General features: G+C 41.2%; 50 protein-coding genes and 1 riboswitch (1 of these 51 only partly in view). Of the genes, 9 read left to right on the plus strand and 41 right to left on the minus strand.

Annotated features, from left to right (window positions below; all coding sequences use genetic code 11):
• From buk (Q7O90_RS01910) to Q7O90_RS01920, 3 genes are all read right to left on the minus strand, one after another.
• On the minus strand, positions 1 to 137 hold the start of the coding sequence (gene buk, locus Q7O90_RS01910; RefSeq protein WP_106056574.1) for a butyrate kinase. The gene continues 922 nt to the left of window position 1, outside the view; 137 of the gene's 1059 nt are visible here — the first part of the coding sequence; the start codon lies at positions 135 to 137; the stop codon falls past the left edge of the window.
• A gap of 78 nt (positions 138 to 215) precedes the next feature.
• On the minus strand, positions 216 to 2099 hold the full coding sequence (gene typA, locus Q7O90_RS01915) for a translational GTPase TypA (RefSeq protein ID WP_304126776.1): 1884 nt from the start codon (positions 2097 to 2099) through the stop codon (positions 216 to 218).
• A gap of 36 nt (positions 2100 to 2135) precedes the next feature.
• Positions 2136 to 3998 (minus strand): DUF2207 domain-containing protein, encoded by a 1863-nt coding sequence (locus Q7O90_RS01920; RefSeq protein WP_304126777.1) that lies wholly within the window; start codon positions 3996 to 3998, stop codon positions 2136 to 2138.
• 147 nt (positions 3999 to 4145) lie between these two features.
• On the opposite strand from Q7O90_RS01920, the gene Q7O90_RS01925 reads away from it, so the two are divergent.
• Together Q7O90_RS01925 and dapB are read left to right on the plus strand one after the other, a co-directional pair.
• Entirely contained in the window at positions 4146 to 4637 is a 492-nt protein-coding gene (locus tag Q7O90_RS01925; RefSeq protein ID WP_304126780.1) for a deoxycytidylate deaminase, read from the plus strand.
• Between the two features lie 58 nt (positions 4638 to 4695).
• The gene (gene dapB / locus Q7O90_RS01930; RefSeq protein WP_304126782.1) at positions 4696 to 5490 is read left to right on the plus strand and encodes a 4-hydroxy-tetrahydrodipicolinate reductase; all 795 of its coding nucleotides are present in this window, start codon (positions 4696 to 4698) and stop codon (positions 5488 to 5490) included.
• Positions 5491 to 5585: 95 nt separating this feature from the next.
• On the opposite strand, the gene Q7O90_RS01935 is transcribed toward dapB, so the two are convergent.
• The 3 genes from Q7O90_RS01935 to metK all read right to left on the minus strand — a co-directional run bounded on the left by Q7O90_RS01935 (position 5586) and on the right by metK (position 10141).
• Positions 5586 to 7463, minus strand: a complete 1878-nt coding sequence (locus Q7O90_RS01935) for an NAD(P)/FAD-dependent oxidoreductase (RefSeq protein ID WP_304126784.1) — start codon at positions 7461 to 7463, stop codon at positions 5586 to 5588.
• A 44-nt stretch (positions 7464 to 7507) separates the two neighbouring features.
• The gene (locus Q7O90_RS01940; RefSeq protein WP_304126787.1) at positions 7508 to 8827 is read right to left on the minus strand and encodes an aminoacetone oxidase family FAD-binding enzyme; all 1320 of its coding nucleotides are present in this window, start codon (positions 8825 to 8827) and stop codon (positions 7508 to 7510) included.
• Between the two features lie 123 nt (positions 8828 to 8950).
• Positions 8951 to 10141, minus strand: coding sequence for a methionine adenosyltransferase (metK, locus tag Q7O90_RS01945; protein ID WP_304126789.1), 1191 nt, complete (start codon positions 10139 to 10141; stop codon positions 8951 to 8953).
• A 98-nt stretch (positions 10142 to 10239) separates the two neighbouring features.
• Positions 10240 to 10341, minus strand: a riboswitch (SAM riboswitch).
• Positions 10342 to 10488: 147 nt separating this feature from the next.
• Between metK and Q7O90_RS01950 the strand changes: the two genes are divergently transcribed.
• The 3 genes from Q7O90_RS01950 to Q7O90_RS01960 all read left to right on the plus strand — a co-directional run bounded on the left by Q7O90_RS01950 (position 10489) and on the right by Q7O90_RS01960 (position 13977).
• The gene (locus Q7O90_RS01950; protein WP_304126792.1) at positions 10489 to 11766 is read left to right on the plus strand and encodes a hypothetical protein; all 1278 of its coding nucleotides are present in this window, start codon (positions 10489 to 10491) and stop codon (positions 11764 to 11766) included.
• 290 nt (positions 11767 to 12056) lie between these two features.
• Complete coding sequence (locus Q7O90_RS01955) at positions 12057 to 13292, plus strand: alanyl-tRNA editing protein (RefSeq protein WP_304126795.1); 1236 nt, start codon at positions 12057 to 12059, stop codon at positions 13290 to 13292.
• Positions 13293 to 13344: 52 nt separating this feature from the next.
• A complete protein-coding gene (locus tag Q7O90_RS01960) occupies positions 13345 to 13977 on the plus strand; it encodes a cytidylate kinase-like family protein (protein WP_106056554.1) in 633 nt (210 codons plus the stop codon).
• 135 nt (positions 13978 to 14112) lie between these two features.
• On the opposite strand, the gene Q7O90_RS01965 is transcribed toward Q7O90_RS01960, so the two are convergent.
• The 23 genes from Q7O90_RS01965 to Q7O90_RS02075 form a co-directional block, all read right to left on the minus strand.
• Positions 14113 to 14817 (minus strand): pseudouridine synthase, encoded by a 705-nt coding sequence (locus Q7O90_RS01965; RefSeq protein WP_106056552.1) that lies wholly within the window; start codon positions 14815 to 14817, stop codon positions 14113 to 14115.
• Positions 14804 to 15403, minus strand: a complete 600-nt coding sequence (gene scpB / locus Q7O90_RS01970) for an SMC-Scp complex subunit ScpB (RefSeq protein ID WP_304126799.1) — start codon at positions 15401 to 15403, stop codon at positions 14804 to 14806. Before scpB ends, Q7O90_RS01965 begins: the two co-directional genes overlap by 14 nt.
• Entirely contained in the window at positions 15393 to 16148 is a 756-nt protein-coding gene (locus Q7O90_RS01975) for a segregation and condensation protein A (protein ID WP_304126801.1), read from the minus strand. Before Q7O90_RS01975 ends, scpB begins: the two co-directional genes overlap by 11 nt.
• Entirely contained in the window at positions 16136 to 16948 is an 813-nt protein-coding gene (truA, locus tag Q7O90_RS01980; RefSeq protein WP_304126804.1) for a tRNA pseudouridine(38-40) synthase TruA, read from the minus strand. The genes Q7O90_RS01975 and truA overlap by 13 nt, the downstream gene beginning before the upstream one ends.
• Positions 16949 to 17030: 82 nt before the next feature.
• Complete coding sequence (locus Q7O90_RS01985) at positions 17031 to 17732, minus strand: prepilin peptidase (RefSeq protein ID WP_304126807.1); 702 nt, start codon at positions 17730 to 17732, stop codon at positions 17031 to 17033.
• A gap of 107 nt (positions 17733 to 17839) precedes the next feature.
• A complete protein-coding gene (locus Q7O90_RS01990; RefSeq protein WP_304126809.1) occupies positions 17840 to 19177 on the minus strand; it encodes an acetyl-CoA hydrolase/transferase family protein in 1338 nt (445 codons plus the stop codon).
• Positions 19167 to 20129, minus strand: coding sequence for an alpha/beta hydrolase (locus Q7O90_RS01995; RefSeq protein ID WP_304126812.1), 963 nt, complete (start codon positions 20127 to 20129; stop codon positions 19167 to 19169). Before Q7O90_RS01995 ends, Q7O90_RS01990 begins: the two co-directional genes overlap by 11 nt.
• A 52-nt stretch (positions 20130 to 20181) precedes the next feature.
• A complete protein-coding gene (locus tag Q7O90_RS02000; RefSeq protein ID WP_304126815.1) occupies positions 20182 to 21351 on the minus strand; it encodes a THUMP domain-containing class I SAM-dependent RNA methyltransferase in 1170 nt (389 codons plus the stop codon).
• The gene (locus Q7O90_RS02005; protein ID WP_304126818.1) at positions 21348 to 23093 is read right to left on the minus strand and encodes a Na/Pi cotransporter family protein; all 1746 of its coding nucleotides are present in this window, start codon (positions 23091 to 23093) and stop codon (positions 21348 to 21350) included. Before Q7O90_RS02005 ends, Q7O90_RS02000 begins: the two co-directional genes overlap by 4 nt.
• Before the next feature lie 236 nt (positions 23094 to 23329).
• A complete protein-coding gene (gene buk, locus Q7O90_RS02010) occupies positions 23330 to 24460 on the minus strand; it encodes a butyrate kinase (protein WP_304126821.1) in 1131 nt (376 codons plus the stop codon).
• Between the two features lie 73 nt (positions 24461 to 24533).
• On the minus strand, positions 24534 to 25649 hold the full coding sequence (acrA, locus tag Q7O90_RS02015; protein WP_304126824.1) for an acryloyl-CoA reductase electron transfer subunit beta: 1116 nt from the start codon (positions 25647 to 25649) through the stop codon (positions 24534 to 24536).
• Positions 25650 to 25664: 15 nt separating this feature from the next.
• Positions 25665 to 26465, minus strand: coding sequence for an acryloyl-CoA reductase electron transfer subunit gamma (gene acrB, locus Q7O90_RS02020; protein WP_304126826.1), 801 nt, complete (start codon positions 26463 to 26465; stop codon positions 25665 to 25667).
• A gap of 15 nt (positions 26466 to 26480) precedes the next feature.
• Positions 26481 to 27623, minus strand: coding sequence for an acyl-CoA dehydrogenase family protein (locus Q7O90_RS02025; RefSeq protein ID WP_106056529.1), 1143 nt, complete (start codon positions 27621 to 27623; stop codon positions 26481 to 26483).
• Between the two features lie 12 nt (positions 27624 to 27635).
• Positions 27636 to 28637, minus strand: a complete 1002-nt coding sequence (locus Q7O90_RS02030) for an NAD(P)-dependent oxidoreductase (RefSeq protein ID WP_106056527.1) — start codon at positions 28635 to 28637, stop codon at positions 27636 to 27638.
• A gap of 66 nt (positions 28638 to 28703) precedes the next feature.
• The gene (locus Q7O90_RS02035; protein ID WP_304126830.1) at positions 28704 to 29942 is read right to left on the minus strand and encodes a CaiB/BaiF CoA transferase family protein; all 1239 of its coding nucleotides are present in this window, start codon (positions 29940 to 29942) and stop codon (positions 28704 to 28706) included.
• Between the two features lie 38 nt (positions 29943 to 29980).
• Complete coding sequence (locus Q7O90_RS02040; protein WP_304126833.1) at positions 29981 to 31099, minus strand: 2-hydroxyacyl-CoA dehydratase subunit D; 1119 nt, start codon at positions 31097 to 31099, stop codon at positions 29981 to 29983.
• 2 nt (positions 31100 to 31101) lie between these two features.
• The gene (locus Q7O90_RS02045) at positions 31102 to 32346 is read right to left on the minus strand and encodes a 2-hydroxyacyl-CoA dehydratase subunit D (protein WP_304126836.1); all 1245 of its coding nucleotides are present in this window, start codon (positions 32344 to 32346) and stop codon (positions 31102 to 31104) included.
• Between the two features lie 140 nt (positions 32347 to 32486).
• A complete protein-coding gene (locus Q7O90_RS02050) occupies positions 32487 to 33263 on the minus strand; it encodes an acyl-CoA dehydratase activase (protein WP_304126839.1) in 777 nt (258 codons plus the stop codon).
• Positions 33264 to 33560: 297 nt separating this feature from the next.
• The gene (locus tag Q7O90_RS02055; protein WP_304126842.1) at positions 33561 to 33971 is read right to left on the minus strand and encodes a hypothetical protein; all 411 of its coding nucleotides are present in this window, start codon (positions 33969 to 33971) and stop codon (positions 33561 to 33563) included.
• Positions 33972 to 34018: 47 nt separating this feature from the next.
• Positions 34019 to 35293, minus strand: a complete 1275-nt coding sequence (locus tag Q7O90_RS02060; protein WP_304126845.1) for a DUF2130 domain-containing protein — start codon at positions 35291 to 35293, stop codon at positions 34019 to 34021.
• Positions 35294 to 35482: 189 nt separating this feature from the next.
• Positions 35483 to 35785 (minus strand): hypothetical protein, encoded by a 303-nt coding sequence (locus Q7O90_RS02065; RefSeq protein ID WP_304126848.1) that lies wholly within the window; start codon positions 35783 to 35785, stop codon positions 35483 to 35485.
• Positions 35786 to 35984: 199 nt separating this feature from the next.
• Positions 35985 to 36527: an NADH peroxidase gene (locus Q7O90_RS02070; RefSeq protein ID WP_106057977.1), complete on the minus strand. Its 543-nt coding sequence runs from the start codon at positions 36525 to 36527 to the stop codon at positions 35985 to 35987.
• A 61-nt stretch (positions 36528 to 36588) separates the two neighbouring features.
• Complete coding sequence (locus Q7O90_RS02075; RefSeq protein WP_304126851.1) at positions 36589 to 36972, minus strand: Fur family transcriptional regulator; 384 nt, start codon at positions 36970 to 36972, stop codon at positions 36589 to 36591.
• A gap of 171 nt (positions 36973 to 37143) precedes the next feature.
• Here Q7O90_RS02075 and Q7O90_RS02080 point away from each other — a divergent pair, with 171 nt between their 5' ends.
• The 3 genes from Q7O90_RS02080 (at position 37144) to Q7O90_RS02090 (ending at position 41162) form a co-directional block, all read left to right on the plus strand.
• Complete coding sequence (locus tag Q7O90_RS02080; protein WP_304126852.1) at positions 37144 to 37554, plus strand: metal-dependent transcriptional regulator; 411 nt, start codon at positions 37144 to 37146, stop codon at positions 37552 to 37554.
• Positions 37555 to 37835: 281 nt separating this feature from the next.
• Entirely contained in the window at positions 37836 to 39203 is a 1368-nt protein-coding gene (locus Q7O90_RS02085) for a peptide MFS transporter (protein ID WP_304126855.1), read from the plus strand.
• Positions 39204 to 39605: 402 nt separating this feature from the next.
• On the plus strand, positions 39606 to 41162 hold the full coding sequence (locus Q7O90_RS02090) for a hypothetical protein (protein ID WP_304126858.1): 1557 nt from the start codon (positions 39606 to 39608) through the stop codon (positions 41160 to 41162).
• A gap of 223 nt (positions 41163 to 41385) precedes the next feature.
• On the opposite strand, the gene Q7O90_RS02095 is transcribed toward Q7O90_RS02090, so the two are convergent.
• From Q7O90_RS02095 to Q7O90_RS02130, 8 genes are all read right to left on the minus strand, one after another.
• Positions 41386 to 42099, minus strand: a complete 714-nt coding sequence (locus Q7O90_RS02095; RefSeq protein WP_304126861.1) for an ABC transporter — start codon at positions 42097 to 42099, stop codon at positions 41386 to 41388.
• Between the two features lie 4 nt (positions 42100 to 42103).
• The gene (locus tag Q7O90_RS02100; protein ID WP_304126863.1) at positions 42104 to 42775 is read right to left on the minus strand and encodes an ATP-binding cassette domain-containing protein; all 672 of its coding nucleotides are present in this window, start codon (positions 42773 to 42775) and stop codon (positions 42104 to 42106) included.
• Positions 42776 to 42991: 216 nt separating this feature from the next.
• The gene (locus tag Q7O90_RS02105; RefSeq protein WP_304126866.1) at positions 42992 to 44293 is read right to left on the minus strand and encodes a sensor histidine kinase; all 1302 of its coding nucleotides are present in this window, start codon (positions 44291 to 44293) and stop codon (positions 42992 to 42994) included.
• Between the two features lie 22 nt (positions 44294 to 44315).
• Positions 44316 to 45050 (minus strand): response regulator transcription factor, encoded by a 735-nt coding sequence (locus tag Q7O90_RS02110; protein ID WP_304126868.1) that lies wholly within the window; start codon positions 45048 to 45050, stop codon positions 44316 to 44318.
• Positions 45051 to 45205: 155 nt separating this feature from the next.
• Complete coding sequence (locus Q7O90_RS02115) at positions 45206 to 46996, minus strand: aminopeptidase P family N-terminal domain-containing protein (RefSeq protein WP_304126870.1); 1791 nt, start codon at positions 46994 to 46996, stop codon at positions 45206 to 45208.
• A gap of 128 nt (positions 46997 to 47124) precedes the next feature.
• Entirely contained in the window at positions 47125 to 48795 is a 1671-nt protein-coding gene (locus Q7O90_RS02120; protein WP_304126872.1) for a formate--tetrahydrofolate ligase, read from the minus strand.
• Between the two features lie 303 nt (positions 48796 to 49098).
• The gene (locus Q7O90_RS02125; RefSeq protein WP_106056493.1) at positions 49099 to 49782 is read right to left on the minus strand and encodes a helix-turn-helix transcriptional regulator; all 684 of its coding nucleotides are present in this window, start codon (positions 49780 to 49782) and stop codon (positions 49099 to 49101) included.
• Between the two features lie 8 nt (positions 49783 to 49790).
• On the minus strand, positions 49791 to 50708 hold the full coding sequence (locus tag Q7O90_RS02130) for a YitT family protein (protein WP_304126875.1): 918 nt from the start codon (positions 50706 to 50708) through the stop codon (positions 49791 to 49793).
• A gap of 320 nt (positions 50709 to 51028) precedes the next feature.
• Here Q7O90_RS02130 and pepT point away from each other — a divergent pair, with 320 nt between their 5' ends.
• A complete protein-coding gene (gene pepT, locus Q7O90_RS02135; protein ID WP_304126877.1) occupies positions 51029 to 52246 on the plus strand; it encodes a peptidase T in 1218 nt (405 codons plus the stop codon).
• Between the two features lie 116 nt (positions 52247 to 52362).
• Here the strand turns inward: pepT and cls are convergent, their stop codons facing one another.
• The 4 genes from cls to nrdD form a co-directional block, all read right to left on the minus strand.
• Positions 52363 to 53934 carry a cardiolipin synthase gene (cls, locus tag Q7O90_RS02140; RefSeq protein ID WP_304126878.1) on the minus strand — a complete coding sequence of 524 codons (1572 nt, stop codon included), beginning with the start codon at positions 53932 to 53934 and terminating at the stop codon, positions 52363 to 52365.
• Between the two features lie 19 nt (positions 53935 to 53953).
• The gene (gene nrdG / locus Q7O90_RS02145) at positions 53954 to 54475 is read right to left on the minus strand and encodes an anaerobic ribonucleoside-triphosphate reductase activating protein (protein ID WP_304126879.1); all 522 of its coding nucleotides are present in this window, start codon (positions 54473 to 54475) and stop codon (positions 53954 to 53956) included.
• 89 nt (positions 54476 to 54564) lie between these two features.
• On the minus strand, positions 54565 to 55296 hold the full coding sequence (locus tag Q7O90_RS02150; RefSeq protein ID WP_304126881.1) for a M48 family metallopeptidase: 732 nt from the start codon (positions 55294 to 55296) through the stop codon (positions 54565 to 54567).
• A 27-nt stretch (positions 55297 to 55323) separates the two neighbouring features.
• Entirely contained in the window at positions 55324 to 57495 is a 2172-nt protein-coding gene (gene nrdD, locus Q7O90_RS02155) for an anaerobic ribonucleoside-triphosphate reductase (protein ID WP_304126883.1), read from the minus strand.
• Positions 57496 to 57671 lie beyond the last annotated feature (176 nt).

Consider the following 57671-nt stretch of genomic DNA (forward strand, 5'->3'; position numbering starts at 1 on the left):
ATCTGATCTACGATGTTTGCATACTTGTCCATCTCAGCTGCATCGTGGTCAATACCTACGCGCATAAGCTCCTGATCATTCTCGTATACAGCAATCTTTGTGGATGTTGCTCCAGGGTTGATTACAAGAATCTTCATGTTACCAATTTCTCCTTTCGTTACCTCAATATTTTAATCATGTCCTTAGTATAAATACATTCGAACGTGATAACATGACTATTTATTTCTATTACCAGCTTTGCGCCTCTCAATCTCTTTGAGAAGCTTCTTGCGAAGTCTGATATCCTCTGGTGTTACCTCTACGAGTTCATCTCCATTGATGAATTCGAGTGCCTCCTCCAGGGTAAATGTTCGCGGTGGTGTTAGCTTAATCGTGTCATCGCTGCCCGCCGCACGCATATTAGATACTCTCTTTGCCTTGCATGGATTTACTACCATATCATCGCCTCTAGAGTTCATACCGACTATCATACCTTCATAAACGTGAGTTCCAGGTTCAACGAACATCTGCACACGCTCCTGAATATTAAATATTGCATATGGCGTACAGTTGCCTTCTTCCTGTGCTACAGCAACACCGTTAGTACGCTCTGGTATTTCACCCTTCCAAGTTTCAAATCCCTCAAAGCGTCTAACCATGGTACCTTCACCATGAGTATCATTTATAAACTCACTTCTATATCCCATGAGTCCACGAGTTGGAACTGAGTACTCAATCTTCGAATATCCGTTGCCTTCGCTCATCATCTGCTTCATCATACCCTTACGCATATTGAGCTTAGAGATAACCGATCCAGAATATTCATCTGGAACACTCACAACAACCTCTTCAACAGGTTCAAGCAGCTCCCCATTGTCACCGCGCTTCGTTACAACCTCAGGCTTAGATACAGCGAGTTCATATCCTTCACGGCGCATATTCTCTATAAGAATAGATAGATGTAATTCTCCTCTACCCGAAACCTTAAATGAATCAGTAGAGTCTGTAGGCTCTACTACCAGTCCAACGTTAACTTCGAGCTCTTTCTCCAGGCGCTCTTTGATGTGTCTACTTGTCACGTATTTACCGACTTTACCAGCGAATGGCGAAGAGTTAACCATGAAGTTCATCGACAAGGTCGGCTCTTCGATACTGATATTACCGAGAGATTCAGGATGTGCTGGATCACAGATTGTCTCACCTATCGAGATTTCTGAAATACCCGATATAACGACGATATCTCCGCACTCAGCCTCGTCAACTGACATTCTCTGAAGACCTCTATATACAAATACCTGATTTATCTTGGCATTGTACGACTCTTCTTCATCTTTCATGACCACTACCTGCTGCGCCGCCTTGAGTGTGCCTCTTGTAATTCTACCTATTCCAAGTCTTCCGATATAGTCATCATATGCAAGTGAAGAAATCTGTAGCTGAAGTGGCTCATCCCTTAGATCAGGATATGGGTCACAGTGTTCAACAATCTTATCAAGCAGCGGTTCTATATTGAAATCCCCAAAGCCCTTTGGACTTTTCTTAATCTTAGTTGTACCATTATCCACCATGATATCAGCAACTTCACTAGGGTCATTAACTGCTATTCCCTGTCTTGCAATTCCATACATGATTGGGAAATCTAGCTGTTCATCGTTAGCCTCAAGATCCATAAACAGTTCATAAACTTCATCTACAACCTCATCTATTCTAGCATCTTTCTTATCTATCTTGTTGATAAATAATATCGGATTTAGGCCCTGCTCAAGCGATTTATTGAGCACGAATCTGGTCTGAGGCATAGGCCCTTCACTAGAGTCTACTAGTAGAATTACTGTATCAACAGTCTTCATGATTCGCTCAACCTCGGAGCTAAAATCGGCGTGTCCTGGTGTATCGACAATATTAATCTTGTAATCCTTGTACATGATAGAGCAGTTTTTGGAATATATAGTAATTCCACGCTCCCTCTCGATTGCATCACTATCCATTACACACTCTACAACATCTTCATTGTCTCTAAATACATGAGATTGAGCAAGAAGCGCATCAACAAGTGTTGATTTACCTGCATCAACGTGTGCAATTACCGCGATATTAATTATCTTATTTTTTTCTCCCATCGTTATCCCTTCTAACTGGCTATATCTATAAAATACTTATCTTCCCGAACTGAGGAAAAATCTCCTTCTACGGTTAATTACGTTGTAAACGCTTTCTATCGTTCTTTCAAATTGATAAAGCTCCCTTGTCAAAGTCTCGACATCACCATTTGAAACGCTAGCCATAGATGTGCGTCCTTCGGCGATAATTTCAAACCAATTTGGCGCTGTAACTTTGAACCCTCTGAACTTCTGTGCCCATATCTCATACTGCGAGAACTGCATAGCATAAGGTAACATCTCGTAGAAATATTCAGGGTTTGACTGCTGCATTATTGCAATATCCCTAGGCTGTGCCTCTTCGATGAAGTTGCGCATCCCCATCATCCTGTTTGAAAGACGAGCATTTTCTCTAGCCCTCGCTGCCATTAGGCACGTCATCATCGCTCCAAATGCACCAGCAACTACTATCAGAAGAGGAATCATTAGCGATTTATTGCACTTGTACACGAGATATCCTACGTACACGAGCTCAGCTACGTAAAGCGCAGAATACATGGAAATTGAAACCTTGAAGTGATTCCAATCCATATCGTACCTGAGATCAAATCTTCTCGTGATAATATTCAAAATCAATACTGAAAGCACGAACAATCCAGCTGGAAGTCCATATTTAATCTCTTCTTCATACATATACATCGACACAAGAACAGGAATAGTAGCAATTGCAAGAGATATAGCTACAATACTTACATACCTAAACAGCTTTGATATTGTAGTGCTCGCCCTCATCTCGCGAGAGCTATAACCACTAGCAACACTGCTTTCAACATCGATAAGTATCCTCTTGAGCTTAACTCCTATGTCCTCCATCTCGACAGCTCTTCCTTCATAAACATCTTCAAAAAGTTCTCCATAAATTGCACGAATATATCTATCTTCGTCAATAGATGGTGTACTAAGCTTCACTAGCTTATACTTCTTTGGAGCATACTCAACTATCTTGAGGCACCCTGATATTCCCAGTCTGACTATAAGCGGAACGATATCTCGTATTGATAACTTACCGTTAAACACATATGCTACGTCAGCGGTTGATATACCATCGATTGGATTAGAAATAACCTTTTTCTTAAACTTCGGATCTCTTCCACCTGCTAACCACAAGATTAGCGACAGTGTTGCTGCAGCGATAAATAGTACCCCTCCTAGTCCAACAGTCCATTCATTGTTTAGAGGATCTTTCCAATATCCATCTGGAAGTTCGGCCTTAAAAGTGATGCCAAAATCAGACGGAATAAGCGAACCACTCATGGTAATGGTATTTCCATCTATGGAGTACGACATCTTGTTTGATACATCCTGAGAACCAAACTGGCCAGCATAATACTGAAGGTCATCCCAAGGGAAGTCCTTGGGCAGCACTAACGTGAACTTGTAGTTCTGGATGGGTACCTCCCAATCAGGCGATAGCGCAGTCAAATAAAACAAATCATAGTTCTTATTCTTTTCAGCAAACTCCTTCACAATATAGGTAATCTTAAAGGTATGACTTCCCTTCCGCAGCTGTTTCTTGTCTTTAATTACAATGTTATACTTCGAGCCATTTTTCGCCAAAGAAAAATCAGTACCCTTAACATCTACATCGTTAATGATGTAGTTACCTGCGGGTACGTCGAAAGATATTTCCGAAAGATTATTCGGAAGATTAACGGTTATCTGCTTAGTAACTTCATAGGTGTGATTCTTTTTTACAACTGCCTTAAAATCATAGTTGTTAATCTCGTAGCTATTATCCTTAGTTGCACCGAAAGAGTCAGTCAAAACTAGACCATGACTCACACTCATGATTACAATAGTTAGCAATATTTTAATTAAGTATTTATATGTATTTGACAACACTTTGCCGTTGCTCGTCATTATACGTCTCCTTCTAGGCAATACTTCTTGATATTATACCGCATAAAATGGTTAAGCACAATGATTCAAAGGGGTGATAGAATAGTTGATACGCTTTGAACCTTAGTATAAAATACAGGATAGATACTATATTAACGAGGGTGTAATATGAAGAGACAAGATTATATATCATGGGATGAATATTTTATGGGAGTTTCCCTTCTTGCAGCTAAGCGAAGCAAGGATCCAAACACGCAGGTTGGAGCTTGCATTGTCGACAGCAACAATGTGATTCTATCCACTGGTTACAACGGATTCCCTGTCGGTTGCTCGGATGATGATCTACCGTGGGACAGAACTGGCGAGGATACCAAGTACCCTTACGTTGTTCATGCTGAATTAAACGCAATTCTTAATTCAGGAGGCAAGTCGCTTAGAGGTGCAACGATCTACGTTGGACTTTTCCCATGTAACGAATGCGCTAAGGCAATTATTCAGTCCGGCATCAAAGAGGTCGTATATCTAAACGACAAGTATGCTAACGAGAAATCCACCTTAGCATCTAAGCGAATCCTAGGCATGGCTGGGGTTAAGCTTCGCAGGCTCACTCCTAGGGAAAAGAATCTCGTACTAAGCTTCGAAAATGAGCTTGATAGATAGCACTTGGCTTTATTTCGATTATTATTAAGTAATTATTTTGTTAATTGGAGGTAGTTTTATGAAACTTCTAGTTGTTGGTCCTCGCGGCAAAATGGGCCGCCTGATTACAGCGATTGCTGCAGACCGCAAAGAAATCACTATCGTCGGTGGTGTCGCTCCTGCTGACAGAAATTACATCGGCAAGGATATTGGAGAGGTCGCTATGATCGGCAGAGCGCTAGGTGCCCCTGTTGTTTCGGATATCGAAGAGCTAATAGATGACTGTGATGTAATCATAGATTTTGCCACTGTTGATCAGGCAATGATTACACTGGAAGCTGCGAAAAAGCACAAGAAAGCACTAATCTGTGGAACCACTGGATTCAGCCTAGAACAGAGGGAGGCATTTGAAGAAGCTGGTAAAACAATCCCTGTAATGCTTGCGGCTAATACATCTAGACTTGTAAATGTTATGTATAAACTAATTGAAGATGCCACTAAATTGGCTGGTGATGTGGACGTTGAGATACTCGACATGCACGACAGCACTAAACTTGACTCTCCTAGTGGTACTGCTAAGGAAATCGGTGAGCTCGTAGCTAAAACTAGAGGCGAATCACTCCATGATGTGGATAGATATGGCAGACAAGGAAGGTGCCCTCGCGAGCATGGCGAGATTGCTTTTCACTCCATCAGAGGCGGAGATATCTCAAGCAGCCATACGACATATTTTGTTGGTCTCGGTGAGAGACTTGAGATTACTCATCACTCTCAGAGCTTTAAGTGCTTTGCTGCCGGTGCAGTTGACTGTGCAGTTTACCTCAGCAAGCAGCCTGTTGGGTCATATACGGTTCAGGATTGCTTTGGGTTGTAAAAACGCTTATATATTAAATAACCATACAGAAAGCCAAGGGCACAACCGCCCTATTTCTGTATGGCTATTATTATTTTCAATCATTTGTCTCGACATTATTTTCCCCTATTCCCCCAAATGTATTTTTCCGGAGCACACCATCCACATATATAATCTAACATATCTGCAATCCACTGTTTATTTAGACTGTCCGCTAAATTGTTGTGATACCTAAAAAGTATGTTATATGCTTGTTCTTGTGCAACTCTTAATTCTTTTATTTTAATCAAAATATCATATCCCTGCATATTGTATGCATGATAATTTTCCTCAGTTATATTCGTGGAAAGTTTCTTTATTTGATTAAATAATTCGTCTGCTGTACACATTAGAGGCTCCATAAACCGCTCTATCAACTTATCCGCCTGCTTTATGCCGTCGCATGCTGCTGATGTAATGCCCCCTGCATATCCACAGCCCTCACCTGCAGGATAGATGCCGGAGATTGTTGTGCTTTCGCCCGTCTCTCTATCTCTAATAACTCTTAGAGGTGCAGAGCTTCTAGTTTCAACAGCTTTGATCACTGCATCTGGGCTATCATATCCATGAATCTTCTTAGCGAAATTCGGAACCGCCTCTCTAATCGCCTCATACGCAAAGTTTGGAAGAGATGCAATGACCTTATCTGCTTTTCCAGAGAGGAACTCACCCATAGTACATGTTGGAGGTTTGTAGTTTCCACCACCGTTTTCAAAAGCGAGCCTTTCGTATTTCTGCTGGAATCTGATGCCTGCTAGCACATCATCGGATTCAAAATCGCTCACTCTCACATCGCAGAGAATACCACTGTTAGCAGTCCCGCTATCTCTCCTTCTGTTGCTCATGCCATTAACGCAGACTTCTCCGCTATGTGTAGAGCAAGTTACAACCTCTCCACCAGGGCACATGCAAAAAGAATATACACCTCTACCATTGCTCGCTTTGTACGAAACCTTGTATTCCGCTGGAGGAAGCCTATCCTCTGATCCGTACTGTGCTCTATCGATTAGCTCCTGTGGATGCTCCATTCTAACTCCTATAGAAAGTGGTTTCTGCTCCATCTCAAGATTCGATTCTTTGATAAGCTCATATGTATCTCTTGCGCTGTGACCAGTTGCCAAGATCATTGCATTAGTCGCAAGTACTTCCGTTCCTCCGTCTGGAGAAGTGATGGTAACAGACTCGAGTTCGCCATTTGAAATCGATATATCGCTGAGCTTTGATCCAAACCTAACTTCACCACCGAGGGCAATTATCTGTTCTCTAAGCCTTACTATAACTGCTCTCAGCACGTCTGTACCTATGTGTGGCTTATGCTTATATATAATCTCTTCTCCTGCACCAGCGTCAGCAAAAGTCTCCATTACGAACTTGATATTAGGATCTTTGATACCACTGGTTAGCTTTCCATCTGAAAATGTACCGGCTCCACCTTCTCCGAACAGAATATTGGAATCTTCGTTTAGAACGCCCTCGCTTTTAAATGCCTCTACGTCCTTAACACGTTCAGACATACATTTGCCACGCTCTATGACTATCGGTCTATAACCATTCCTAGCAAGCTCTAGGGCAGCAAATATACCGCACGGACCAAATCCTACGATAATTGGACGACCTATAAGCTTCTCACTTCCAGGCATCGGGGCCAATTTTTCAATTTGCTTATGCACATTACACTTATGCTTTTTTGCAATTCTAGGTGATACCTGTACTCCTGACGTAAAATCTACGGTATATACCATGAATATATTTGACTTGTCCCTTGCATCTATCGACTCACGAGCAACCTGCCAAGTCATGATGTCCGAAGCTTTTAAAGATAGCTGCTTAGATATTTTGTCCGGTAAATCGGTCATTTCACGTCCCACAGGAAGCTTAACTTCGCTTATCCTGTATGAATATTTACCAGGCGTCTCTCCGCCGCGCCACACTTTATCTACAATTCTCGTTTCCATACTTTGTACTTCATCCTTATACTTTATCCTTTTCAGAGCCCTACTCACGCCTGAGTATTCATGTGTTCTGACACTGATGCCCCTGCACGCTTCCCTGATAGAAACGCATGATTTAGATTATATCCGCCGCAAAAACCATCGTAGTCTAAAATCTCACCAACTATATATAGGTTCCTTACTAGCTTTGATTCAAATGATGATTTATCAACTTCCGAAGTTATAACTCCACCGGAAGTACACTGCGCTTCCTTCCACCCCTTCTGACCGGTCGGCTGAAACTTAAGAGCACTCGCACTGGCTACCAACTTATCTCTAGCTTCTTCTGATGATAAGACTAGAGAGTCTTCATCTGCTTTAAAACCTGCCTGCTTAATTATTTCAAGTGCTACACCTTCCTTGTAGACAGTCTTAAACACATCCACAAGCTTCTCGCTCTCTAAAAATTCATTATTTGTATTAGAAACTCTCTCGGCCGCACGATTTAAAACCGCTCCTAACTCTACATCTCTACATAAATCGAGTTCGATTTCGAAGTTAGAAAAAGTATCACCTGGTTCAAACTTCATCACCTTAGATAGATTAAATACGCATATACCTGAGAGTCCAAACTTAGTGAATTGAACTTCTCCACATTCTCTATGTATTTCTTCGCCATTCTTAAAGAGCTTCGCTTCCGCATGCACTCTTACACCCGATAGTTTTGATAAATCCGTATCTCCACACTCTATCGGTGCAAGTGAAGGCACGAGTCTAGTTACTGTGTGGCCAAGCTTCCTAAGCCATCTGTATCCGTCTCCAATTGAACCGTATACAGGTGCGGACTTGCCGCCGACCGCTACTACAAGGGCTGACGAATACACGGTACACTTAAGGGCATTAGCCGATCTACCTTGGCTGCTTGCTTCCCCCATGGAAACCGACGTTACGAATTCAGTCTTGTCAGAATCATACGATACTTCCAGTGCAGTAACCCCGGTATATACCTTTACACCGAGCTGCTTTAGCCTTAACTCAAGCAGTTCTGAAACATCAGCAGCAGACTCAGATACAGGGTAGAGAAATCCATTGTCATTAGTTTTAGTCACTATGCCTAGAGAACTCAAAAAACTAGTAACTTCACTAAAACCTTCCGCATTAACATTAGTTATATTGCATCTTCCATTACCAGTCGCACGAAGCTTACGGCCCATGATTTCATTTTTTTCAATCAAAACCACATCAAGCTTAGAATTGTTTCGCTTGGCACTTATAGCTGCTGCCATACCTGATGGACCGCCACCGATTATTAAAATGTCACTTCTTAGAGTTTTGGGAATCTGAGGGCTATGAAATGTACCCTTTTCCCTCATGTGCTTTTGCGACATAAATACACCTTCTTGCATATATAAAATCATATAATTATATCATAATGGGCTAATACAAACATGCCTAGATGATTGTATTAGCCCATTATTCTTGTGTTATTAACTTTATGTATTCGCTTTATCCTATGCGAACTTCTCCGCTGCAGCCTTTAGCTGCTCAGCCTTATCTGTGTCTTCCCATCTAACGCCGAGCGCATCTCTGCCGAAGTGTCCGTAGGCTGCCAGTGCTCTATAGATTGGCTTAAGAAGGTCGAGCTGCTTGATGATAGCAGCTGGTCTCATATCGAAGTTCTCTCTCACTAGCTTGGCGATATCTTCATCTTTGAGGTTTGCAGTCCCATAGGTGTTTACATACACGGAAACCGGCTCTGCGACGCCGATAGCATAAGCTAATTCAATCTCGCATTTACGAGCAAGTCCAGCAGCGACGATATTTTTTGCAATATATCTAGCCATATATGCACCACTTCTATCAACCTTCGTTGGATCTTTACCTGAGAATGCACCACCACCATGGCTAGCATATCCACCGTAAGTATCAACGATGATCTTACGTCCTGTCAAACCAGAGTCACCCTTTGGACCACCGATTACGAATCTGCCAGTAGGGTTAACGAATAGTTTAGTTTCATCGTCGATTAGCTCGGCAGGGATAATAGGTTTAATTACATGCTCAATCATATCGCGTCTAATCTGTTCGAGAGTTGCATCTGGATCGTGCTGAGTAGAAATTACTACAGTGTCAACTCTTACAACCTTGTCATCATCATATTCAACTGTAACCTGCGTCTTACCATCAGGTCTTAAGTAGCTTACTGTACCATCTTTTCTTACTTCAGCAAGCCTTCTTGCTAGTTGATGCGCGAGAGAAATAGGCATTGGCATGAGCTCTTCCGTCTCATCACAAGCGAATCCGAACATCATTCCTTGATCTCCTGCACCAGTCATAGCATCATCGTCAGCTTCCTTTCCTTCCTTAACCTCAAAGGATTCGTTTACACCCATGGCGATATCAGGCGACTGTTCCTCGATGCTGACGAGAACTGCGCAAGTGTTACCGTCAAAGCAAACTTCACTGCAATCATATCCTATGCTCTTAACAACACCTCTAACAATTCCCTCGATATCTACAGTGCAGGTAGTTGAAATCTCACCAAATACGATTACAAATCCTGTCTTAGTTGCTGTCTCGCATGCTACATGAGCATGAGGATCTTCGGCAAGTATGGCATCAAGAATCGCATCAGATATTTGATCGCAAACTTTATCAGGATGACCTTCTGTAACCGATTCTGATGTAAACAATTTCTTCATTAAAAACCTCCATTGAGCATTACTGCCCTTCTTCAAATAAAAAACTCTTCAGCATGAGCCACATGCATGAAGAGACAATTTTCATCTATGAATATGTCTCCTCATCTTTCAGGCTTTACCTGTGGGACTTGGCACAACCGCAATATGCGATGCTGCCGCGAGTTCATCGGGCCCATTCCCTCACTCGCTCTTAATAAGGATTGTAAAAGTATTATATATGTAAATCTGTTAGTGTCAAGTTGCATATGTTACATATCATGGTTTTTTGAGAAAAATGCTATCGCGAGCGAGATTGCGACTTAGTTTTGGTATAATTATAGTGTTATGGACTGACAAGGAGAATTAATATGCCCAAGCTAAGAGTTGTGGAAGGTAAACTTTCCAATAAATATAATCATTTTAAAGACTATCGTTTTGACTCGTGTATAGCTACCGACACTCGTCTTATGGGTGTCGTAGCGATGAAGGTCTCATGGACTGCAAAAGATGGAAGTAGAGATAAACTCTTCCAGCTTATTCATCTCGATTTCTCAGAATACGGCGTGGATGATTACCGTGAGATATTCTCAAATGCTAATAACCCCGAAGGTGGTCGTGAAGTTAGGTCAGAATGGAAACGTATATCAGGTGGTCTTGGAGGCAGCGAAGTTAGGATCCCATTCTTTACACTTGTGCAGCTAATTGATGAGGTTATAGCGACGAACGAAAAATATTATGAAGGCCACGAACCATTTATTCAGGCTTTTCGCAAAGAAACATTGATGAGGCTAAGACTTATGAAGGAGGCCTCTAGTAAGCTGCTCTATGAGGGTGATAGCTTTGAAGAGAAGAGCAAGGAAGGGCAGCAGTTAGTATGCAAATCCCCTCTCACCTCGTTTGAACTTATCAACTACTTCCTCATGAGGATGCTAGATAAAGATTATCACGGTGCTTCATTCCTCGGAGATATAAGCATTAGCGAGATGAAGCGAAGTAGGTTTAAGGAAATTGGTCTCGCTGAGCTAGTCAGAAATAAAATATCAAAAGCGACCACTGCCGCTACTCCTAACGGAGAAGCGACAGTGTACAAGTGTAAATTCACAGCGCTTTCCAATTCATATATCTATGGAGAAGCGTTGATAACGCTATCACCACGTAGCCTCACACGAACACGCCGCATCTTGGAGTTCGAAGTGACGACCCTAATGAATATCTCAAGCTACGAGGCAGCGCTTCAGCTCCAGCAGGCCGAGTATATAACACTATACGAATTAACAGTGCCTGCAGAATCGTTCGATCTGGACGATTCCGTCTTCGGGGCAGACGCCACCATGTCGCCAGCCCCTAACGGAATCACATATATCCTATACAATAAGGATAATTATCATGTGGATTCATCAAACTACTATATGAATCACGACATGTATGGTGCATATCTATTGACACCTAATAATGAGCTCGTGGTCATGAGCCATGACATCATCAAGATAACCAATATGGAGGCCGATATAAGTAGAAGCATGAATGCTAGCAAACTCGAGTTGAAAGGCAGATACAAGCTAGAGACTCAGGTATTTAAGAGCTTCTCAGAGATGCCTGGTGCAAAATTTAGCGAGATGATTTACAGCCCGGAAAATAACGACTAATTTTATCTGTCAATGTTTGTTCTTTTTTTGCTATCAAAATTAGCGCGAGTTATCCACATCGCTTGAATCCCAATAAAATGCACACATCAAGAATTATCCACATAAAAACCAAAAATCGTATACAATCTTTTCAACACCCAGAAGTGGATAAGTCGATAAACAAAAATGCGCATTTTATAGGGCTTGGCGATTCCAATCTGATCTGTCAAGAGAAGTTATCAACAGTTTTAAAAAATGTTTTTATACATTTTTGTTCGATTTATAGAAGAACAATTTAGCAAGGAGGAAATATGACTACTGAAAAAGTTTTCCACAATGATCAATACTTAAAAACACTCGAGGCGACGATAACTGATATAGTTATTTCCAAGGAGAGGACTGAAATTATAACAGATAGAACCATTTTTTTCGCTGAGGGTGGTGGGCAACCTGGTGACAGAGGAACCATCCATCTATCAGATGATAACAGCAAAATAGTAACAATTTTTGATACTCATGATTCGGGTGATGCGGTCGCCCACTACACAAATGATAAAGTACCATTTACAGTCGGCGACAAGGTCACATTAGAACTAGACTGGACATTCCGTTTCACAAATATGCAGAGACACTATGGCGAGCACATCCTTAGTGGAGCGATCTACAAACTATATAAAGGAGCCAACAAAGGTTTCCACATGGGGAAAAATTATATAACCATAGATATTGATCTCGGAGGCGAGCTCATGACCGAAGAAATGCTCTCAGAATCTGAGCTTCTCGCTAATGAAGCGGTGTGGAAAAACCTCCCTATTCAAGCTCATCATTTTGACTCAGTTGAGTCGGCTAATTACATGCCACTTAGAAAAGCAGTTAACGAAAAGGTAGATGGCAACGTTGTTATCGTTACGGTTGGTAATCCTGATGACCCATTCGACTGCTGCGCATGCTGCGGCACCTACCCTTCCTTTAGTGGAGAAGTTGGGGTAATAAAAATGTTTAAGGCTGAGCCTAACAAGGGGATGACCAGAATCTACTTTGACTGTGGCCGAAACGCACTGCTTCACTACCGCGAGTCGCATAAGATTCTTACCGAAGTAGCAGAGAAATTCTCATCAAAACCAGAGAATCTAATGCACGCCATTGCTAAGAAGGACAAAGAAGAAGCCGAGTTAAAGGCAAAGCGCGCAAGTCTTGCTGAATATGTTCGTAATTTCGAAGCAGAAGCGATTGCACGTAGTCACGAAGTGGGAATGAAGTTCATATATAAAGAGTATGACAATATATCTCCTAATGATCTTCAGAAGCTTGGTTTTAAGGCACTCGAGATGATTGACGGGGAAAAGCCACTACTAGCTCTTGCAAATTCCCCTTCCCATACGCTCATGCTCGTTTCCGATGGGAACTATCCCTGCGGCACCCTCGTAAAAGAACACGCTAAGAACTTTGGCGGAAAAGGTGGTGGACGCGATGATAATGCGAGAGCACAATTTGATAGTAGATATGGTCTTGAGTCATTCGTGGAAGTTATAAAACAGAATTTATAGCTTGATATATTCACATTATATTGTGTTATAATCAGCTTAAGGAGGCGGTGTTATGTCAAATAAAGTCATAGTAACAATCGGAAGAGAATTTGGTAGCGGAGGTCACGAGGTTGGTAAGAGACTTGCGACTGAGCTCGGAATAAAATTCTATGATAACGAATTCATCAGCATGGCAGTTCAGAAGACTGGATTCCACGAGGATTACGTTAAGAACAACGAGGAGAAGGCTCCTGATTTTGCAGCTAGTGCACTCTTTTCAGGAATTGAGCTGTATCAGCCATCTCCATTCGATAAGATTCAGGCAGAGGAATACAAGATTATCAGGGAAATCGCTGCCGAGGATAGCTGTGTTATAGTCGGTCGTGGTGCAGATTACATACTTAGAGACCAGTCTCATGTCAGCATTTTCCTATTTGCTCCACTAGAGGATAGAGTAAAGCGCAAACTCGCTCTCCTATCTGGTCAGGATGCGAAGAATATGACTCCTGCTCAGATGGAGAAAATAGTTAAGCAGATGGACAAGCAGCGCCGTAGATACTACGAATACTACACTGATACAAAGTGGGGAGACAGAGATTCGTACGATTTGCTCATCAATACCAGCCGTGCGGGTATAGATGGTGCAGTAAAGATCATCAAGACATACATAGAGTCAAGTCGTGGCGAAAGCATGATGCCAGACTAGATTTGATTTCGGTTCCCGCTCTAAACTAGAACAATTCTTATAAAGCAATACAAAACGCAGATGACTCTGATTGAATCACTGAAGATTCTTTCAGTTTACATCTGCGTTATACATTTCTAGTTCGGATAAGCCAAACTATATGGACTTCAAATACTCAACTTCTGCAGGACCAAGCTTCCTATAGCCTCCAACTGCCAGCCTTCCGATTACTAGATTACCAATCTTGATTCTCTCTAGCTCCTGAACCGGTGCATCGATAGCCTTGAACATGCGTCGAACCTGATGGTTCTTGCCTTCATGAATAGTGATATCAACTACTGTTGAGTTTCTATTGTGCTTTATAACATCTACCTTGGCAGGTGAAGTTCTAAAACCACCTATGTCGATGCCTTTTTCAAGTCTTGCAATCTTGCCACGTGTAAGTATGCCAGACACTACCGCACGGTAAGTCTTATCGAGCTCCTTAGACGGATGCATGAGCTTGTTTGCAACATCTCCATCATTGGTAAGAATAAGAAGACCAGAAGTGTTATAATCAAGTCTTCCCACAGGAAAAATTCTCCTGTCCTCATCCTGAATTAAGTCGAGAACTGTCGGTCTATTCTTATCATCTGAGGTAGTGGTCACGTATCCTACTGGCTTGTTGAGCAGTATATAAGTCTTACTAGTCTCAGGCGATATCTTTCTGCCCTCACATAGAACCTCATCATCTGGCTTCACATCATATCCTGGCTCTTTCATTACAGCACCATTGACAGCTACCTTACCGTCTAATATGAGCTGATCAGCCTTTCGCCTGCTAGTTACACCAGAGGAAGCGATATATTTATTTATCCTCACTATCCGTATCTCCTTCAAAATTGATTGATAACTGCTCATGAGGAGTTTCCTCATCGTATTCCTCGATATCGTCGAACTCTGTTATATCAGGCAGGTCTTTTATTGATGCAAATCCAAATTTCTTAAGGAACTCACCCGTCGTCTTGTATAACAGCGGACGGCCAACGCCTTCTGACCTTCCAGCAACATCGACCAAATCCTTACTCATGAGTCCATCAATGACTCTCTCGCTCTTGATACCTCTAATTGAATCGATTTCACCTTTAGTAACAGGTTGTCTGTAAGCTATGATAGCTAACACTTCGAGTGCTGCCTGCGATAGCTTCTTGACCTTGACTGGAGTGCAGAGCTTCTCGATGAAAATCTCGTTTTCAGCATGCGTTACGAACTGAAAAGCGCCATCCACCTCTCTAATCCTGATTCCGCGCCCCATCATCGCATACTCACGCTGTAAATCCAGAAATAACTCTTTAACTACTTTCTTATCAGCATCTAATACCTCTGATGCATCCTTGACCTTGAGCGGTTCTCCCCAGACAAACATCATCGATTCAAGTGCTGATTTCATTACCTTATCATTGTACATTTGGCTGGACCTCTTTCTTAATAACACTTATATTTCCGTAGTTTTTCTCTTGCTTGGCATCGACTTCTTGCATCTTAATCATCTCAAGAAGCGACATAAACGAAAGCGTGACATCGTATCTATCCGCCTCCTCCGGCACGAGCTCTGTAAAATCAATATACTCACCCACAGAAACTCTATCCTTAATTATATCTGTCATGTAGCTTATGCGATCCTCTATAGAAGCTCGTTCTCTCTTTATTCTCTGATATCTCTTCTTGACATCTGCCACACGCTTTTTCTTCTGCAAAAATGCATTAAACGCATTAATAAATTGCTCGATATCTGCTTTTAAAAGTTCATCTGGTGAGTCTAGATATTCCGATATATCTTCAGCTGGTTTCTCATGTATGCACTGGTTTGCCTCCAGTCTCTCCTGAAGCATCTCAGCGATTTTCTTGGTCTTTACGTATTCAGCAAGCCTGCTCGCTAGCTCCATGCGCGGATCTTCATCAATTATGACTTCACCAGCATCATTGACACGAGGAAGTAGCATATGTGACTTGAGCCTAATAAGTACAGCTGCTAGGACTATGAACTCGCTGCTTACTTCGACATTAAGTTCCCCCATCTCTTTTAGATATCCTATGTACTGCTCCGTTATCTCAGCCACTCGTATATCGTATATATCCATCTTGGCATTCTGAATCAGATAAACCAGCAGATCGAATGGCCCTTCAAATTTATCAATTCTTACTTTGTACAAGTGCTGCCTCCACATTTGAATCCATCATCAAAATATATTTCTTCTAAGTATAAACCTTCTGGTGGTGCCGTAAATCCCGCCTTGCTCCTATCAGTGGATGCTATGATGGTCTCCATCTCGCTAGCTTCTCTCTTACCTGTTCCAATCTCAAGCAAAGTGCCTACTAGGATTCTAACCATATTATACAGGAAACCATCACCTGTGACCCTGATTATAGTCCTGTCACCTTCTTGTATTATGGTAATATCCGTGATTGTCCTTACCGTCGTCTCTCTAGGAATCCCACCTGATGTTTGAAATGAAGCGAAGTCATTTGTTCCAACCGCAAGCTTTGCTGCCTCACGCATAGCCTCGTGATTCAGCTCTAAGCCAAATTGATACACATGATTACGTTCAAATATATCACCACTTCTATCGATAATATACTTATAAGTCTTACCATGGCAAGAAAATCTAGCGTGAAAATCCTCCGGAACTTCATGTGCCGAAATGACCTTAATATCACCAGGAAGTCCACTTCTCCCTAGACCACCTGCACCGAATCTTCTGTTCATTATATCTGCTAGTTTATCAGTTGGAAGTGGATTGTCCCATGTGAAGGAACAGCATTGACCTAATGCATGTACGCCTGTATCGGTTCTGCTTGTTCCATTTACAGGCACTTCATAACCTGCGATAAAGCGGAGCACATGTTCAACTTCGCCCTGCACAGTCCTAACATCAACCTGCTTTTGCCAGCCGTGAAAATTCGTACCGTCATATTGAATTTTAAGAAGAATATTCTTGCTTCCCTCAGACATATTTACCTTTCTATCTATTTACATAAAATATACTTCGTAGCTTCTTCTACAAGGCCCCTATATTATTTTTTAGCTAGCTTCACTATAGTAGCACAAGTGGAAGATAATCCCATAAAACCAATACATATAGAGTTACAGCAGGAAGAGCATATACGAGCATCGGTCTATGTTCATCAGCATCAAATTTCTTTGTGATGCTCAGGTAAATAATGTGAATAAGTGCGAAAACAGAAATCAAAATGAATATCGCAATCACTCCATACATACCTGTAACCAAGCCTATTGATATGTAGAACTTGATGTCCGCACCTCCAATTACAGTCTTGTGATATATTATTCTCCCTAATCCATATGTAGCGAGTCCAAGTAGTACTCCTGTGAGCGCACCATAAATAGGCTCGAGCAACTTCTCGTTAAAACTCACGAAACCAACTGCCGATACGGCTAATAGCACGTTCAGTTGGTCAGGAATTATGCGATACTTGGCATCACATATCGCCATCATGGTAACAATGAATATCAAAAGCATACCGGCAATCATAAACTGTGACGATTCCCTGATGGACAAAAATACGCCGCTTGCTCCGAAGAATACTGTGAAAACAAGCTTCCACGGTGTGCTAGTAAGTCTCTGTCTCTCACTTTCAATATCTGCGATAAGTGATGGAGGTAAAATTTCTTCCTCTTCCTGGAACCATCTCACAGGCATGTTATTGAACCAGACAACTGCACCATTGCCTAGCAGTAATGCGATAATTACTGAAATTACCGATTTAATTATCATAAATACGTAATATTGATCCATTCGCTAATTATAACACACAATATAATATATAAGGCACCCCAAAGGGCGCCTTAATGTACCTATTATAAGTCTATTATCAACAAAATCTATCTCTTATTCGATTGTCTCCATACATTTACCTTCTTAGCTGACTCAATGAGTTCCTCCCGGAAATCAGGATGTGCTATGCTAATCAGCTTTTCGGCACGTTCCCATACTGAAGCTCCTGCGAGATTTTCTATGCCATACTCAGTTACCATAGTATATGCCTGACTTCGCGGATCCGTAATTATGTCGCCACCAGTAAACGTAGGTTTGATATTCGAATGTAGATTTCCTTTTTTATCTGTATATGTAGAAGGAAGTGCGATAAAGCTCTGAGCTCTAGGATTCTTGAAACCCGCAGTGAGGAAATCAAGCTGCCCTCCAGTTCCACTTATATGCCTAGTTCCCGCACTTTCAGCTGAAATTTGTCCAAATAAATCCACCGCGATACAACTGTTTATGGATACGAAGTTGTCAATTTCTCCTATTACTGAAAGGTCGTTTACATAATTTATTGGAGCACAGCACATGCTAGGGTTATCTGAAACCCAGTCGAATAATTCTTTTGTACCGTGGGCAATACTGAACACCGATTTACCTCTCATGATGTCATGCTTATTTAAATTTGTTATCTTACCTGCCTTGTGCATATCGAGATAAGCATTTACTAGCAGTTCTGTATGAATTCCAAGGTCTTTGAGCTCAGACTCAGCAATCAGTTTTCCTATCGCATCTGGCATACCTCCAACTCCGAGCTGAATACATGCACCATTTGTCATTCTATCAACGATAGATTCTGCTATCTGCTCCTCTACTGGACCGGCTACAATTGAAGGGAATTCAGTAAGTCCCTCATGCTCCCCTTCAATAACCATATCTACTTCCGAGATATGTATGGTGTTTTCAAGTCCATGAACAAAAGGTAGCTTCTCATTTACCTCAAGAATGATAATATCCGCTACATCAAAAACTGCACGAGCATGAGAATTGCTCATTGACATGTTAAAGTAGCCGTGCTCATCCATTGGAGTTACGCCCATTACAGCGACATTTACCGTAAGAAAACGCCTGTAGTAATCGGGGAGATTTCTAAATACCATAGGAATGAACTTGCAGAGTCCCCTATCAGACAGCTTTCTCTCATATCCGATCATATGCCACGAATTATATGTGAAGTGTTCCGCATCTGGATCCTGCTCAGCTATCTGTAGTGGTTTAGTTATAAGCAGGGCGCGTACTTTTACATCCTCAAGTTCAGCTTTTCTTGCTGCAAGCGCCTCATCAAAGAGAGTTGGAAAGCCCTGGTAGCATCCGAAATCTACCCAATCGCCACTATTTACAACCTGCGCAGCTTCGCTAGGTGTTTTAAGCTTTGAATTATAAAGTTCTCTATAGTTCATTGATATCCTCTAACCTTTCGTCTAGCCAAGTTCTTATGTCATCGTACACAGAGTCTCTGTCTGTCTCATTAAGGATCTCATGTCTGTCATCATAATACAGTTTGATATCCACTATGCACTTAGTATTGCTCACATACTGCATATATGCTTTTCTAACGCCTTCACCGAAATCACCTACTGGGTCTTCTGCACCAGAAACGAAGAGCATAGCAAGGTTTGGAGAGATCGTCTTAGCTCTATCCTTGTCAATGCACATAAGGACACCCTTAAACATCTCTTTGTATGCATTTACAGTAAAAATAAAGCTGCACCACTCTTCCTCGCAGTACCAATCAACAATCTCAGTATCCTTTGTTAGCCAATCGAACTGCGTCCTTGCCGGCTTAAACTTTTTATTATACGAAAAGAATGCTATAGAGTTAATGAGTTTACTTCTATAGTGAGGCCCCCTCACAGCTTTAAACAGTGATGCCAGTGCCCTTCCCGCATGCAAAACCAAAGCGTTAGGCTGACATGTCCCCATCACTATCGCACCAGCTAGACCTTCAGAGTAGCTAATATCATCATTATCCGTTTCAGTTAAATACTGACGCAAGAGGCAGGAGCCCATACTGTGACCGAGTATAAAATAAGGAATATCTGGATATTCCTTCGTTGTTCTATTTCTAAGTTCATGGATATCAGCAATCAAAGTCTCATTGCCATGATCGCCAAAATACCCGTAATCATCAGGCGTGAGTGCCGATTCTCCATGCCCAAGCAAATCATGTCCAACGACAACATATCCGTGATCGGTCAGATACGAAGCAAATGCACTATACCTGCCAACGAACTCAACCATTCCATGTATTATCTGTAGCACTGCCTTAGGCTTCTCATCGGGTATCCATTTTCTAACATGTATCGGAGTCTTAGCATCTGCCGACATAAATGTTTCATCAATCTTTTTCATCAGTTAATTTCCTTGCCTGTAAATGTCTGTGCGATGTACGCCATTTACATAGTTACTTTGAAATTTTCTGTCCGTGGAACTGATAATAGGTAGTCTGAAGTCTTCCGTTATATAGCTTACGTCTTCTATCAGCTTTTCTATCAAATATCTTCTCAACTTCTCGGTCAGTCGTAATCATGAAGAGAGACCACGTAGGATCTTTTTCAAGAATCTCTTTTAATCGCGCATAAATTTTATGAATCGCATCCTTATCGCCGATTCTCTCACCATACGGAGGATTTGTAATGATGATTCCGTTTGATTCATCTGCTCTGAATTTGCGCATGTCCATGCGGCTGAATGATATATCTTCTTCGACACCTGCTTCCATAGCATTGGCCATAGCTGCAGCAATCGCTTTTCCGTTTATATCAAATCCTTTTATTATTACTTCGCTATCGTAATCAACAGCGTTATATGCAGCCTGACGTTCTTCATTCCACAGTTCCTCTGGGATGAAGTCCCATGCCATCGCAGTGAACTTGCGGTTAAGACCTGGTGCGATATTTCTAGCCATCATTGCTGCCTCGATTAGAATCGTTCCAGATCCACAGCATGGATCTACAAGAATCCGTGCCACATGGTCAGGATTATCCTTATCTCTACGCATCACGCCTTCCTTCCAGAAGCTAAGCCTTACAAGCGCTGCTGCTAGTGTCTCTTTCATAGGTGCTGCAACATCTACTGCCCTATAACCACGTTTATGAAGTCCTGCTCCCGATGTATCGAGAAGCAACGTGACGTGGTTCTTGAGTATAGAAAATCTGATGCGATAATTTGCACCTGCTTCATCAAAGTGATTTTGCACATAGAAATCAGAAAGCCTTGAAACTATCGCTTTCTTGATTATGCTTTGGCACGATGGAACACTGTGAAGCGTGGATTTTACTGATGTTCCTACAACAGGAAATGCAGCATCAACTGTGAGATAATCCTCCCAGCCGATTGCCCGAACCTGCTGGAATAATTCTTCAAAGGTTTCAGCCTTGAACTCAGCAACCTTAATATAAACTCTATCAGCCGTCCTAAGCCACATATTGGTGTGAACAATGGCTCTCTCATCACCGATAAAAGTTACCTTCCCATCTTCGACCTTTACCACACTGTATCCAAGATCCTGCAGCTCCATCTTTACTACCGCTTCAAGTCCAAATGTCGCTGTTGCAATTAATTCATACTTCATATACTATACTTTCTCGAAAACTCGTCATAGAGTTCGGTGAATTCAACGTTATCCTTATCTTTAAAATCCTTAACAAACTGATGCATGTGCAGGTTATTTCGCTTGAGCTCAATCTCGGCTGCTGCAATATTCGAGCAGTGGTCGGAGACCCTTTCGATGTCCGCCAGTATATCATTTAAGATAAAACCTAGCTCAATAGTGCAAACACCATTTTTAAGGCGCGCTATGTGGTTAGCCTTAATATGTTCGACGATGTCATCAATCAACTCTTCTAGCGGTTCTACCTTGAGAGCTGTCTTAGCATCCATCTCCAATATGGCTTTGCCTGCTAGTGTCAGTACCTCGCTGACAGCAGCGCTTAATATATCAAGTTCTCTTCTAGCTTCTCCAGAGAATGATAGCCCCTTATCATGTAGTTCATATATACTCTCAGCGATATTTAGCGAATGATCACCAATTCTCTCTGCATCGGTAATACTGTGAAGCATCATCGACACATTTGCCGAATCCCTTTCTGAAAGCTCGACTTTAGCAAGGCTTACGTTAAATGAACCAAGCTGGTCTTCGTAGTAATCTAAGAGTTTCTCATCGCTCTTAATCTTCTCAAACAACTCATCACTATATCCGTTCGAGAGCGTAATCGCATCTCTAAAGTTCTGAAATGCAATCTCAACCATCTCGTTGGTCTTAGCTCTAGCCTCTTCAACAGCAATGGATGGCGTAAAAAGGAGTCTCTTATCAAGGAAAACTTCCATTTCATCATCTTCTTCGCCGCCTACGAATTTATGGCTGATAGGAACGAGTTTCTCAGCAAACGGAAATATAATAACCGTTGTGAATATATTGAACAATGAGTGAATAATTGCGATATCTACAGGCGTTACAGCTTTATTTATGAATCCGAAGTTTATCAGATAATGGCCGATGCTAAATGCAACCATGAATATAATCGTTCCGATTATATTAAATGCAATGTGAACTACTGCAACACGCTTTGCATTCTTACTTACACCGATACTTGAAATTACTGAAGTTACACAAGTTCCAATATTTTGTCCCATGATAATAGGAATAACCATTCCGTAAGTTAAACCACTAGTCATGGATAAGGCCTGCAAAATTCCTACCGAAGCAGATGAACTCTGGATTACGGCGGTAACTAATATACCCGCGAGTATTCCAAATACCGGGTTATTAAAAGCAGTTAGAACCTTTGCAAACTCCGGCATATCCTTGAGAGGTTCCATCGATGAGCTCATGAAGTTCATGCCGTACATAAGAACCGCAAAGCCCAGCATTACCGAGCCTGCATCCTTACGCTTATCTGACTTACTAGCCATCATCATAAGAACACCGATTAAAGCGATTATTGGCGAGAAAGCCTCTGGTTTAAGGAGCTTCAAAAATATATTGTTGCTGCTAATACCCACCAAACTGAGCAACCAGGCTGTAACAGTAGTACCTATATTGGTACCCATGATTACACCAACTGACTGCTCAAGTGTCATAATGCTAGAGTTAACAAGCCCTACTAGCATAACAGTAACTGCCGAAGAACTTTGAATAATAGCCGTTACACCGAGTCCGAGCAAGAGAGATTTAAACTTATTTGAAGTCATTGACCTCAAAATGCCCTCGAGTTTACCGCCCGCAAGTTTCTCTAGCCCTTGTGACATGACTGACATCCCATATAGAAACAGCGCCAGTCCTCCGAGCAGATTGATTATCGAAAAAATATCCATAAATTAATCTCCAATTAATACCCATGTTATTACGCACATATGTCTTAATATTTTATCATATTGCTAGTGTGTCCGCTTTGTTTTTGATGGATAATTTCGATACTTTTTGGTTTGTTTTTGTACTATATATATTTATTTACTTGTTTATGCCTAGTCAAAAACTAATATATTTATTGGATTTTAAAAGCGCAGCATAAAGCTGCGCATTCAAGAAGAAAAATTAAAAAGGTTTATATCTATAAATGATATTTTAATGAATGAAAACCTCGGAAAACTGGCACCCCAGTATACGTGAGTACGGCTACCTGATCAGTCATAGCCTGATATGCACCGGATGCGAGAGCCGCAATTTCCCACTCCCCTGGCATCACCCACGTTTCCGAGATCCAGTCTACGTATTTCTCTAAATTCCTTACTATGTATTCGCTTCTAGCAAGCCCACCTGTGATGAGGATTGCATCTACATCACCTTTGAGTACGCATGCGCATTCGCCCACAGCCTTTGCAAACTGATAAATCATCGCATCGAGGACAAGCTTTGCATATTCATCATTATCCTCTTCTATGCGTTTCATGATTTCCTGAACATCAGCAGTTCCTAGGTGACTGCTAAGCCCGCTATTTCTGACAATCAAATCTTCAAGTTCTTCGTGCGTGTAGTCACCACTAAATGCAATGTCAATTATTTTCTTTGCCGGTATTGTACCAGCTCTAAGGGGTGTCATGGGACCATCGCCGATTAGATTGTCGTTGCTATCAATCATCCTGCCTTTACGGTGAGCTGTTATGGATACACCGCCACCAAGATGGCAGATGATGAAGTTTGACTCATTATAAGCTATACCTTTTTCCAAACAGTAGCGTCTTGCTACCTCCTTCTGGTTTAGGCAGTGGACATGACTATCTCTATAAATCCCTTTGATGCCTGTAACTCTCGCCAAATCCTGAAATTCGTCAGTATCTGGTGGATTTACGATATAAGCCTTTGCATCGTATTTATTGGCTAGCTGCCTTGCTATCTGGGAAGCGAGTAGAGCAGGGTGGTGTATTCCAGAGGCTGCGGTTTCACAATCGTATATTATTTTATCATTTATACAATATACACCGCTTGTTGAGGGGAGAAGCCCTCCTCCTCTGCCAACGAATGCATCTACCTCTTGTAGATTTACACCATTGCATGCGCACCTGTTTTCCACAAGTAGCTTTCTGTAGCTGAGCTGCTCCTGTATACTGCCAAACTGAGCGAGTTCATCTTTCCTATGATATATATTCTCGATAAATACCTTTTCGCAGTTGTGATAAAACCCGAATTTCGTCGATGTCGATCCAGGATTTATAGCCACTATGTTATATATCTTTTTGTCCATCCTATCCCCCTTTGGCAGTTTTGAAGAACAGGGGAATGCAGTACGTGCCCGCACACCCCTGTACTTGCCTATATTAAGCAGTTTCTTTCGCTGCTTTGATTGAGTCGATTAGCAGTGGAACAACTTTGAATAGGTCACCAGTAATTCCGTAATCTGCAATTTCGAAGATTGGAGCTGTCTCATTCTTGTTAATTGCTATGATGCATTCAGAATCTTGCATTCCAGCCTTGTGCTGAATTGCTCCAGATATTCCTAATGCAACATATATTCTTGGGTGAACAGTCTTGCCTGTCTGTCCTACCTGATGATCAGCACTAATCCATCCGGCATCTACGCAGGCTCTCGATGAACCTACTACGCCGCCGAGCAGTTCCGCCAGTTCAGTTGCAAGAGCAATTCCGCCCTCAACATCTTTTGCAATTCCTCTACCTACAGATACGATTACATCAGCACCGATTAGATCCACCATTTTCTTGGCAGCCTTAACGATATCTAGTACTTCTGTCTCAATATCTGCAGCCACAAGTTCAAAGTCTGGATGCATAATCTCTACATTTGCAGCTCCAGCTTCGTCGTATTGTCTCTTCTGCATTACACCCGGTCTTACAGTTGCCATCGCTGGTCTGAACCTTGGGCAAACGATGGTAGCCATAAGGTGTCCACCGAATGCAGGACGAGTCATCTTGAGGTTGGTGTTTACATCAAAGAGTTTAGTATCAAACTTCATGTTGTCTACATCGAGGGATGATCCTGAGCGTAGGAAGTTAATGTATCCATCGAGATCTATATCAAGGTGTGTACAGTCTGCACAGAGTCCTGTATGAAGTCTTGCTGCGCATCTAGGTGCAAGATCTCTGCCGATGTTAGATGCTCCAAATAGCATTACCTCAGGTCTAAACTCCTGCACTGCTTCACTGATAACCTTAGTATATCCGTCTGTAGTATAATTTTTTAGCAGTGGGCTGTTATATACGTATACACCATCTGCACCGTAGCCGCCGAGTTCAGAAGCTAGAGCATCTACGTCATCTCCGAGAAGTATTCCGTATAGATTGCATCCTAGCTCATCCGCTAGCTTTCTTCCCTCGGATATAAGCTCAAATGTTGTTGGCATCATCTTGCCTTGGCGCTGTTCGCAGAATACCCATACATTCTTGAAAGCGTCGATTTGTGAACTATCGTAAGCCATGTTGAATTCTCCTTTCTATATGATGTGCTTGCCTGTCAGAATCGATACAAGCTCATCAGTGGTATTCTTGTCTGAACCTTCTAGCATCATGCCGCCACCCTTAACTGGAGGTGTAAACGACTTATAGATATTGGTTGGAGAACCCTTTAGTCCAATGGTAGTCTTATCGATAAGTGGATGATTCTCAAGTGCTGCAAAATCCATTATCTTAAGTGGCATATCCCAGCACTTTTCAGTTCCGATTACGCTCATATATCTAGGTGTATTGAGCTCCTTGATGCAAGTAATCATACAAGGCGTTGGAACCTTTACGAGCATATATCCGTCTTCGAGCATTCTCTTGATGATAAGGGCCTCGCCTTCCTTAGCAACTTCACCGGCATATGTAACCTGTGGTAGGTGAAGCTTTTCAGCGATCTGAGGTCCTACCTGAGCAGTGTCACCATCGATAGCCTGACGGCCAGCGATTATTATGTCATCCTCTTCGATTCCATAAGTATCTATTGCCGCTGCAAGAATCTGCGAAGTGGCATATGTATCTGATCCTCCGAATTCACGAGCAGATACTAGTACTGTCTCATCTACGCCCATTGCCATTAGTTCTCTTAGCATTCCTTCAGCTGGCATAGGCCCCATCGTGAAAGCTACTACCTTGTATCCAAACTCTTCCTTTAGAGTGAGAGCTTGCTCTACAGCATTTAGGTCATCTGGATTGATGATAGTCTGCATCGAAGCGCGGTTAAGTGTTCCATCCTCGTTTACTGCAACCTTGCCGGAGGTATCAGGAACCTGTTTTACTGTTACAAAAATTTTCATTTATTCCTTCCTCCTCTACTTAAGCAAATTATTTGCGATTACAACTTCCTGAATCTGGCTGGTTCCTTCAAATATGCTCATAATACGAGCATCTCTATAAAGTCTCTCTACTCTATATTCCTTGATATAGCCATATCCACCATGAATCTGTACAGCTTTGTAAGCGCAGCGGTTTGCAGCTTCTGCAGCGAAGTACTTAGCGATAGAGCAAGCCATTCCTGCCTGAGGAGAATTTTGGTCCTTGAGCGTAGCTGCGTGATATGTTAGCTGTCTTGCAGCCTCAACATCAGCCTGCATCTCAGCGATCATGAAGCTCACGCCCTGGAAATCTGCGATTCTGCGGCCAAATTGCTTACGCTCCTTAGCGTACTTTACAGCTTCGTCTAGGCATCCCTGAGCTACGCCTACCGACATAGCCGCTACTCCAAGTCTACCTCCGTCAAGTGTCTTCATAGCATACTGGAAGCCTTTATTGAGAGGCCCGATAAGATTAGCCTTTGGCACTCTTACATCTTCAAATACAACGTCAGAAGTTGGATATCCATTGATTCCCATCTTCTTCTCAGGTGCTCCAAGCGATACGCCGTCTGCGTGCATATCTACGATGAACATCGAGATTCCGCGAGAACCCTTTTGAGATAGGTCTGTCTTTGCATAGATGATAATCCAGTCAGCCATAGGTGCACCAGATATGAAGCACTTACGACCATTGATGATAAAGTCATCACCATCTGGAATTGCTGTTGTAGTAGTTCCACCTGCATCTGACCCTGCGCCAGGTTCAGTGAGTCCGAACACGAGAATTTTCTCACCGCTTGCAACCTGCGGTAGATATTCCTTTTTCTGAGACTCGCTTCCCGCGAGCAGAAGAGGTCCTCCGCCGAGCGAATTTGATGTATTTGCATATATTGCAAGAACTGCATCCTGGCGAGCGAACTCTTCATCCATGAGTACGTATGTTAAGCTATCAGCTCCAGCTCCGCCGTACTCCTCAGGAATCTTCACTCCCATAAATCCATAACGGGCCATTTTCTTGTGCATATCCCAGTTAAATTCACCCGTTTCATCTAATTCATCCTGAAGTTCCTTGGTGAATTCTGTCTCTGCAAACTCGCGGAACAGTTTCTGCTGAAGTGCATGCTTTCGATCTAAAATCATTTACTTACCTCCTTAGCATGGTATTTCATGAGATGACTTACCTTCTGTCAAAATCTCATAGATGCTGTCAACTCCACATGCTGCCATAGATTCAGCTGCCTCTTCAGTGAAGAATGCCATGTGTGGTGTGTGATATACGTTTACGAATGAACGCAGATATTTAAGCTTAAAGTAAGGCATTCCTTCAGTTCTGATAATGTCTGTGCTATGTGGAATGTGGATAATGCCAGTCTCTCCTGGAAATGCATCACAGAAGAGTGCACCGATTTTTTCACTTTCAATACCCTCGATAATAGCATCTACATCGAGTAGTTCACCTCTTGCATTGTTGATGATGATTACTCCATCCTTCATCTTTGCCACAGCCTCTTTGTCAATCATGCCGGTTGTAGCTGGTAGTAGTGGCATATGGATTGTTATTACGTCGCATTCTTTGTATATGGTATCCATATCAACGTAGGTTGCATATTCCTTAACTTCGTCATCCTGAATTACGTCATATGCTAGGATTTTGCAGCCAAATCCACTTAGAATCTTGATTACGGTTTTACCAATCTTTCCTGCGCCGAGCACTCCCACTGTGAGAGATCTAAGCTCTCTACCCATCTTGCCTTTTAGTGTAAAGTCGTTGTCATTTGTGTTATATAGCGCTTTCTTCTGGTGACGCATGCACATCAGTATCGCCATTACAGAGTATTCCGCAACTCCATTTGGAGCATATGTACCGTTGCAAAGCTTAAATCCAAGCTTCTTAGCATACTCAACATTCATGTGATTGTATCCTACGCAGCGTGATGCTAGTACCTTAACACCCATCTTCTTTAGTTCATCAAGCACCTCGTTAGAATATGTGCTCTGCCCTAGAGTAGTAATTCCATCACTTCCTTCAGCAAGGTTAACTGTAGTATCGTCAAGATTTGCTCTTGTAATAACCACGTCTATACCGTACTTCTCACATAGATTTCTGATGACAGGCTCTTCATCAGGTCTAACTTCATATGCAGTAATTTTCATACCATTTCTCCTTTGTAAATCACTTTTCTTGTGTCAAACCTATGCATTTTCCCTGTATATTTTTAATTAGTCCCTAAGTGCTGGATCCATATCGATTACAGCACCACTCTTTATTAACTCATCTATAGCTTCGGCAGAGTACCCAAGTTCACCGAGAATATCCTTTGTTTGCTCTCCAAGATAAGGCCCTCTCTCATATGGAGGAAGTCCCATCTGGTCGAATAAAACTGGAGGTCTTACGAGTGTACGCTTGTTTCCGTTGCTATAAGACATCTCATAGAAGCAATCCGATGCCCATGCCTGCTTATCTTCTAGGAGGCTGTCCCACTCCTGTGCAATTGCGTATGGCAAATCATTTGCATCCAGCAGCTTGCACCATTCGTCGCAAGTCTTTTTCTTAAACTCTGCAGTTATCCACGCTGAGAACTCTTCACGATTAGGAATTAGATTCTTCTGTGGATAATATCTAGCATCGTCAGCAAGTTCTGGATAGCCCATAGCGTTCATCAGTATTGGATAATGTCTATCGTACTGAGGCATTGCTATCTGTAGCCATTGACCATCAGCTGTCTCATAGCAGAGCACAAGCGGATTACCTAGCTTCCACCTCTCCATAGGGTACTGAGTGCTATCTGCTCCGTACTGGCTTGCCTGTAGCATCAGTGAGATATCCCATATTGCGCTGTGGAATAGAGATACCACTACGTGATCGCCTTCACCAGTCATCTTAGCCTTGAATAGTGCTGCGAGAACTCCGGCTGCTAGGTTCATGGCAACCTGGTGGTCTCCGAAGCCCTGAACTGTTAGCATTGGCAGGCTGTTTTTGTCACGAAGAGATCCTAAGATGCCGCCTCTTGCGTAAAATGCAGTAAAGTCGAATCCTGGGAGATCCTTATCAGGACCTTTTTCTCCGTATCCTGATACATATCCGTACACTAGCTTAGGGTATTTCTCATGCAGAGTCTCCCAATCTAACCCCGCTCTCTTTAGAGGTGACTGACGCCAGTTGCAGATAAATACGTCCGCAGTTGTCAAAAGCTTCTCTAAAGCCTCTCTTCCCTCTTCAGACTTTGTGTTGAGCGAGATACAAGTCTTTCCTGCGTTCTCAAGATCGTAGGATGTGTTCTCCTTCTGGTCTAAAGGTCTTCCTTCATTAACCGCAGTATAACGTAGTGGATCTCCCATAGGTGGCTCAACCTTTATAACTTCAGCTCCTAGGTCAGCTAGAAATCTTGCTGTACAAGGTGCTGCGATAAATGTTGCCATCTCAACAACTCTGATTCCCTCAAGTGGTCTATTTCCCATTTTATCCTCCTTGAATTTATCTATATGCTTGATGCGTTTTAAAACATTAACATGTCACGGAATGTTTCAAGGTTAGTCTTAACCTGTTCAAACTGCTTCATCTGCCTGTCAACCTCAACTAGGGCAAGCGGTAAATCCGCTTTTTCACAAGCTTCCTTAATACATACGAAGTCGAATTCCTCAGGATCACAAAACTTTGTCATTACCACGACAACTCCCTTTGCGCCTCTCTCCTTCGCTATATCTATAATCCACTGAATTCTTGGCTTTTCTACGTTGTAGAGAACTGAGCAATTGTCAGTATTTGCAAACTTAACAGCGAGAGCTTGTAGTGGATCATCTCCATCTGGCACATCAGTTCTATACTGCCTTGAATGTGCACAGACATCATCTGCTACGATATGAATTCCTATCTCATCGAAGGCTTCGCTTAATCCTGTCATGTCGGTAAGAATTCCAGATACAACGACCGGATAATTACCTACGCTCTCCTCGGAAGCTTCAAGCTCGGCGATAAGCTTTTTTACAAGAGCGGTATGTTCTTCTACAAGCATGTAGTTAGCGCTTGCAAATATATCGCTTCTCTCCTGCACCGTCACTTCTGCGTGTCTTGCAAGTAATTCATCCACTCGTCTCATCGCTTCGTTGTGTTCGTTATAAAGCTTGTTCGATTCAGCTAGACTATCCATCGAAAACTTCGCGCCAGTACATTTCTCAAGATTCTCTATGACTCTTTCGTATCCAGCCCTCGTATAGGCGATTCCATATGCAGGCTTTCTGTTCTGCGGGTAGGTCATAGGTATGAATTTGATGTCTGGTACTGCATACTTCCAGTTCTCACCCATGGTCTTGAGCGTGTCACAGAGAGACGGGATTATAATCGCACTCGCACCCTTGAACTTTCCGGAGATTCCTAGTTCTAGGATTGATTGCACGATAGAGCACATGAATGCAGGAAAGTACTCCTTCGATCTGTTAAGCTCCATATCAGCGCCCCAAGTTCCCATTGGAACAAGACCCATAGAGTGTACAATTTCATCGGGTGTGTAGTAAGGAACTGCGAGCACAATTTTCTTGCCATCTGCAAGGTATTTATCCATCTGTTTGCGAGGAGATGATGCTATCTCATGAAACTCTTTAATTGAACTGTATGTCATAGCTACTTGTCCCCTTTCTCAGATTTGTTTGACTCCATAATTTCCATAAGCCCCTGCACTCTCGTATCATATTGTGCTTCAGAGAAATTTCTTGGGTCCGCCTGGTCTCCATCAAAGCTTGTAACTGGTATATCGCAAGCCTCGCCTATCTGTCTGCTCATCTCGTACATGAATCCGCTCCACAGCTTGCATGAACGATTGGTATGTACAAGCAATCCTTCCACGTGGTTGTCCTTGCAAAGCTTGATTCTCTTATCTCTCGACTTCTCGAGGTTTATAGCATTCGGTACACTGCAGTAAGCCTTGATCATCTCATCAAATGAATGATAGTCAAACCCAAAAGCATCAGCATATATCGTTGTTACCATGTTGATGCCGCGATCTTTGAGCCCATGAGATGTTGCTCTCAGATATGGCCAGCAAGCGATTCCTTCGAACATGATTCTGTACTTCTCTTCTGCCCTAAATGTACTTGTTCCATTTAGGTGATTTTCCTTATACTCCTTGAGAAGCGTCTCCATTGCCTCGCCTGCTTCTTCCTTACCTCTTGCCGTAACCATTACAGCCATGTGGTTTAATAGATCGAATCCATTGAATGGAGAAGGCACGTATTTTGCCTGTGCTGTCGCATTGAGCCAAGCTCTGCTCGCTCTGCAGCTAAAACCTGTAACCTGCTTGAACTTTTCATCATCCCACTTTAGTCCAAATAGCTTCTCGAGCTGGTGAACTGCGTCCCAGAACTGAGCGGAAACATATTCAACCTCAGCGTCAGATACTTCGTAATCAGGGTTAAATGGTATGTCTAGGATAATCATAGGAATATTTAAATCCCTTGCAAGATTCTCGTACCACTTAATCATACAGTTGCAGATATTGTTGCAACATAGAAGCACATCTGGCATCGCTACATCCTGCTCTGGACACTCCTTGAGCTTGGCGTATGCGAGGCTCACTCTAGCATATGCACAAATATCGTTCGAATAACCATCTGCTTCTGCGACGTTACACATTCTCTCCCCTGCACCACGGGCAGCGATTCCTGCAGCCTGATTTTCAGGATATGCAGTAGCGATTCCCAAAGTCTCTGGTATCTCTACCGGAAAGTTGCTTGAAACCCACGCAACTGGAATGCCTTCCTTCTTAGCTTCAATCGCACTTGCAAATGCATCACCAGCAATTTTCCCAAGCTTGAATTTAGCTGAATTAGGATCAACAGGCTTCTTAGGCTTTTTGATTTCCTCTGCCATAACCATACCTCCTCATTTATTTTGTTAATCTATTAGGAAAGTTTAATTGTATATCTTAACTTAAAACTCAATCTGCACTATTATTGTTAATTTTATAACATCATTTGGCAAATTTTTTACTGCCCTTATGAGCAGTAAATCTATTTTTTATTACTTCTAAAAGCATAAACAGCTGCACCGATTGCTCCAAAATACTGTGCAAGTGAATCATACTCTATTTGAACTTCGAGAGCCTTACTCATCGCATCTCTTACCGCACCGTTTTTTGCAACGCCACCTGACATACATACCTTCTCTTTGACTCCTGCTCTACGCGCAAGTGAACTAACCCTCGAGGCTACGCTGTTGCAGATTCCAGCGATTACATTTTCTCTGCTCTCACCATTAGCAAGCTGGCTAATCACTTCCGATTCAGCAAAGACTGTGCATGTGCTTGAGATAGTAGCAGGACTATCCGCTTTTGATGCTAATACCTCTAATTCAGAAATATCTGCTCTTAGTATGTTCGCCATCACATCTAGGAATCTACCTGTCCCAGCTGCGCACTTATCATTCATCACAAAGTTCGTCATCCTTCCTGAATCGTTAAGGCAGATTACTTTTGCGTCCTGACCGCCTATATCTATTACAGTCCTCACTTCAGGAAAAATAATTTGACTCCCTAGCGCATGACATGTGAGTTCGCTTACTTCTCGATCACAGCCTTCGTACTTATTTCTTCCATAACCAGTAACAACGCTACATGAAATATCAGATTCATTAAGTCCTGAGACCTCCATAATCTCCGCTATGACTTCCTCTGGGCCAGCTGTACCAAGCCCTCCAACTCTTAGGGCCTTTGCGACAATCTTTTTTCCATCCTGGAGTATCACGCTCTTCGATGTAGTTGATCCTATGTCTAGTCCAAGAGTAAACATCTGATAATCTCCTTTCCGTGTACGTTTCTATGTACAATTTCATTATATATCTCGTTATTTTATAGTCAACCAACTTTGTTAAAAAAATATTATAGTTGTTTTTCAAGTGTGTATTTAATAATTTTTAATGGTTTTGTTTTTATGACCCCAATAATTGAATTTCTAAGTGTTTTTAATAAAAAAAGAAGGGGTAATCCCCTTCTTAAAATAGTTTTACCTATAAAAATTTGTAATAGTAATATCCGTACATTCGCCAATCCGCGCTATTTATATATAAGATAAATCTTAATTATAAAATTAATCCACCTTTATCTTATCCCAAAGCTTTGACATTCTCTCCATGCTCTTGGCGTCTGTACCATTCTTTTTAAGCTGCTTCATATACATCTCTTTTGGTACCCCCATCTTCTTATACGCACCAAGATACTTCTTGGAATAATTAGTCATATATACGAAGAATCCGCCCATATATGCAGCACCTACTACAGCCAAAACTGCTGCTGCAATCCATGTCCAGAAAAATCCGCAAGCAAAAATCAAAACTATCCATACAATTCCGAGAATTCTATTAATCTTTGTTATCTTTTCAATATTGATAGATTTTGGAACCTGAATATCTTGCTCTTTCATCTGTTTCTTATATAAATTCTGCTGATAGCCTTTCGACTGTCTTATGTATTGTGGTGGTCTCTGCTTACCTTTGCTCATTTCATTATTCCTTTTCTAATTAATCTAGTGTAGTATTTTAACACAATTTATTCACTCTTTTCAAGCGATTTGAACATCTCCTGCATCGTTGGGTTGTTTTTGGTAAGTTTTTTTATCGTCAAATCCTCAGCTTTATTATTCGCTAGCCTCAAGTTATTCTCTGAAGATGTTAATGCTTTCTTTATCTTCTCAAGATGGTTAATCGATTTATCTATCTCATCTATCGCTTCCTGAAATTTTCTAGAAGCCAGATCATAATTTCTCGCAAAAGCACTTTTGAAATTCTCCATATCCTCTTCGAAATGGGTGATATCAACATTCTGTGCCTTAATCGTCTCCAGTTCCTGCTTGTACTTTAGAGAGTTATATCCCATGTTGCGAAGCAGTGATATCATCGGGATGAAGAACTGCGGTCTTATCACATACATCTTCTCATATCTATGCGACACATCAACGATTCCCTGATTGTAATATTCATTCTCAGACTCTAGCATCGAAACGAGCACCGCATATTCGCACTTTTTTTCTTTTCTATCTTTGTCAAGCTCCTTGAAAAAATCTTCATTCTTATGCTTTGTTGATGTCGTATCCATCTCGTTCTTCATTTCAAACATTATAGATACGACCTCAAGCCCTGTCTCATCCTTCTCCCTAAATATATAATCACCCTTGCTTCCACTGCGAGCATCGTTATCCTTTTCAAAATATGCATTCTGAAATGCAGTTGCTCTGAGCTTATTAAATTCTATCTCGCAGTGCTGCTCTAAAGTCTCTCCAACCATCTTAGTGGATTGACGAGCCTTGAGATCCTTGTAGTAATCTATTTGTTCATCCTTCATCTTAAGCTTGGTCTCATACTCGTCCTTAAGCACCTGTATGTTTAGCTCGGCCTGCTTTTCACTGACCTTTAGCTCACCAGAAAGCCTTTGAAGCTGCTCCTTCTTTTGTGAAATTTCTTCATCTAGAGAAGCTGCTACCTTGCGATGTTCAGATTCTTTTTCATCGACTAACTTCCTATATTCAGATTCCTTCTGCTGTACTGCCTCATTGACTGCTAATGCTTTCTCCTTGTCATATGCCTCGATGCTAGCACGAAGCCTTACTATTTCCTGATCTTTATCTGAAATAATTTCTTGGACTTTCTTTTCTGTCTCAGCCTTCGCAAGGCTAACAGCCGCAGCTTTATCCTCTTTGTACTGTTCCTCAGCACGCTTTATCTCAATATTAAATTCTCTATCTCTGACCTGCTTAACAATTGCTGCATAACCAGCTTCATCTATTTGAAATACTTCGCCACACTTAGGGCATTTTATCTGCTGCATAATCTTCCTCCTACGAAGTGATACTACTATTTTATACAAAAAAGCTTCGGTGAAAAAGCTTTAATACCATCACCGAAGTTATTTTTATTTAAATCAATCAAATAATCATCCTTTATTTTAGTAACCTTACTAATCAAAATATCATATATGTGCGATTCATCATTATGCACGATTAAAAACTATTCCCAGCTACTTATCATCGGATATTACCTCTACATCTACATCTACCGCATCCTTGGTAAACTCATCTTCTAGTTCCTTACTAGCAGAGTCATCTCTGTGATAAGACCCAGATTCCGAATAATAATATTGATTAGACTCATCCGTTCTACGACTTCCAAATCTCTTCGAGATAGCCTGAAATAGAACAAGTATGCCGACAACAATCCAAAAAACAGGGCTTAAAATTATAGCCATCACCGCTGACAAAAGTATCAGCATTATAAATATTCCAATCAAGCAGCCGAGGCCACCATCATCACGATAGTACATCTCATTTTCCCCCTATGTATTAACCTTCACCATATCGATGATATATTGCTTTTCTTATATCGCGTATTATAACACATCGTGTTTGTGTTTTAGGTGACGCAATGATAAAGAACCACTTATAAAAAACGAATTAAAGTATTAAAAAATGGGGCATAAGCCCCATATCTTTTATGAATAGTATCTGCACTTAATTTTGGATTTAACCAAAGTATCTCTTTAGAAGTCCAGCAAATGCCTTACCGTGTCTAGCCTCATCTCTAGCCATCTCGTGAACTGTGTCGTGGATTGCATCTAGGTTAGCAGCCTTAGCTCTCTTAGCTAGATCAAACTTTCCAGCAGTTGCGCCGTTTTCAGCATCTACTCTCAGCTGTAGATTCTTCTTTGTGCTGTCTGTTAAAACCTCTCCTAGAAGCTCAGCGAACTTAGCAGCGTGCTCTGCCTCTTCGTAAGCAGCCTTCTCGTAGTATAGTCCAACTTCAGGATATCCTTCTCTATGAGCAACTCTAGCCATTGCAAGATACATACCTACCTCGCTGCACTCTCCTTCAAAGTTAGCTCTTAGATCAGCCATGATGTCCTCGCTAGCACCCTGAGCAACACCTACAACATGCTCAGCTGCCCAAGACATCTCACCTTCCTGCTTCTTGAACTTCTCCGCAGGAACTCCGCAAACAGGACATTTCTCTGGTGCCTGATCTCCCTCGTGAACGTAACCACATACCTGACATACATACTTAGCCATTTTCATACTCCCTTCTTCAGCATTGCTGAAATACATAAAATAAAGTCATCTTATTAATCATCTATGCACGGCTCTTTGCCACGCAGTCGGTACAAAGTCCATAAAAGTTAACTTCACACCCTTCTATTGAGCCAGTAAAACTACCCTGGCCAATTTTAACGATTTGCTCCTTATCGGTATCAATATCGAGGACAGCACCACATCTATTGCAGAAAAAATGTGCGTGGGGCTTCACATTATAATCATACCTTGTCGCCCCATCCGTGATAATTGTCGAAATTTCACCCATTCCTTCAAGTTGCTTAAGATTTCTATATACAGTTGCAATACTAAGATTAGGCATACAAGCCTTCAGTTCTGAATAAAGTGTCTCCGCAGTCGGATGATCGCCCCTATTCAATAATTGGTTCTTAATCGCTTGACGCTGTTTGCTATACTTAATCATTATTACCTCTAATATTGATAATCGTTATTGTTATTAATATAATACCATTTTAAATTAAATTGTCAACAACTAAATTGAGAAAAATTTAAATTTATCGTTTCTTATTATACGCAATGTTGCTATTATCGGTGTGTTATGCTAATCTAACTATAAATGAAGGAGGGATATTTCATGAAAATTCAGAAGTCTTCGGAAGATTATTTAGAGACAATGCTGATGCTTAGTGAGCAGAGAGGATACATTAAGTCCATCGATATTGCAAGGCATCTCGATGTTACGAAGCCTAGCGTTTCATATGCTACCAAAAGGCTCAGAGAGAACGGCTACATTACTATGGACGATGATGGGCTGATTCACCTCACTGAGACTGGAATGTCTATTGCTACAAAAATTTACGATAGGCACAAGATGCTTTCCCGTTTCTTAAACCTGCTTGGTATTGATAAGGAAACTGCTGATGAGGATGCGTGCAAGATTGAGCACGACATTAGCCAGGCTACATATGAAGCTATTTGTAACCATGTTAACAACTTCTTGGCAGAGTGCCCTGCTATGAATCACGACGAAGAACCGTCGGCATAGTATCTCTAATATAATTTTATAAGCATATAATCAACCATCTCAATCAAGAGATGGTTTTTTCTTGCGCTACAATTATGCCTTTATCTTTCATAGCTGTTTACTTGTCATGCCTTGTATGGCAAAATTAAATCATAATATATGATTATAATTCCATATATTAATAGTGTGTTTTCTTCCCTGTTTTGATTATTGATACATGTGCACTTTTTCCTTTTGCACAAGGTACAGTCAAGACGGAGATCGTAAGTTATTGCTGTCACACCTTATTAAGGAGGTATCTCATGACAGAACTTGAAAGAAAGCGCAAATTCCCGATAGCGTTTTGGGTTTGTGGCTGTACAGAGATCTTTGAACGTCTATCATTTTATCTTGGTCGTTCTCTGATTCTAGTTTTTGTTACTACTGCTGTTGCATCTGGTGGACTTGGTCTTGCTAACACAACAGGCGCAAAGATGCAGGCGGATTTAACCGCTTATTCATATCTTGCAGGTTTCCTAGGAGCATTCATCACCGATAAATTAGTGGGGGCTAGATATACTACTCCGGTCGGAATGCTCATCATTGCAATCGGATACTTCTCTGGATCCGTTGCAAAGGATGCGACGCTTGTATATGTAATGATATTCTGCGTTGCATTTGGTCTAGGTCTATTTAAGACTGGTCCACTTATCGGAAGAGTTGTACGACCTGAAGATCTTAACTCAGCATATTCTATCCGCTATTCACTCGTTAACGTCGGCGCATTCTTCGGGCCGCTAGTTGCTGGAATCCTTTATCAATACACCTTTAAGTCAGGCGATATACTCGGCTTCCGTCCTTGCTTTAGACTTGCTGCTATATCAATGCTTCTTGGTTGTATCTGGTTCACAGTTGGAATGCTGCTAAAAGGTAAGGACTATGGCAAGAAGCCATTTAAGATGTACAAGACCGAAGAAGAGCTAAATAGAGAGGCTGAAGAGAAGGCAGCGGCAAAGACACATCAAAAGATGACTCTTCTCGAGAAGAAGCGTGTATCCGCAATCGTTCTAGTTTCAGCCTTTCAGATAATATTTTGGATGTTCTGGTATCTAGCTTATCTTCCAATCTACTACCACTGGACAGAGAATATGAACTGGAAGGTTGGCGGATTTACTGTTCCTACAACATGGTTCGACTCACTAAACGCTCTGCTATGTGTAATTTCCGGACCGCTCACTGCGCTTCTATGGCAGAAGCTTGCAGCTCGACCACAAGGTGATATAAGTATATTCAAGAAGCTTGGTATTGGATTAGCATTCCTCGGTATCGGATACATCTACTATGCAGTTATCGACATCGTGCGTGGAGATAGCAAACCTACAGTACTGTTACTAATCGTATTCTTCCTATTCTTAACACTAGGAGAGATGTTCTTCTCACCTCTTGGAAATGCATTTATCGGACAGTACTCACCAAGCCGACTTCTTGCTATCATGTCGGCCGTATGGGGTCTAGGTCTATTCGCTGCTGCTAAGCTTTACGGAAATTTATATGCATTCGCATTCAGCGGAAAGTTCGCATTCTCCAAAGCTTGTATAACAATCGCTGCTATTGCATTTGTAAGCACGGTCATCCTATTCGCTATCGACGGAAAGTTAATGTCGCTAGTTAAGGATAAAGATGAAGCATAAGAGCAATAGGACTTAAATAAATTAATGATATCTACACTATTAATATTTGGCTCTATACTCTTTAATGAAGCTATATAGACTGAACATATCATATAGTAACTAGAGAGCATCAAATTCTGATGTAGCTGCTGATTTCAGCAGCTACATTTTTTATATCTAATTGAAGCTAATATTATACTTGATATTCCCCTATATACACGTCAACAACAGCAAGCTCAATTAATTTAGTATTCTTGGTATTCCGTCAGGACTATACTCTGTAATCTATATCCGACTATTTCGGTACAATTTAAAAAACATAATTAAAGCGATACTAAAAGTAACTTTATTTTAAAAAAAGGTATATAATACACATGTTAAATTACTTTAGTTAGTGTATGAAATTTTAGGAGGATAGAAAATATGAGAAAACTTTATGGACGTTTTTTGAGTATTGCTGTTTCTTCAGCAATGCTATTTAGTTTTTCAGCAATCTCAATATTTGCAGATACACCAGCTGATATCTCTCAAGATGCAGTAGTCACTGGGAGCATTAGTAGTTCTGCCAACACTTTTACAGAAACTGATACAGTCTCTGTAGATACATCTATAAACAGGCCTGTTAATAGCGGAGACTTCGTGTCATATCGTTTTGACAATTTAGCGATGGGCAATCTTGCAAACAGGGATATTACACTGCGCGGAACCAATACAGTAATAGGTAAAATCATCGTTACAGATGCAGGCGTCAACCAAGCAGATAAACAGATTACTGGTTCAGAAAACGATAAAGAAAGTGCAGTTCCAGGAAGTCGTGTTGGTTATAAATTCAAAGTAGTTTTTAACGAAAATGCCACAGGTCATTCTTCACTTCATTATACCTTTAATTATGCAAATGCTGTCGAATCAGTTGCAACCGTAGATTCGCCTAAGACAGTTGTACAAAAAATAACTGTTAATAACAGCGTAGTTGCTTCGAACAATCTTACAATCCCAGCATATGTTTTAAAGCCATATTCAAATCAAGGAAACACAGTGAAAGTTTCAAATTCCTATTCCTTCGTGAACGTTAACCACTTGAATATACAAAGTGGTGACCATGTATACGACGCACTCGGCAGAGAGATTCCACTCACCGATGCCATGAAATTAAATGCTATCGATACTTCGGATGTTACTTTCGATATTGCTAGTGATATAGAGTCTAATGATCATCTCAAAGTCGGTGATCTGTTGACATATGAAATCGCGGGAAATAATGCTGTTAAATTCAACCCGAATGCATCTGAATTTGCTAATAGTATTGAATCTGCTGCACTTCATAATGCCCGCGATGTATATACTCCCCTTTCTTATAATCCAGTAAATACTCACGGAGTACATAAGCTGACAGATCTCGTACTTAAAGTTAAGCCCGTAAGCGTCACCCCAACAAAGGTTGTTTTACAAGTTACGGAGGCACCTACTTCAGGCATGACTAGGGCTTCCTATGCATATACTGTAAAAGATGGATTAACAATCCCTGTAAAAACAGTGACAGTTAAGAGAGCTGACGGTTCAGAACAAACGTATAGAGTGCTAGATGTTGCGAAGCTCCCAGATTTAACGACATCAGGAAGGCTTGATATGTTAGATGCAAAATCCACATATCAAACTGCAGGTAAATCCCCTTACCAGGAAACATTGCTTAATCAGTATATGCTCTACTCCGGTACACTTGCTTCAGCAGATGTAATTGACCTGCCTGACACTCCTACTCCATCTACACCTAGCACCAACACTCAGACTCCACCTACTTCGGGGGTGTCTGTTTGCAGGACTCCTGGTTCTAATGAAAGTAAGATTAAGAAGGTAACGCTTAAGAGCGTTCCAAAGACTTCTGATTCCGCAGATATCATCATCTACGCTGGTTTGTTATTTGCATCAATAATTGGTCTATCAATGCTTGGTGTGAATGGTAGAAAGATATTAATCAAATAAAGCAAATAGCTTAATTCGGCACTAGTTTGCTTCTAAAAAACATTTCTTAAAGTTTATATAATACAGTTTAGAATCGTATGTACCGAAAATGATTGGGCATTATGCCCAATCATTTTGTATTAAGAGATTTTGTTTCTCTGTTCGATATTAAAAATATCCAAAAGCTCTTAATATTACAGAGCTTTTGGATTATGTAACTCTAATTAATTTTAAGTTTTAATTACTATCTACCCTTGATTTCTTTCACTCTTGGAACTATTAAGTAAAGCGGAATTATGTTCAAGATGAACACTATTAGAAATAGCAAAACATCTTTTGAATCAACTGGATTCCCTGATGAAATCGCTGTTACGATCTCACTGTAATAGTATCCAGGGAAAATCATCTGAATTTTGCTAACAGCCCCGATGAATCCTCCATCTGCACCTAGAGAATCAAATGGTATTATTGTCATCGCTGCCAAGATAATAGCAGGAAAGCTTATCGTATCAAGTGTCTTTGCATCAACGCGCACACCGAGTACAAAACCGATAATGCTAAAATATATTCCCATAACCGTGAGGAGTAGAAACTGAACTACCAGACTGGTTGTAACATGGAGGTTAAAAAAAGAAACGGCGAATGCAAGTACAGCCATGAATATTAGCGTATTTAACGCTAGTTGAACGAGCATCTGATCAAGAAGGTAGTCTTTCACAGCATATCTTGTGAACCGCGATTCAAATGAGTAGAACTCAATATTTGTTGCGATTCGCTTGCTAAACGTTGCCAGGCTGTTTCCAATGATTCCGATAAATACTGCTATACCGAATACGATGTTCGGTAAAACACCCTTTTGCACATTGGAAATAAACACATACCATATAACAGGAACGAAGATAGTGAATAGAAGGAATCTTTTATTTCTTAAAACCTGTTTTAATTGTATCATCTTCATAGCTTTAGTCCTCCATTTCGATTTTCTCACGGTAATACTGTTCTATTGTCCTGCCAGAATCATGGATGGACTCCACTGATTCATTTGCAGTTATTATTCCATCCTTCAAGATGAGCACCTTCGTAAAGAAACGATCTATCTGATTGAAGTCGTGAGTGACAATTACCGATGTGTAATTCTTATTCTCGAGTAGCTTCCAAAAATTATCTACCGATTCAAGGTCCATTCCTGTAGTCGGTTCATCTAAAAAAATAAGCTTAGGAGAATTAAGCAACGTCAGTAAAAGTGATAAACGTCTTTTCTGTCCACCAGATAAGCTTCCGACATACTGCTTCTGATGTTCTTGAAGTTCAACCATCATGAGTAGTTCCTCAATACAGGCATCGCTTAATTTATTCATCTTGCACTTTAGACTAACAATTTCAAATACTGTCAAATCATCGATAAGTATATCTGCTTGTGGCATCATGCTTATTTCAGTCTGAAAATCAAGGCTAGTATCTACTTCACCTGAGTTAGCCACTATCTGTCCAGCAATTATCTTAAGAAGAGTGCTCTTGCCAGCACCGTTACCTCCGAGCAATGCGACTCTATCTCCTTCTGAAATCTCAAATGTAACACCCTTTAAAACTTCTTTATTTTTAAACGATTTCTCTATCTCTTTTACTTTAAACATATGAGCCTCCGTTCTTCTATTCTTGCTTTGTGACAACATTATAGGTCATAGCCAATTGATAAAACCATGTTTGTCAAGAACGGCACTTAAAATGTCGCTAACGGTTAATCATCCGCTCCTACATTCATACTTTAATAAGGTGACTAATCGAAGGCGCACAAAAGCCTGGATATTTAGTATCCAGGCTTCATGTATGAAAATATATTTGTTTGTGTGTTATTTTCTAAATGTAATCGTCTGAGAGAACAGATAATCTGCGCTTCGAGTAGATACGGACGAAAAAGGATACTTTGCAAGGATGTCTCTGACATTATGAAGTCCAATCCCTCTTCCCTCGCCTTTACTTGAGTAACCTTCTTCAAATATATGGCTGATATTCACCTTATCCTCTTTGGTCGAATTTTCAATCACTAATATCAGAGCTTCACCATCGATAATCAGTGCAACTGTCAGCTTTGGCAATTCTGACTCTAAGCTAGCTTCGATTGCATTATCACAAAGAATTGACATCACTTTGATAAAGTCTAGCAGATCTATCTTGAAGTCATATACAGCATCTTCTATCTCAATTGCAATCTCCACACCTCTACTATGTGCTTCAATAAGCTTTGCAGAAAGTACACTTTTCACGGCATCGTTTTTTATATTAGAGAGTTTTGCTATATCAAACTTGCTGTTATATAGTTGTTTACCACTGTCCCCGAGAACACCTTCATAGACGCTCTTAATTGCATCGATATCCTTATTGTCAATACCTACTTTTATGCTGGTAAGGATATTGATGTAGTCATGGCGAAAGCTGCGAATCTCACCGTATAAATTCTCTATGTGATGACTATAGTTCGATAGTTCGCTTAGCTGAATATCCTTTTGTTTAAGGATCTCCTCCTTAAGCTTTTCCTTTGAGGTTGAATTTAGATAAAGTAGCATCACGAAGAATAACAGAATATAGATATCATTGACATGACCACGCAAGTAATCAGCATGCGATATTTTCTCACTAAAAATCACAAGGACTGAAATAATAAGCATGTATACAAGCATTGATACATCCACGACAAGTAGCATACGGTTAAAGAAGTTGCGCTCAAACCCCTTTTTCAAATCGTTAAAGTCTAATTTTAGAGTTTTAATGATTAGAAGGTAGAAAGGGAATGTGAGAGCATCAATCAATAAATCGTAAATACTAATATTTACCTCGTTATAAACCGCGATTCCCACTAGAGGGAATAAGTGATACGCAAGTAGTCTTCCGATCAAGCTTAATATAACGATAGGATAAATCCCAATAAATAGGTTAAATAGCTTATTGCCATGAGGATTAGCGAAAAAGCTGTATGCTACAAATATAAAAAAGTATCCGAAGTATCCAGCTGGTGGGCATAACATAAAAATCACAACGTAAACCAGCGGAAACACTATATACCAGTGCAGCTTAAACTTTTTCTCACTTACCTGACTGTATAAAAGCATTGTTAAGAGTATCTTAAGCGCAGTACTAAAAATTGTTAATAACATATCTCTATAAACACCTTAATATCTAATAATCGAGTTTTTCAAGAAGCCCTCTGTACTTCATCCTTGATACCAGACAGCTCTCTCCATTTTCAAACAGAGCAATCTTGCTCTCCTTATCTATCTTAATTATATTATCAGGATTAACTACAAATGATCGATGGCAGCGGTAGAGGCGACTATCAGCCTTCTCAACATCAGCGATGCTACCATAAAACTCCATGCGTTCATCTTTAGTATGCAGAATTACTTTGTGGATCATCGGAGAAGTCTCGAAATACAATATATTATTAAACGGTACCTGTACACGCGCCATGGATGTTTCGATGGCGAACGAGTCCTCAGATAGGCTCGTCCCAACCTTACAAATAGTGTACTCGATAGCTGAGCACACACGGTCTTTAAACGATTCTTCATCAAGTGCTTTATCGATAAAGTCCAGCGCAGCTACTTTATATTTAAACGTAACAGGCATAAACTCTGTATGCGTTGTTACAAATACGATCGTCGCATTAGGATCTCGGCTACGAATTTCCTTAGCAATATCCAGTCCCTTCTGTTCTTCTCCCTTAATCTCGATATCAAGGAAAAACAGTTGATGGGAACCGAATTCTGAGATATTATCTAGCATCTGCTTCGGACTGCTAAAAATTTCTGGAGTTTTGCACTTCAAAGCTTTCTGATCGATTGCTTCCCTGATTATATTGTCGATTCGTGATTGCTGTAGTATCTCATCTTCTAAAATGAATATATTAATCATTTGATTTACTCCTAATACCTCTTCAGCCCTTACTATCCAACTCGTGTACGTATTCAGGTCAAAATATCTGCACATATTTTATCATTAAAAGGCCCATCCAGTAAACTGGATGGGCCGCTCTTTACTTTATCTATACTAAGATATATTAATTGTGCTTAAATCTCTCTTGTATATTTAGCAAGGTACTCTCTCTCATCCTCTTCTAGGTATGGAGCGATAACCTCATATACATGCTTATGGTAGTCATTAAGCTGCTTACGCTCTTCAGGTGTCATGAAATCTGGATCAATAGCATCTAGGTCAAATGGAACTAGCGTTATTGGCTCAAACTTGAGGAACTTACCGTATTCATTAACTTCATCTAGCACACAGAGAAGCTCATTCTCAAGACGAACTCCGTGAGAACCTTCGATGTATATTCCTGGCTCATCGGTAATAACCATACCCTCATCGATTACACACTGGTTGCCCTTTCTATATACCCAGCGGAAGCTAGCAGGTCCCTCGTGAATATTTAGAAGGTATCCTACACCATGACCAGTTCCATGATTGAAGTTTAGATGGCGATCCCAGAATGGCTTTCTTGCATAAGCATCTAGAATTACACCGTTACAGCCGTAAAGGAACTTGGCATTAGCAAGAGATAGGTTACTGATAGCAACTAGAGTGAAATCCTTCTTCATCTGGTCTGTAATCTCACCCACAACATAAGTTCTTGTGATATCAGTTGAACCCTCATAGAATCCTGCTCCTGTATCTGTTAGGTGGAGTCCCTTAGGTAGCACTGGAATGTCTGTCTCAGGAGATGGTGCGTAGTGAACTATCGCAGCATGAGCTCCATATGATGAAATTGGCTCGAAGCTTGGACGGATGAAGTTTCCGAGCTCAGCACGGAACTCGTCGAGCTTATTAGCAACGCTTAGTTCGGTCATCTCAATCTTGCCGACATTTTCCTTTAGCCACTTCATAAGACGTAGATGTGCAATGCTGTCCTTAATCTGAGCTTTTCTTATGTTCTCTAGCTCAACAGGATTCTTTACATTCTTAAATACCATCTCTGGATTCATCACGTCAATCTTCTTAACAGAATCAGCGATGTTGCAGAATAGTGCATAATTAACCTTGGATGCATCAAGCATAAGCCTAGTATCTGCAGGAATCTTCTTGATATCCTCGTAAATATCGTTGTATGGGTGGATAACTACCCCATCAACTGCAAAGCGGGCCTTTATATCGTCATCCAGCTTACGCTCGTCAATATATAAATGGTATGACTTCTCATCCATCAGTGCATACGATAGAACTAGTGGGAAGAAGTCGATATCATCTCCACGGATATTCAGAGTCCAGCAGATATCGTCAAGCGTTGTAACAACGTGCATATCTGCCTCAGCTTCTACCATCTTCTCACGGATATCAGCAAGCTTTTCAGCAACGGTCTTTCCAGTATATTTAACATCGAGATCAAATGCCGGCTTTTCGGAGAGCGGTGGTCTGTCTGTCCAGATCTCATCGATTAGGTCAACGCTATACTCGATGCATCCTTCGTGCTTCTTAGCAATTTCATCATATAGCTGTCCTTCATCCATGGATACAACTCTTCCATCAAATCCGATTTTCTCACCTTTCTTAAGGTTGCTATTTATAAATGCATCTAGTGTTGGAACTCCAGGCTCACCCATCTTCATGAGCTCAACAGTTGTACCCTGAAGCTGCTCACCAGCCTGAAGGAAATATCTTCCATCAACCCATAGCCAAGCTCCGTCTAACCCTACTACTGCAACACCTGCAGAACCAGAGAATCCTGTTATGAACTTCCTTGCCTTGAAGTGCTCACCAACATACTCTGACTGATGAAAATCAGCTGTTGGAACAACGTAATAATTAATATCGTGCTCCTGCATCTTAGAACGGAGTGCAGTGAGTCTCTCCTGAATTACATTCATTTAAAGTCTCCTTTCGAATGAACAATTAAATAATTATATTTAATAATAATATCCTAAATTGATTATAGCACCAGATACGTGTGGCAAAAAGCCTAACTCCATAATCTGGTGCATAATAATACTATTTCTTATGATAAGCCAATTATAGTTCCGTCGGACAGGATATCCATACCGTTTGCAGCCGGCACCTTAGGGAGCCCTGGCATTGTCATTATTGAGCCAGTAAGCGCTACGATAAACCCTGCCCCTGCTGATACTCTTAGTTCTCTAACAGTGATGGTAAATCCTGTTGGTGCACCTAGCAGCGTTGCATCGTCTGAGAATGAATACTGGGTCTTTGCAACGCAGATTGGTAGCTTGTCATATCCTAGCTTTGTGAGCTCCTTAATCTGCTTTTTAGCTGCTGGTGTGAAATCAACCCCATCTGCACGGTAAATTTCCTTCGCTATCTTTTCCATCTTCTCCTCAATTGATAAATCGAGATCATATAATGGCTTAAAGTCCGCCTTACCCTCTTCACAGATCCTAATTACTTCTTCAGCGAGATCCATTCCACCTTCAGCGCCCTTTGCGAAGACTTCAGACAGAACAACCTTTACCCCATACTCCTCACAGATCTTATCGAGAAGCTCTAGTTCAGCATCTGTATCAGTTGGGAATCTATTGATTGCTACTACTGATGGCACTCCGAACTTTGCTACGTTCTCTATGTGTCTTATGAGGTTAGAAGAACCAGCTCTCAGTGCATCTAAATTTTCTTCAGCGAGATTATCCTTAGCCACGCCACCGTTCATCTTGAGAGCACGCACTGTAGCCACTATTACTACACAGTCAGGCTTTAACCCAGCGTATCTGCACTTGATATCAAAGAACTTTTCTGCACCTAGATCTGCTCCAAATCCAGCTTCAGTGATCACATAGTCACCGAGTTTTAGCGCAGTCTTTGTTGCTACTACAGAGTTGCAGCCATGAGCGATATTTGCAAACGGTCCACCGTGAATGAATGCCGGCGTGTTATCTAGCGTCTGAACCAGGTTAGGCTTAATGGCATCCTTGAGTAGTAGTGCCATAGCACCTGTAGCTTCTAAGTCGCCAGCCGTAACAGCTTCTCCTTCGTAGTTGTAAGCAACAACCATCTTTGACAATCTTTCCTTGAGATCATCAAGATCAGTAGCAAGGCAAAGTATGGCCATGATTTCAGAAGCCACCGTGATATCAAATCCGTTCTCACGTGTTACGCCATCACCCTTGCCTCCAAGCCCTATAACGATATTACGAAGAGCACGATCGTTCATGTCAACAACGCGCTTCCATACAATTCTCTTCGTAACTATTCCGAGTTTATTGCCCTGGTGAATATGATTATCAAGTAACGCTGCAAGCAGACTGTGAGCGGACGTAATAGCATGGAAGTCACCTGTAAAATGCAGATTGATATCATCCATAGGAACTACCTGGGAATAACCACCCCCTGCTGCACCTCCCTTAACTCCGAAGCAAGGTCCTAATGAAGGTTCGCGAAGAGTTGTAACAGTCTTTTTACCAAGCCTGCTAAGTGCCATAGAAAGCCCCACGTTAGTGGTCGTCTTACCTTCTCCTGCCGGAGTAGGATTTATAGCTGTAACTAGCACTAGTTTGCCATCTTCCCTATTCATGTTCTCCTTAATATAAGAATATGAAAGCTTAGCTTTGTATTTTCCATATTGCTCAAGTTCATCGCTCGGGATATCGAGCACTTTTGCAACTTCTGTGATTGGAAGCATTTTCGCTTCCTGAGCAATTTCAACATCTTTCTTCATAACATTCCTCCACAAATATAACAATATGTGTCAAAAGCAAATATCTAAATATATAGATATATGGTCATTATACTTCATGTTCATATTCCCATACAACATTATTAGGTACGATTATATTATTTAATGATTTTATCGCTTATAAACATATTTTTTATAAATAATTTGTTATGAGCACTTATTTCTAGTTCGATTTTCTATATAAAAAAGCAACCGGATTGTCTCCGATTGCCCAAATCTTATTCATGAAATTCTAAATAATTAAAAGTGCATATATAACTTAATTACAAAGTGCATGATGCCAAATTATCTTAGCTTGAGTTCGTTATATGGTTCGCGGCCTTCTTCATCCCTTATCTCACGTAAGTAATTATAAAGAGTTGCTTGAGATATAGATAAAGTTTCGCAGATAAACGGAACAGCTTCCTTTACAGAGAATAAGCCCTGAAACTTGAATTTAGTCAATAGCTTAATCTTACCTTCCTTAGTATTAATTTGGTTAGGATCAAACTGTTTTATCGACTTAATTATAGTATCCTTCATCACATTCTGAATATAATCTTCGTCATTTATAGAATATACCGAATCATCCGCAGTTGGCTCCTCAACATCATGAATCTTAATAGATTCGCTAAGGTAGTTGATAATATCCTGAACTTTTGATGGATCCTGATTTATACAAATCATAGCTGCTGGATTGTTTTCTTCATCCATAAACATGAAGTGAGATGCGCGAAGCTTCTTGCCATGTGCTGACTTGCTCGCATAACCGATGAGGTGTCCCTCACCATCAGCAAGATTATTGATAACATCATATACACCGGGGTTAATCCTATAGCTTCTCTCTCTACCGGTGATATTGTTGTTATGCATGAACACTATTTCTCTTTTAGTAAGATCATGGAGTACAACTTCTGTATCGCTACCCATAAGCTTAGCGATTCCAGAAGCAACCTGTGCTAATATATCTAAACGTTCTTCCTGAGTCATATCTTGTTTCACTCCTCTTTTTGCGTAAGATCAATTCCTTGACGACGCTCTGCAACCTTAGGCACATAATCCTCATCACTAAACCATGTAGTAAATCCATTTCCATTTACTTCACTAACATTAGTTATAGTGATAAATGCATTTTCATCTATTGCAAGAGCTGCCTGCTTTACTTTATTGAGATTTCTACTACCAACTACACAGTACACCAAGTCCTGTTCAGACTGCAGATATCCACCTGTTGCATGCATGATTGTCGTACCAAACCCTAGCTGTAGTATCTTCTCGTTGATTTCTTTGATTTTCTTTGTGAAAATCATGAGCTGTACACCACCTTGCCCGAGCAGTATCATCTTGTTCATGCACACGCTATAAATCAGCGCGTATAGAATTCCTAGGATTACTCCGTTAGTCTTCGTTACCGGAATCTGCATCATGAAGATTGCAAAGTCAATGGCATACATAATCGGTGCAACTTTAACACCAAATTTTCTATTTAGAATTAGTGGTGGCACGTCTATTCCACCTGTTGATCCACCAACCCTTAGGATTAGCCCAAGCCCTATTCCATCGATAACACCAGCACAGATAGCTGCTAGCAGCGGATCGTCAACAAGATGATGAAGCACCGTAGCCTTCTGAAATATTCCCAAAAATACCGGAAATAAAACTGTTCCTAGTACGATAGACGCTGCAAACTTTTTTCCAAGAGCCCATGTTCCAATTATAAAAAGTATGACGTTAATCACAAGAACCGTTCCTGACACGCTAAGACCAAAATAATAATTGGTCATGCGGCCAACACCTGCTAAGCCTGAAACTACCATCCCATATGGTAAAGCAAAACAAGCAATAGCAAAGGCGCTTAATGCATTTCCGACAACCATTTGAAGTACTTCTAGTCCCACCTTGGAAGCATTTCTCATAATCCACCTTGTCGAGCACCTATAGGTCACTCGCAACCCTTTCTTTAGTCTAAAACTCGCCAAAACTTAAAGCATAATCTTTGTAAATAGTCTAAAAAAATAACTACGTACAGTAAAATAATATATCATCAGATAGCGGAAATTGTCAAGATTTCAAGGAATATTCTAGGTGAAATTTTTATTATATTTGTATTCTTATTGTCAACTTGTTACCCTTTTGTCGACCTCATAGGTATCTAAATATTTGGAACAATATCGCGTCTGTGATAATATAGATTATATTATTTACGTTTTGATTCGGTTTCATAAGGAGGCCTTCGATGAAAGCACATGAAAGATTATTAAAATACGTTTCGTATCGCACCCCAAGTGACGAAAATAGCGAAACATCCCCTTCAAGCCAGTGCCAATTTTCACTGGCACACGCATTAGTTGAGGAGCTCAAAGAACTAGGTGTCGAAGATGCGGCATGTGATGAATATTGTTACGTGTACGGACACATACCGGCTACCCCAGGAAAAGAACATGTAACAGCGATTGGTTTTTGCTCACATATGGATACAGTGAGCGACTATTGTGATCACGATGCAAATCCACAGATTATAGAGAATTATGACGGAGGAGTGGTTAAACTCGGCGACAGCGGACTTGTCCTTGACCCGGAGGTTTTCCCTCATCTTAAGGACCTCAAAGGACGCACCTTGATAACTACAGACGGAACGACGGTGCTCGGTGCTGATGATAAAGCTGGAATTGCCGAGATTATGACCGTAGTTGAACACATAAATGAATTCGAACATGGTCCTATCTCAATAGCATTTACGCCTGATGAGGAAATTGGCAGAGGTACCGTACACTTCGATGTTGCAAGATTTGATGCAAAATACGGATATACGCTAGACGGTTCAACAGAGGGTGAAGTTCAATATGAAACCTTCAATGCTGCCACGGCAAAGATTTATGTAAAAGGTGAAAATGTTCATCCTGGTTCAGCGAAGGATGTTATGATTAACGCTTCACTCGTTGCAATGGAATTTGATTCCTTGCTCCCTGCTGCTGAACGTCCTGAGCGGACCGAAGACCACGAAGGCTTCTATCACCTAATATCGGTAAACGGAACTGTAAGTGATGCGAATATGACGTATATCATCAGAGATCATGATGCATCTAAGTTCACAAACAGGCAGGATACAATGAAAATGGCCGAAAAGTTTCTTAACGAGAAATACGGAGATGGAACTGTAAGACTCGAGATTAAGGAACAGTATAGAAATATGGCTGAAGTTCTTGAAAAGTGCCCAGATGCTATTGAAAACGCCAAGAACGCTTGTAAAGCAGCGGGTGTTGATCCGCTAGTTATTCCAGTAAGAGGTGGCACAGATGGTGCTAACCTCAGCTTCATGGGTCTACCTTGTCCAAACCTCGGTACTGGTGGACACGCATTCCACGGTCCTTATGAGCATATAACTGTAGAGGGCATGGAGACCGGTGTAGAGGTTATAAAGGCTCTCATAAATGAATTTGTAAAGGAAGCATAGATCTGAATGATTCAGACACTGTGCTTGTATTAGTAAAAGCGGTTAGGATTGATATGACACTAGTTTAAGAGCGCATATCGAGTTTACCTAACCGCTTTTAATTGCATCTAGACATTCTACATCAGTACAGCGAAGAGCCTCAGAATTTGTCTAAATATATTTAAAGATTTCTTTCCATCTACATATCTATCTGTCACTTCTACACATTTTGTAAAAGTTTCATCAAAATCTGCCTTTATATCATAGACAGCTCTGCAGTTATACATCAATACACCATTTTCAAAGTGGTGAAAGAAACTTCTGTAATCAAGATTAATTGTTCCGCAAGTAGCTATCTCATCATCAGCGACGCATTGTTTTGCATGGCAGAAACCCGGAGTGTACTCATAAATCCTAACCCCGTCTCTTACAAGCCTCGAATAATACGACCTTGTCACAGCATAGGTAGCACGTTTATCTGGAATTCCTGGCGTAATTAGTCTTACATCAACCCCTCTCGACGCAGCAAGTGTCAACGCCTTATTCATCTCATCTGTGATAATGAGATAAGGAGTCATAAACCACACATACTCATCGGCGTTGTTTATAATATTGAGATAGACGTTTTCCCCAACATGCTCATGATCAAGCGGGGTATCCCCATAAGGCTGAATAAAGCTGCCTTCCTCCTGGTTCTCCAGTTTAACAGTCGGCATGTATTTTAAGTAGCTAACGTCTTTTGTATCGCGAGTCTTAGTTGCATTCCAAATTTCCAGAAACATCACAGTTAGATTATGCACAGCATTTCCTTCAATCCGCACACCAGAATCTTTCCAATCCCCATATGGTCTGGTTAACTTAAAATACTCGTTTGCAAGATTGTATCCACCTGTAAACCCAATCTTCCCATCTACAACCGTAATCTTGCGGTGATCACGGTTGTTCAGAAAAACATTGGCAATCGGTACAACCGGGTTGAATACCCTGCATTTAATACCTAAATCATTAAGACGTTTTATAAAGCTACTATCGATAAACCCAACACTCCCGACATCGTCGTAAATGATTCTAACCTCAACACCTTCTGCTGCCTTTTCTGCTAGAATTTCCTTTATTCCAGCAAATGCCGCGGAATCTTCGATAGCGTGATATTCCATGAATATGAAATGCTCCGCCTTCCTCATGGCTTCTTTCTGTGCGGCAAGCGCTGCTCTAGCCTCCCCGTAGAACTCTATGTTTGAATCGCTATAAGCGGGGAATAAGGCTTTATGAGAGATATATCTAAAAATATTAGCAACGCCTAGATCCCTATCTCCTATCTCCTCTAGAACCTCTTTGTCACCACTAAGGAGCGGGAACAACTCATTATCAACATTTAGAAACCTCATCCTCATCTTTCGAGTCGATCCAGAAAATCCAACCATAAAATATATTGTAACTCCTATGATTGGATTAAGCATAATGAGAACCACCCACGGCAGCTTAACAGATGCACTCGCAGATTTTGTCGAGATGGCTATGACGATAGCTAGAGCGATGATTCGGAAAATTGTGGCTAGTATGGTGTATTTTTCATTTAAGCTACTTATGAGCATAGCAATAAACAGCACTTCAGCTGCGATTGCTATGACAGCTATCATCAAACGCCCAATGCTATTTTTGACCTGCTCCTTTTTCTCATATGTTGCAAATGTCTTTGAAACACTCATGCTGCTAGCCCCCTATACATTATTCGTCCCAGAGCACAACCTTTCCCTCTTTTCTAGTCTTATTCATATCTATCAGCCTTTGATTTTCTGATCCTCTAAATCTCAGCTGAATGTTCTTAAGCTCTTGCTCGAACCTACCGTCGATTAGCACATCAATCATATTAAGCATATCCATAGTCACTTCTGTGTGGCAGTGCGTTCCCTCTCTCATGAGATCTTCGAGCACAAATCCAGAAAATGACCAAATCGTTTTGTCAGGATACCTCTCTTTCACACGTTTAAGAAACGGCACAAGTGCAACCTGGTTTTCTGGTTCGAACGGCTCTCCCCCAAGAACTGTAAGACCTGTTATATAATTAGGCTTAAGCATCTCAATAATCCTGTCTTCAGTCTCCTTGGTGAATTCTTGTCCGTAATTAAAGTCCCATGTCTGCGGCTGGAAACAGCCAGGACATCTATTTGTACAGCCTGACACGAACAGACTGACTCTTACACCAATTCCATTGGCTATATCACAATCTTTAATCTCTCCGTAATACACTTTCTTACTCTCTCTTCATTTTGTTAATACAATTATATCGTATAACCAGTATTATTATAAGCCTTAAAAATCATACTCTGTTCGGATTCCTACCACCTAGTTGGGAGTTTACGAAGGCTCTGTCTCCTCTCCTTATAATTCGGTTCAAATCGTCCTACAACATCCCAAAATGCTTTCGAATGATTCGCCTCAATAAAATGAGCTAACTCGTGCACCACTACGTATCTCAGATCCTCATATGATGCAGTCACAAGCAGAAGATTTAGAGTTATCTTGCCTAAATCAGGGCGGCAAGATCCCCATCTTGATTTCATAGGTCTGATAGTTGCATGTGGGAATGGGATCTGATAAACGAATCTAAATTCATCATACACATCATGCAAAGCACTCATAAATACATCGCTTGCCTGCCTTCTATACCACCGTTTCACTAACTCTATGCGAGCAGAAACATTGGTTGGTTCTGGCATCTGGATAAAAAGGAAATCACCATCTATATAGAAATTAACTCTCGGCCCTTGCGATAACTTCACCTCGAGTGGTCTGCCTAAGAAATAAGCTTTATCTCCGTCATCATACCTCGATCTGTCTGCCTTGGCAGCTCTAGTTCGCTTAAGTGCATTGATAATAAAATAGCCCTTGCTGATCATGAATTTTTCAATCTCAGCTAAGGGCACTCTATGAGGTGCTGAGACGTATATCGAAGCATCAGGTCTGATTCGCAAGTTGATATTTCTCACATTCTTGCGTTCTAAGGTGTAGATTAAAGTTTCTCCATCTACATTTAGAGCGTGAACCTCACTACACTTCTTGCTTCTCAAATGTCGTCTCCTCATATTAATTTTCTCTTATAGGTGTAGAACTCTATCCTTGATTTCCTGAGTTCTTCCCTGATTCCAGAACTGTGTTCCGATGTATCCGCAAGTCCTTCTCGCTACAGACATCTTGTCCTGATTGCGATTTCCGCAGTTAGGGCACTCCCATACAAGCTTGCCTTCAGCATCTTCAACGATTTTAATCTCACCATTGTATCCGCACTCTTCACAGAAGTCGCTCTTCGTATTGAGTTCAGCATACATGATATTCTCATGAATATATTTCATAACCTCAAGTATAGCCGGGATGTTATTCTGCATGTTAGGAACTTCAACATAGCTAATAGCTCCACCTGGAGATAGCTTCTGGAAATCTGATTCAAACTTCAGCTTCTGGAATGCATCGATTTCCTCTTCAACATGAACATGATAGCTGTTAGTTATGTAGTTCTTGTCTGTAACGTGAGGGATTACCCCAAATCTTCTCTGTAGCGCCTTAGCGAACTTATAAGTTGTTGATTCCATCGGTGTACCATATACGGAGTAGCTGATATTCTCAGCAGCCTTCCATTCAGCACACTTGTCGTTGAGTCTCTGCATAACCTTTAGTGCAAATTCTCTACCCTCATCAGTTGTATGGCTCTTGCCTACCATGCGGTAACACATCTCGCAAAGTCCAGCATATCCTAGAGAGATAGTCGAATATCCGTTATAAAGCAGTTTATCAATTGTCTCACCTTTCTTGAGTCTAGCAATCGCTCCGTACTGCCAAAGGATAGGTGCAACGTCTGAGGGTGTTCCGAGTAGTCTCTCGTGACGAAGTCTTAGTGCGCGGTGGCAAAGCTCAAGTCTCTCATCGAGAATTTCCCAGAACTTGTCCATGTTTCCATACGATGAGCAAGCTACGTCAACTAGATTGATTGTTACAACACCCTGGTTGAATCTTCCGTAGAACTTGTAGCTTCCATCAGCGTTCTTCTGTGACTCTTCAACTGTTAGGAATGATCTGCATCCCATGCAAGTGTACACGTTACCCTTCTTGAGCTCTCTCATAACCTTAGCCGAGATGTAGTCAGGAACGAGTCTCTTAGATGTGCACTCTGCAGCGATCTCTGTCAGGTGCCAGTAAGGGGCATCCTCTCTGATGTTGCAATCATCAAGAACGTAGATTAGCTTAGGGAATGCTGGTGTAATCCATACACCCTTCTCGTTCTTAACGCCCTGCATTCTCTGCTTAAGAACCTCTTCGATGCAGAGAGCTAGGTCATCTCTAGTTCTTCCCTCTGGAGCCTCCTCAAGGTGCATGAACATAGTTACGAATGGAGCCTGTCCGTTACAAGTCATCAGTGTGATGAGCTGGTACTGGATAGTCTGTATACCACTCTTAATCTCGTCTCTTAGTCTATCTTCAACAACCTTATTTAGCGCTTCCTGCGTTGTCTCGATACCTGCGTCCTTGAACTCCTTCTCAACCTTAGTTCTGATTTTCTGTCTGCTTACATCAACAAACGGAGCTAGATGCGCTAGTGAGAAAGACTGTCCGCCGTACTGATTAGAAGCAACCTGAGCGATAATCTGCGTTGTGATGTTACATGCTGTATAGAAGCTATGTGGCTTCTCAATAAGTGTCTCGCTGATTACAGTTCCGTTCTGCAGCATATCCTCTAGGTCGATAAGGTCACAGTTATGCTCCTTCTGTGCGAAGTAGTCGGAATCGTGGAAATGGATGATTCCAGCATCGTGGGCAGCAGAGATTTCCTCTGGAAGAAGGATTCTTCTAGTGAGGTCCTTACTTACCTCTCCAGCCATGTAGTCTCTCTGAGTGGAGTTGATAATAGGATTCTTATTGGAGTTCTCCTGCTTAGCTTCCTCGTTGTTAAGCTCGATAAGCGAAAGAATCTTGTCGTCTGTTGTGTTGGATTGACGAACGAGGGATCTTGTATATCTGTATGTAATATATGCCTTTGCAACCTCATACGCTCCGTGCTGCATGATATGCTCTTCCACCATATCCTGAATTTCTTCTACTGCAGGTGAACGACCAAGGTCTTCACAGGATAGAATTACGCTGTCAGTGATTCTTTTGATCTGAATAGGTGTAAGTCGAACTGCTTCTTCAACGGAATTATTTGCTTTGATGATTGCATTTTCAATCTTGGCTTTGTCAAAAGTTACTTCTGAGCCATTTCTCTTGATAACATTCATTGTCTCTCCTTAACCGAATACCCGAACATATTGATTTATGTGAGTTAATTCTCTTAAAATTAATTAATACACTTTTTAGCGACAAACACAATATCTTGTTTGACGCCCTGTCATTATATCCCATATAGTGGGGTTAGTCAATCAGTTTTATGCCATATTATTTTATACAATTTTAT

This window comes from Mogibacterium diversum (assembly GCF_938028775.1).
Lineage (GTDB): Bacteria > Bacillota > Clostridia > Peptostreptococcales > Anaerovoracaceae > Mogibacterium > Mogibacterium diversum_A.

What these genes read in the sequence shown, in the direction of transcription:
- Q7O90_RS02005 (WP_304126818.1), bottom strand. Translation starts at nt 23,093, where the DNA reads ATGGATATTTTTTCGATAATCAATCTGCTCGGAGGACTGGCGCTGTTT.
- Q7O90_RS01955 (WP_304126795.1), top strand. Translation starts at nt 12,057, where the DNA reads ATGACTACTGAAAAAGTTTTCCACAATGATCAATACTTAAAAACACTC.
- Q7O90_RS01985 (WP_304126807.1), bottom strand. Translation starts at nt 17,732, where the DNA reads ATGATAATTAAATCGGTAATTTCAGTAATTATCGCATTACTGCTAGGC.
- Q7O90_RS02055 (WP_304126842.1), bottom strand. Translation starts at nt 33,971, where the DNA reads ATGAGCAAAGGTAAGCAGAGACCACCACAATACATAAGACAGTCGAAA.
- Q7O90_RS02070 (WP_106057977.1), bottom strand. Translation starts at nt 36,527, where the DNA reads ATGGCTAAGTATGTATGTCAGGTATGTGGTTACGTTCACGAGGGAGAT.
- Q7O90_RS02105 (WP_304126866.1), bottom strand. Translation starts at nt 44,293, where the DNA reads ATGTTATTAACAATTTTTAGTACTGCGCTTAAGATACTCTTAACAATG.
- Q7O90_RS02125 (WP_106056493.1), bottom strand. Translation starts at nt 49,782, where the DNA reads ATGACTCAGGAAGAACGTTTAGATATATTAGCACAGGTTGCTTCTGGA.
- Q7O90_RS01940 (WP_304126787.1), bottom strand. Translation starts at nt 8,827, where the DNA reads ATGTCGCAAAAGCACATGAGGGAAAAGGGTACATTTCATAGCCCTCAG.
- buk (WP_304126821.1), bottom strand. Translation starts at nt 24,460, where the DNA reads ATGGACAAAAAGATATATAACATAGTGGCTATAAATCCTGGATCGACA.
- typA (WP_304126776.1), bottom strand. Translation starts at nt 2,099, where the DNA reads ATGGGAGAAAAAAATAAGATAATTAATATCGCGGTAATTGCACACGTT.
- Q7O90_RS02075 (WP_304126851.1), bottom strand. Translation starts at nt 36,972, where the DNA reads ATGATTAAGTATAGCAAACAGCGTCAAGCGATTAAGAACCAATTATTG.
- Q7O90_RS02085 (WP_304126855.1), top strand. Translation starts at nt 37,836, where the DNA reads ATGACAGAACTTGAAAGAAAGCGCAAATTCCCGATAGCGTTTTGGGTT.
- Q7O90_RS02080 (WP_304126852.1), top strand. Translation starts at nt 37,144, where the DNA reads ATGAAAATTCAGAAGTCTTCGGAAGATTATTTAGAGACAATGCTGATG.
- Q7O90_RS02100 (WP_304126863.1), bottom strand. Translation starts at nt 42,775, where the DNA reads ATGTTTAAAGTAAAAGAGATAGAGAAATCGTTTAAAAATAAAGAAGTT.
- truA (WP_304126804.1), bottom strand. Translation starts at nt 16,948, where the DNA reads ATGTCTGAGGGAAGCAAGAATATTCTTCTTAAAATTCAATATGACGGT.
- Q7O90_RS02000 (WP_304126815.1), bottom strand. Translation starts at nt 21,351, where the DNA reads ATGAAGTATGAATTAATTGCAACAGCGACATTTGGACTTGAAGCGGTA.
- acrA (WP_304126824.1), bottom strand. Translation starts at nt 25,649, where the DNA reads ATGGCTTACGATAGTTCACAAATCGACGCTTTCAAGAATGTATGGGTA.
- nrdD (WP_304126883.1), bottom strand. Translation starts at nt 57,495, where the DNA reads ATGAATGTTATCAAGAGAAATGGCTCAGAAGTAACTTTTGACAAAGCC.
- Q7O90_RS02095 (WP_304126861.1), bottom strand. Translation starts at nt 42,099, where the DNA reads ATGAAGATGATACAATTAAAACAGGTTTTAAGAAATAAAAGATTCCTT.
- scpB (WP_304126799.1), bottom strand. Translation starts at nt 15,403, where the DNA reads ATGTACAATGATAAGGTAATGAAATCAGCACTTGAATCGATGATGTTT.
- dapB (WP_304126782.1), top strand. Translation starts at nt 4,696, where the DNA reads ATGAAACTTCTAGTTGTTGGTCCTCGCGGCAAAATGGGCCGCCTGATT.
- Q7O90_RS01950 (WP_304126792.1), top strand. Translation starts at nt 10,489, where the DNA reads ATGCCCAAGCTAAGAGTTGTGGAAGGTAAACTTTCCAATAAATATAAT.
- Q7O90_RS02110 (WP_304126868.1), bottom strand. Translation starts at nt 45,050, where the DNA reads ATGATTAATATATTCATTTTAGAAGATGAGATACTACAGCAATCACGA.
- Q7O90_RS02030 (WP_106056527.1), bottom strand. Translation starts at nt 28,637, where the DNA reads ATGAAAATTACTGCATATGAAGTTAGACCTGATGAAGAGCCTGTCATC.
- Q7O90_RS02060 (WP_304126845.1), bottom strand. Translation starts at nt 35,293, where the DNA reads ATGCAGCAGATAAAATGCCCTAAGTGTGGCGAAGTATTTCAAATAGAT.
- acrB (WP_304126826.1), bottom strand. Translation starts at nt 26,465, where the DNA reads ATGAAAATTTTTGTAACAGTAAAACAGGTTCCTGATACCTCCGGCAAG.
- Q7O90_RS01935 (WP_304126784.1), bottom strand. Translation starts at nt 7,463, where the DNA reads ATGGAAACGAGAATTGTAGATAAAGTGTGGCGCGGCGGAGAGACGCCT.
- Q7O90_RS02130 (WP_304126875.1), bottom strand. Translation starts at nt 50,708, where the DNA reads ATGAGAAATGCTTCCAAGGTGGGACTAGAAGTACTTCAAATGGTTGTC.
- Q7O90_RS02115 (WP_304126870.1), bottom strand. Translation starts at nt 46,996, where the DNA reads ATGAATGTAATTCAGGAGAGACTCACTGCACTCCGTTCTAAGATGCAG.
- Q7O90_RS02050 (WP_304126839.1), bottom strand. Translation starts at nt 33,263, where the DNA reads ATGTTTACTCTTGGACTAGACATAGGATCAACTACATCGAAGAGCGTG.
- Q7O90_RS02045 (WP_304126836.1), bottom strand. Translation starts at nt 32,346, where the DNA reads ATGGCAGAGGAAATCAAAAAGCCTAAGAAGCCTGTTGATCCTAATTCA.
- Q7O90_RS02065 (WP_304126848.1), bottom strand. Translation starts at nt 35,785, where the DNA reads ATGTACTATCGTGATGATGGTGGCCTCGGCTGCTTGATTGGAATATTT.
- metK (WP_304126789.1), bottom strand. Translation starts at nt 10,141, where the DNA reads ATGAAGAAATTGTTTACATCAGAATCGGTTACAGAAGGTCATCCTGAT.
- Q7O90_RS01960 (WP_106056554.1), top strand. Translation starts at nt 13,345, where the DNA reads ATGTCAAATAAAGTCATAGTAACAATCGGAAGAGAATTTGGTAGCGGA.
- pepT (WP_304126877.1), top strand. Translation starts at nt 51,029, where the DNA reads ATGAAAGCACATGAAAGATTATTAAAATACGTTTCGTATCGCACCCCA.
- Q7O90_RS01920 (WP_304126777.1), bottom strand. Translation starts at nt 3,998, where the DNA reads ATGACGAGCAACGGCAAAGTGTTGTCAAATACATATAAATACTTAATT.
- cls (WP_304126878.1), bottom strand. Translation starts at nt 53,934, where the DNA reads ATGAGTGTTTCAAAGACATTTGCAACATATGAGAAAAAGGAGCAGGTC.
- Q7O90_RS02025 (WP_106056529.1), bottom strand. Translation starts at nt 27,623, where the DNA reads ATGATTTTAGATCGAAAGCATGCACTTCAGCAGAAACTGTTCCGCGAG.
- Q7O90_RS02035 (WP_304126830.1), bottom strand. Translation starts at nt 29,942, where the DNA reads ATGGGAAATAGACCACTTGAGGGAATCAGAGTTGTTGAGATGGCAACA.
- Q7O90_RS02040 (WP_304126833.1), bottom strand. Translation starts at nt 31,099, where the DNA reads ATGACATACAGTTCAATTAAAGAGTTTCATGAGATAGCATCATCTCCT.
- Q7O90_RS02090 (WP_304126858.1), top strand. Translation starts at nt 39,606, where the DNA reads ATGAGAAAACTTTATGGACGTTTTTTGAGTATTGCTGTTTCTTCAGCA.
- Q7O90_RS01925 (WP_304126780.1), top strand. Translation starts at nt 4,146, where the DNA reads ATGAAGAGACAAGATTATATATCATGGGATGAATATTTTATGGGAGTT.
- Q7O90_RS02120 (WP_304126872.1), bottom strand. Translation starts at nt 48,795, where the DNA reads ATGAAGAAAGATGTTGAAATTGCTCAGGAAGCGAAAATGCTTCCAATC.
- Q7O90_RS01995 (WP_304126812.1), bottom strand. Translation starts at nt 20,129, where the DNA reads ATGAAAAAGATTGATGAAACATTTATGTCGGCAGATGCTAAGACTCCG.
- Q7O90_RS01990 (WP_304126809.1), bottom strand. Translation starts at nt 19,177, where the DNA reads ATGAACTATAGAGAACTTTATAATTCAAAGCTTAAAACACCTAGCGAA.